Here is a 50,088-nt window from a genome sequence, read left to right as displayed (position 1 = left end):
TAAAAGCTGATGAAATCAGCGTAGTAGAGCCCACTCAACCACTGCGTCTTGCTCGACAATGCAAAGACAATTGAGAAGCTAGGACTTTTGTCCCAGCCTCAATCATAAAAAGCGGACAAAACTAGTTTTCTGATAAACAGAATCTGGTCTTGTTCGCTTTTTTATGGGATTGATAATGAATCATGAAAAAAACCAGCGATTCAATCACTGGTTGTTATACTCAATGAAAATCAAAGAGCAAACTAGGAAGCGAGCCCGTAGGTTGCTCAAAACACTGTTTTGAGGTTGTGGATAGAACTGACGAAGTCAGTAACAAATATACGGCAAGACGAAGCTGACGTGGTTTGAAGAGTATTAGATAGTTCTTTTAGGAAGCTCCATTAGTAGTAGACGTTTTTGTATCTGTTGTTTGAGTGCTAGAAGAAGGAACAGTCGGTTGTTCTTGTTTACTGCTAGTCTCTTCTTTCTTGCTTTCTTCACTGCTACTAGATTGAGTTGTTGTTTCTTCTTGTGTGTTTTCTTTTGTAGAAGTATTATCCTTGTTGGGAGTAGTGTTCTCTTGAGGGGATTCCTTTTGAATCTCTTTTATGACAGTTGTCTGGGTTGTCGTAGTTTCTTTTTTAGAGTTATTATTGTTGTTATTCATAGCATTCATAATGGTGATGCTTGCAGTAATCAGCCCTAGAATACTACCGATAGTAGCAATCGTTTTTTGAAAAACAGTAAATCCTTTTTTGATGTGTTCCGTTTTGGGTTTTGATGTTCTACGATAATTAGACATAATATCTCTCCTTTACTAAAATTCATTATACCGAAAATCTTTAAAAAAAACTTAAATGAACCTGAATTGCCTTTCTTGTCGCCTGAACTGTTTCGTGATACAATAGAAGGAGTGATTTTAGAAAGCGTGAGAAACCATGATTTACTTTGATAATTCGGCAACGACTAAGCCTTATCCAGAAGCACTTGAAACCTATATGCAAGTGTCTGCAAAAATTATTGGAAATCCTTCAAGTCTCCATCGTTTGGGAGACCAATCTAGCAGAATTTTAGAAGCTTCTCGACAGCAGATTGCAGATTTGATTGGCAAGAAAAGCGAAGAAATCTTCTTTACCTCTGGTGGGACTGAAGGGGATAATTGGGTTATCAAAGGTGTGGCTTTTGAAAAAGCGCAGTTTGGTAAACACATTATTGTGTCTGATATTGAGCACCCAGCAGTCAAGGAGTCGGCTCTCTGGCTCATGACTCAAGGTTTTGAAGTGGATTTTGCACCTGTAAATGAAAAAGGATTTGTAGATGTAACTGCTTTAGAAAACCTACTTCGTCCTGATACAACGCTAGTCTCTGTTATGGCAATCAACAATGAAATCGGCTCAATCCAGCCTATTGAAGCTATATCAGAACTATTAGCTGATAAACCAACGATTTCCCTCCATGTTGATGCGGTTCAAGCTTTAGCTAAGATTCCGACAGAAAAGTATTTGACTGACCGAGTGGATTTTGCGACCTTCTCAAGTCATAAATTCCACGGAGTTCGTGGTGTTGGCTTTGTCTATATCAAGTCTGGCAAGAAAATTACACCGCTTTTAACTGGTGGTGGCCAAGAGCGTGACTATCGTTCAACAACTGAGAATGTAGCAGGAATTGCAGCAACAGCCAAGGCACTGCGTCTAGCTATGGAAAGATTGGAATTGTTTTCTAACAAAACGAGTCAGATGAAGGAAGTCATCCGTCAGGCTCTTCTTGATTATCCAGATATTTTTGTTTTCTCAGGTGAGGAAGACTTTGCGCCTCATATTCTGACCTTCGGAATTAAGGGAGTTCGTGGGGAAGTCATTGTTCATGCATTTGAAGACTATGATATTTTCATTTCTACAACATCAGCTTGCTCGTCCAAAGCTGGGAAACCTGCTGGAACCCTGATTGCCATGGGAATTGAAAAGGATAAAGCCCAGTCAGCAGTACGCCTCAGCCTAGACCTAGAAAATGACATGAGTCAAGTTGAGCAATTTTTGACCAAACTAAAATTAATCTACAATCAAACTAAAAAAGTAAGATAGGAGCATTCATGCAGTATTCAGAAATTATGATTCGCTACGGAGAGCTTTCAACCAAGGGTAAAAACCGGATGCGTTTTATCAATAAACTACGTAATAATATCTCAGACGTTTTGTCCATTTATCCTCAAGTCAAAGTGACAGCAGACCGCGATCGTGCCCATGCTTATCTAAATGGTGCCGACTATACAGCAGTTGCCGAGTCACTCAAGCAAGTTTTCGGGATTCAAAACTTTTCGCCAGTATACAAGGTTGAAAAATCTGTAGAAGTTCTGAAATCTGCTGTCCAAGAGATTATGAAGGACATCTACAAGGAAGGTATGACCTTTAAAATCTCAAGCAAGCGAAGCGACCACAACTTTGAGTTAGACAGTCGTGAGTTGAACCAAACTCTTGGTGGTGCAGTCTTTGAAGCCATTCCCAATGTACAAGCACAAATGAAAAATCCTGACATCAATCTTCAGGTGGAGATTCGTGAAGAGGCGGCCTACCTTTCTTATGAAACCATTCGAGGAGCTGGTGGTTTACCGGTTGGAACTTCAGGGAAAGGCATGCTCATGTTGTCAGGTGGGATTGACTCACCAGTAGCTGGTTATCTAGCTCTAAAACGTGGAGTGGATATCGAAGCTGTTCACTTTGCTAGTCCACCATATACCAGTCCAGGTGCCCTCAAAAAAGCCCAAGATTTGACCCGTAAATTGACTAAATTTGGTGGCAATATCCAGTTTATCGAAGTACCTTTCACGGAGATTCAAGAAGAGATTAAGGCTAAGGCTCCAGAAGCTTATCTCATGACTCTGACTCGCCGCTTTATGATGCGCATTACGGACCGTATCCGAGAAGTGAGAAATGGTTTGGTCATCATCAATGGTGAAAGTCTTGGTCAGGTGGCAAGCCAAACCCTGGAGAGTATGCAGGCTATCAATGCGGTGACTAATACACCGATTATCCGACCAGTTGTGACCATGGATAAGTTGGAAATCATAGATATCGCTCAGGAAATTGACACCTTTGAAATTTCTATCCAGCCTTTTGAAGACTGTTGTACGATTTTTGCACCCGATCGTCCGAAGACAAATCCAAAGATTAAGAATGCAGAGCAGTATGAAACACGTATGGATGTCGAAGGTCTGGTTGAACGTGCAGTAGCAGGAATCATGATTACTGAAATTACGCCTCAAGCTGAGAAGGATGCAGTTGATGAGCTAATTGACGATCTCCTCTAATTAGAAAATCCAGAAGAATAGAGAAAATAAGTAGAAAAAGTTAGCTTTTTGTTCTAAATTTAGACGGAAACTGACTTTTTTTCTATTTTTGTGCTATAATAAGATAAAATTTTGAATATAGAGAGTTTTCTGACAATGAATCAATCCTACTTTTACCTGAAAATGCGAGAGCATAAATTAGTGGTTCCCTACACAGGTAAGGAGCGTCGCGTACGTGTTCTCCTCCCCAAAAACTATGATAAAGATACGGATAGAAGCTACCCAGTTGTGTATTTTCACGATGGACAAAATGTCTTTTATAGTAAGGAATCTTACGTTGGACATTCCTGGAAGATTATCCCAGCCATCAAGCGAAATCCAGATATCAGCCGTATGATTGTTGTGGCTATTGACAATGATGGTCTTGGTCGAATGAACGAGTATGCGGCATGGAAATTCCAAGAGTCCAACATTCCTGGCCAACAATTTGGTGGTAAGGGAGTCGAGTACGCTGAGTTTGTCATGGAAGTGGTCAAACCCTTTATCGACGAAAACTATCGTACAAAGTCTGACCGCAAGCACACTGCTATGGTTGGATCTTCTCTAGGTGGCAATATTACCCAGTTTATTGGCTTGGAGTATCAGGATCAAATTGGATGTTTGGGAGTTTTCTCATCAGCTAACTGGCTTCACCAAGAGGCCTTTGATCGCTATATCGAGCGAAAAAAACTACTGTCTGACCAGCGTGTCTTTATCTATGTTGGTACGGAAGAAGCAGACGACACAGACAAGACTCTCATGGCTGGCAATATTAAGCAGGCCTATATCGACTCTTCCCTTCGCTATTATCATGATTTGATAGCGGGAGGAGTGCAGTTGGAGAATCTTTCACTTAAGGTTCAGGCTGGAGCCATTCACCATGAAGTGCCATGGTCAGAAAATCTCCCAGCTTGCCTACGCTTTTTTGCAGAAAATTGGTAATTAGTATAAAGGAGACAGGATATGAATATTGAACATCTTAGCCACTGGAGTGGTCATCTTAACCGTGAAATGTATGTTAATCGTTACGGACACGCAGGTATTCCAGTGGTTGTCTTTGCTTCCTCAGGTGGTAGCCACAATGAATACTATGATTTTGGCATGATTGATGCATGTGCATCCTTTATCGAGGAAGGTCGAGTGCAATTCTTTACTCTTTCAAGTGTCGATAGTGAAAGTTGGCTAGCAACATGGAAAAATGGTCATGACCAAGCTGAAATGCACCGTACCTATGAACGATATGTGATTGAAGAAGCCATTCCTTTTATCAAGCACAAGACAGGCTGGTTCGACGGCATGATGACGACAGGCTGCTCTATGGGAGCTTACCATGCACTCAACTTCTTCCTGCAGCATCCGGATGTCTTCACCAAAGTAATTGCTCTTAGTGGTGTCTACGATGCACGTTTTTTTGTCGGTGATTACTACAATGATGATGCCATCTATCAAAATTCACCAGTAGACTATATTTGGAATCAAAATGACGGTTGGTTTATCGACCGTTACCGTCAAGCTGAAATTGTGGTTTGTACGGGACTAGGTGCTTGGGAACATGATGGCCTACCTTCTTACTACAAGCTCAAAGAAGCCTTCGATCAAAAACAAATTCCTGCCTGGTTTGCAGAATGGGGACATGATGTCGCCCATGACTGGGAATGGTGGCGCAAACAAATGCCTTATTTCCTCGGTCACATGAGTCTATAAAAGGAGTCGCTTATGAATTATCTTGTAATTTCACCCTATTACCCACAAAATTTCCAACAATTTAGTATTGAACTAGCCAATAAAGGAATCACCGTTCTAGGGATTGGGCAAGAACCCTATGAACAACTAGATGAACCATTGCGCAATAGCTTGACTGAGTATTTCCGAGTTGATAATCTTGAAAATCTTGATGAAGTTAAACGTGCAGTAGCCTTTCTTTTCTACAAACATGGTCCAATTGATCGCATCGAATCCCACAATGAATACTGGCTAGAGTTGGATGCTGCCCTTCGTGAACAGTTTCATGTCTTTGGTGCTAAACCAGAAGACCTTAAGAAGACCAAGTTCAAGTCCGAAATGAAGAAACTCTTCAAGAAAGCTGGAGTTCCCGTTGTGCCAGGTGCGGTGATTGAAACAGAAGCAGATGTTGATAAAGCTGTGAAAGAAATTGGACTTCCGATGATTGCCAAACCTGACAATGGAGTGGGAGCGGCAGCAACCTTCAAGCTTGAAACAGAAGAGGATATCCATCATTTCAAGGCAGAGTGGGATCATTCAACCGTTTATTTCTTTGAAAAATTTGTTACTTCTAGTGAAATCTGTACCTTCGATGGTTTGGTAGATAGAGATGGAAATATCGTCTTTTCTACGACCTTTGACTATGCCCATACACCGCTTGATCTTATGATTTACAAGATGGACAATTCTTATTATGTTCTTAAAGATATGGATCCAAAATTGCGCAAGTATGGTGAGGCAATCGTTAAAGAATTTGGCATGAAAGAACGTTTCTTCCATATTGAGTTCTTCCGTGAGGGTGATGATTATATTGCTATCGAGTACAATAACCGTCCAGCTGGCGGCTTTACCATTGATGTTTATAACTATGCCCATTCTTTTGATTTGTACAAGGGCTATGCAGCGATCGTTGCGGGTGAACCATTCCCTGCTTCACAATTCGAGCCCCTGTACTGCTTGGCAACATCTCGTCGCGCCAATGCCAACTATGTTTATTCAGAAGAAGACTTGCTCGCCAAATACGGTCAGCAATTTAAGGTTAAGAAAATCATGCCTGCAGCCTTTGCTGAATTGCAAGGAGACTTTCTCTATATGCTAACGACACCAAGTCGTGAGGAAATGGATCAGATGATTAAGGACTTTGGTCAGCGTCAAGAATAATCAAAATTTTGACTTAACAAACTAGGTTTGTTAGGTCTTTTTTTAAGAACTAAAATAAAAGCGTTTTCCTACAGTATTCTTTTAGAAAATCTGTTGCTAAAAGGCTTAAAAATTGATAGAATAGGGATTGTCTAAAAAATATTAAGGAGAATCTATCAATGGATTTCGCATGGGCAGTCAAATATGCCACTGAATTTTTGGGAACAGCCATCTTGATCATCTTGGGAAATGGTGCAGTTGCCAACGTTGAACTTAAAGGTACGAAAGGTCACCAAAGTGGCTGGCTCGTTATCGCTGTTGGTTACGGTATGGGGGTTATGATCCCTGCCTTGATGTTTGGTAATGTTTCTGGTAACCACATCAACCCAGCCTTCACTCTTGGTCTAGCAGTTAGCGGACTTTTCCCTTGGGCACAAGTAGTACCATACATCGTTGCACAAGTCTTGGGAGCAATCTTCGGACAAGCCTTGGTTGTTGCAACTCACCGTCCTTACTACTTGCAAACTGAAAAAGCAAACAATATCTTGGGAACATTCTCAACAATTTCAAGTATTGACCAAGGTACAAAAGAATCACGCTTTGCAGCAACAGTTAACGGTTTTATCAACGAGTTTGTTGGTTCATTCGTTCTCTTCTTTGCAGCACTTGGTATGACAAAGAACTTCTTTGGAGCTGAAGTCCTCCAATACATGAAACAAATGGCAACTCAAGCTGGTCAAAATGTTGACTTCTCTGATTTGGCAATTAAAGCTCAAGTAGCGCCTCATACAGCATCAGGACTTGCTGTTGGTCACTTGGCACTTGGTTTCCTAGTAATGGCTTTGGTTACTTCACTTGGAGGACCTACAGGACCTGGTTTGAACCCAGCTCGTGACTTTGGACCACGTCTCCTTCATGCCTTCCTTCCAAAATCAATCCTTGGTCAACACAAGGGTGATTCAAAATGGTGGTATGCTTGGGTACCAGTAGTTGCACCGATTGCAGCTGGTATTGCAGCAGTAGCGCTTTTCAAATTACTTTACCTATAATCACTCAAAACTGGGAAGCCCCAGTTTTTTTCTTGTCTACGAAAGTCGAGTTTTTAGATAGAGATTCTTAAATCGTCAGACTTTTTTCATTTTAATGCTAAAGGTGAAAATGTGGCGAAAATATGGTAAAATAGAGTACTAAGTAAACGTTAAAAAGGAATATTATGCGTAAAGAGATTGCACCCGAATTATATAATTACAATAAATTCCCTGGTCCTGAATTTCATCTATCTGGAGATAAAGTCGAAGCTGAAGGGTTTACCTTTACTTTGGTTGAAAATAGTAAGGATGCTTTTGATGCAACGGCATTTACTCAACGCTTTTCTGAAGTTTTAAGTAAGTTCGATTATATTGTTGGAGACTGGAGTAATGAGCAGTTGCGCTTACGTGGTTTCTACAAGAATGAGCGAGCTGAAGAGTCTCTCGAGAAAATCAGTCGTTTACAAGATTACCTACTTGAGTATTGTAGCTATGGTTGTGCCTACTTTGTTCTAGAAAATGAAGTTCCTAAACGAGCACCATTTGACCAAAAGATGCGCAAAAAAGAGGATGAAAAAGATACTCGAAAAGGGAAAAAGACTTCCCAAAGTAAGAAAAGAAATCATACGGATAAGAGAAATAGACGCCGTTCAAAAGAACAGAAATCTCAGAAAGAAGACAAGGGGCAACGTCATTTCGTCATCCGTCAGAAAGATTAGAGAATAAGGAGAAAACATGAAACCGTCTATTTATAGTTTAACACGTCAAGGCATGCAAGAATGGGTCTTGGAGCAGGGAGAAAAGAAATTCCGTGCCGACCAAATCTGGGAGTGGCTTTACCGTAAACGTGTCCAATCATTTGAAGAAATGACCAACTTATCTAAGGATTTGATTGCCAAACTCAATGATCAATTTGTAGTCAATCCTTTGAAACAACGCATCGTTCAAGAATCAGCTGATGGTACTGTAAAGTATCTCTTTGAGTTGCCAGATGGGATGTTGATTGAGACAGTGCTGATGCGTCAACACTACGGTTTGTCAGTCTGTGTAACGACTCAGGTAGGATGCAATATCGGTTGTACCTTCTGTGCATCAGGCTTGATCAAGAAGCAACGTGACCTCAATAACGGTGAAATCGTTGCGCAGATTATGTTAGTCCAAAAATATTTTGACGAACGTGGACAAGATGAACGTGTTAGTCATATCGTTGTAATGGGGATTGGAGAACCTTTTGATAACTACAATAACGTTTTGAACTTTATCCGTACCATCAATGACGATAAGGGAATGGCTATCGGTGCTCGCCATATCACCGTATCAACTTCAGGTTTGGCTCACAAAATCCGTGATTTTGCCAATGAAGGTGTTCAGGTTAACCTTGCTGTTTCTCTTCATGCACCAAACAATGAACTTCGTTCAAGCATCATGAAGATTAATCGTGCCTTTCCAATTGAAAAACTCTTTGCAGCTATCGAGTATTACATCGAAACTACCAATCGCCGTGTGACTTTTGAGTATATCATGCTCAATGAAGTTAACGATGGAGTAGAGCAGGCACTTGAGTTGGCAGAATTGCTTAAGAATATCAAGAAATTGTCTTATGTCAACTTGATTCCTTATAATCCAGTTAGTGAGCATGACCAGTATAGCCGAAGCCCTAAAGAACGTGTCATGGCTTTCTATGATACACTCAAGAAAAAAGGTGTCAACTGTGTCGTTCGCCAGGAACATGGTACAGATATCGATGCGGCTTGTGGACAATTGCGTTCAAATACCATGAAGCGTGATCGCCAAAAAGCAGTAGCGGAAGTAAATCCATAAGATGAGTCGAAAAACATTACTAAGCTTGGGAGTGCTTTTATACAGTCTTTGTATCGTCTGTTTTTGTTTTACTCCCCAGCCTCAACTTCCTACAGGAGTGGAAACTCCAGGTATTCAAACTTTTGGACGCCTGGTTTTTCTTTTGACGCCTTTTAACTCCCTTTGGAAACTGGGTGAAGTAACCAGTCTTTTTCAGTTATTTTGGATTTTTTTGCAAAACGCTCTAAATATCCTCTTGCTCTTCCCACTGATTTTCCAACTTCTCTTTCTCATTCCTAGTCTAAGAAATACTAAGAAAGTGATTTTGTTTAGCTTTTTATTGAGCTTGGGAATTGAATGCACGCAACTAGTTCTAGACTTTTTCTTGGACTTTAATCGGGTCTTTGAGATTGATGATTTGTGGACCAATACCTTGGGTGGCTACCTAGCTTGGCTCCTCTATAAACTACTACATAAAAACAAGATAAGGAATTAAAATGAGTATCTTAGAAGTTAAAAATTTGAGTCACGGTTTTGGTGACCGTGCGATTTTTGAAGATGTATCTTTCCGCCTCCTTAAAGGTGAACATATCGGCTTAGTTGGTGCCAATGGTGAAGGAAAATCAACCTTTATGAGCATCGTAACTGGTAAAATGTTACCTGATGAAGGTAAAGTGGAATGGTCCAAATATGTGACAGCAGGCTATCTGGATCAGCATGCGGTGCTTAAAGAAGGCCAAACTGTTCGTGACGTTCTTCGTACAGCTTTTGACGAATTATTCAAAGCCGAAGCGCGTATCAATGAACTCTACATGGAAATGGCAGAAGAGGGCGCTGATATTGATGCATTGATGGAAGAAGTTGGTGAACTTCAGGACCGTTTGGAAAGTCGTGATTTCTATACCTTAGATGCAAAGATTGATGAAGTGGCGCGTGCTCTTGGTGTCATGGACTTTGGGATGGATACGGATGTAACAGCCTTGTCAGGTGGACAAAGAACCAAGGTATTATTAGCGAAACTCCTCCTTGAAAAGCCAGATATCTTGCTTCTGGACGAGCCAACCAACTACTTGGATGCTGAGCATATCGACTGGCTCAAGCGCTATCTCCAGAACTATGAGAATGCCTTTGTTCTTATTTCACACGATATTCCTTTCCTCAACGACGTTATCAATATCGTCTATCATGTAGAAAATCAGCAGTTGACACGTTATTCAGGCGATTACTACCAGTTCCAAGAAGTCTATGCTATGAAGAAATCGCAATTGGAAGCAGCCTATGAACGTCAACAGAAAGAAATTGCGGATCTCAAGGATTTCGTGGCCCGTAATAAGGCGCGTGTTGCAACACGAAACATGGCCATGTCTCGCCAGAAGAAATTGGATAAGATGGACATTATTGAGCTCCAAAGTGAGAAACCAAAGCCATCCTTTGAATTTAAATCTGCACGTACACCAGGCCGATTTATCTTCCAAGCTAAGGACTTGCAGATTGGCTACGATCGTCCCCTTACTAAACCATTAAATCTTACCTTTGAGCGCAATCAAAAGGTTGCCATCATCGGTGCCAACGGTATCGGGAAAACAACCCTCTTGAAGAGTCTTTTGGGAATCATTCCTCCAATTGCTGGGGAGGTTGAGCGAGGTGACTACCTAGAACTCGGCTACTTTGAACAAGAAGTGGAAGGTGGCAATCGTCAGACCCCACTGGAAGCAGTATGGAATGCCTTTCCAGCTCTTAACCAAGCCGAAGTTCGTGCTGCCCTTGCCCGTTGTGGTTTGACGACTAAACATATCGAAAGTCAGATTCAGGTCTTGTCAGGTGGGGAACAAGCCAAGGTTCGTTTCTGTCTCCTGATGAACCGCGAGAATAATGTCCTTGTACTTGACGAACCTACCAACCACTTGGATGTGGATGCCAAGGATGAACTCAAACGTGCTCTGAAAGAATACAAGGGTTCTATCCTTATGGTTTGCCACGAACCAGACTTCTACGAAGGCTGGATGGACCAGATCTGGGATTTCAATGAGTTGACATAAAAAGAGAATCCCGCAAAACTAGAATAGTAAAAAGCCAAGTCTGTGTGACTTGGCTTTTTGGCTAGTAATTCAAATAGGTTTCAATATCAGATTTTTGGATTTCTTTACCGTAGTGACAAATCGGGCAAGAAACGAAATAAGTTTTTCCGTAAGGAAAGAGTGGAATCCAGTAAAGGGTAAATTTACGTCCAGTTTCTGAAATTTCCCAAGTGTCGGTATTGTTACAGTGACCACACTCGATAGTGGTTTGAGTATGTCCTAAGACCTTTTGGTAACCTTTCGAACCCCAGAATAAAATCATTTTTACATCTCCTTATTTTAGGGTCATCCTATTTTTTACTGAAATCGTAGTCCTTAACAATTTCGATACTATCGATAGTGATAGCAGTAGTTGGTTTGTCTTTTTCGTCTTTTTCAGCTTTTGCTATTTTATCGACTACGTCCATCCCATCAATTACCTGACCAAAGACGGGGTGTTTCCCATCGAGAGTAGGATTTCCACCTTCTTTGTAGGCTTCGATAATTTTCTTAGGATAGCTACTTGTAGGAAGTTTAGCAGAATAATCTGTTGTACTTTGGTTAATAAAGAATTGGCTACCATTTGAGTTTGGTTGACCAGTATTAGCCATAGATAGGGAACCACGGATATTATAGAGGTATGGAGAAATTTCGTTTTTGAAACCTGTTCCCTTGTCTTTGGTTTTGTCTTTATCATGCCAGATAGATTCCCCACCTGTTCCATCTCCCTTAGGATCTCCAGTTTGTACCATAAATCCATCAATCACACGGTGGAAAGTCACACCATTGTAGTAACCTTCTTTTGCATGAGTAAGGAAGTTTTCAACTGCAAGTGGTGCTAACTTTGGAAAGAGTTTGATACGAATATCACCCAAACTTGTGTGAAGGATAGCTTCAGCCTCGTTTTCGGCTACTTCCTTAGAAAGTTGAGGGAAGTTAGCATTTTCATTTGTTAAAGCATCTTTCAAATCTTTTTCTGCTTGAGTAGCGGCTTTAGAACTTTCTTCAGTAGCAATCTTAGAATCTACGTAATCATCACCACGAAGTGCACGTTGTATGCTTGTACATCCACCAAGGGCAAAGGTAGAAATGAGTAGTAGTGTAGCTAATTTTTTCATGTTAATCCTCTCAAAAATCATTTTTTCCATTGTACCCTAAAAAGAAGAGGATTTCAAATATTCAATTGTGATGATTCCGATAGTACATACAATTTTATGGCCTTACTTACACCATTTTGATCATTAGAATCTGTTACTGTATTTGCGCAAGTTTTGACATCTGTAGGTGCGTTTCCCATTGCAACACCAAGTCCAGCAGTCTCAATCATTGGAATATCATTATAATTATCTCCAATAGTCATAATTTCAGAAAGTGAAAGTTGATAATACTTGGCTAATTCTAATAAAGCTTGTTTTTTGGATACTTGATTATGTGTAACTTCTAGATAGTTATCTTTAGAGAGATAGAAGTTGGTTTGAGGGAAATCTATTGAAGATAAGGTTTTTTGAAGTTTCTGTATGGTATCCGTATTATCTATCAGCAAAAGTTTATGAACAAGAGTTTTCTCGTCTTTTATAAAATCTGCTAAAGATGTAACTTTTGGACTTTCTCCAGTAATAGTTGCTTCGATTTCTACCCACTCATCAATTGTATTCACAAGCCAATCTTTTCCGGAGTAAACATTGATAGAAACTGTCGGGAATTCTTTTTTTAAAAAATCATGTAGTAAGAGTAATTCCTTTTTATTAATAGTATGCTGACTTAGGATTTTATCTCCTGAACTGATGAGTGCTCCATTATAGCAGGCAATGGGACATTCGGTGATGCCAAGCTCTTTAGAAATTGGCGCTATACCGAGAGGAGATCTAGCAGAAGCTAAAACAAAAGGAATATCACATTGTTTTAAAAGTGGCATCAGTTCTATCAAATGAGAATCTAATTGGTGATTTTTATCCAAAATAGTACCGTCAATATCACTCATGATTAACTTTATTACTGACATATTTTTCTCCTTTTTATTAAAATAGAATAGTTGTTTTGCCATCTAAAGATTGTTGAATTTCTAAGTCGGGTTCTTTGTCTGTAATCCAATAATCAAAATCAGTAAGTTCGGAAAGAATATAATGAGAGTGTTTGTTTATTTTGCTAGTTTCAGCTAACAAGACGCGAATTTTACTAGTTTTAAATGCTCTTTTTTTCATGAGAACATCTTCTTGATCCTCAAAGCTAACTTGTCCGTCTGAAAGACTAGCTGCACCAAAAAATGCTATGTCAAATTTAATTCTATTCAAAGATTCGGATTCTTCTAATGAGTAATAGAAACGATTCTTTTTATGAAATCGTCCACCGATAATGTGAAAATCAACATTTTCATTTTCTCCTAAGACCAGTGCATTATCCAATGAATGGCTGAAAATAGTAACTTTTTTATCTGTTATTTTTGCTAACTCAAGTACAGTTGTTGAAACATCATAGAAAATTAATTGTGAATCAGAAATGAGTTGGGTAGCTAAATGAGCAATTTTCGCTTTTTCTTTAGAAGATTGTTCTGCTCGACCTTGGAAACCAAGAATCCTTTGCTTTTGAATTGGCAATAAACCTCCATGAGTTCTTTTTGCTCGTTTCTCCTTTGCGAGAATTGCAAAATCTCTCCGGATAGTATCCTTGGATACTTGGAAATAGTCAACCATTTCTCTTGCCGATAGACTTCCTCTATCTTCTAAAAGTTTTATGATTTCTTCTAATCTTTGTGCTTGGTACATAGGAATTCCTCCTTTTTTTAATACTATACTCTTTTTATAAGTATTTGTCAATAATTGTAATGATTTGTAAGTGTTTTAAAAAATTACAAAAAAATCAACCAGTATTGGTTGATTAAAGATTCTTTTTCGGATGGCGTTCAATGATTGCTTGATGATCCTTGAGTGCTTGTTCACCTTTGGGAGTTAGTTTATAGCCACGGATAGAGAAGCAAGCAGCCAATTCTTCTTCTGAAAAATGGTCATGAAGTGCTTGATTCAAGTCGGTAGCCTTCATTTTAGAAAGTCCAGTAACACCCTTCCTTTTAAGGATATTCTTTTTCATAGTAGCATTTAGATGATCAAGCGAGTAAAAGGCTGTTTCGATAATAGCATAGCCTTTTTCAACGAGTTTTTCTAAATGTTTTGGGATATCAATGCCATAAGAATTACTATATTTTAAAAGAGAACATTTTCAAAGGATTTTTCTTTTGGCTCAATTTCTAATTAATCATTGAACTTAATGCTAGGTCTCGAAAAGAATTATGTTTCCTCTTTCTGTCTGAGTTCAAAGAGGTCTTCTACTTTCAAATCAAAAACTTGAGCAATTTTAAGAGCCATTTCCAGCGAAGGATTGTAGCGGTTATTTTCCAAGTGAAGAATTGTCTCGCGTCGCATGCCGATGAGGTCGGCTAACTCTTGCTGGGTCATGTCTGTGGACTCACGAACAGATTTGAGATTAGTAATAATATTGCTTTCTTTGGCCATACTTATCCTCTCCGTTCCAAGATAAAATAGACAACCGCAAAGATGAAAATCAAGGCAGCTATGCTAATAAATATCTGACCCATGTAAAGAGTGAGAGACCCCATATACCCAATGATAACTGCTAGGATCATCAGTGCGCCTAGTATAAAAACAAACATCAAGCTAGCTGCCTTGGCTAAATTAGCATAAAAGCGTTCGTCCGGAGTTTCCTTGACATTTTTCAAACAGAAAAAACCAAATACAATCACTTCAATAACGAGGCCAATTCCCAAAATCCATTCTTTAATACCAGAACTTACGCTTGGGGTCGCAAGCCAAATCCCTACTGTATAAAAAATGCTAGCTGCAAAAATAAGTATCGAGTAAAGCTTTGCAGACAAGTCAAAAATAATCTTCCCCTTATCTTTCTGACTCTTATGAGGCCGTGGTTTCATATGTAGCCAGCTCCAAATAGCTACAATCTGACCTAACGCTGAAATACCAACAATAACTAACTTGGGTTCCCAACTAAGATTAGAACCAAATAAAACAATAAAATCAATAAAGAGAGCTACGGCAATCATTGCAATGAGGCCACGCATTTTTTGACTTTTTTTCATGATAGACTCCTTTTTGTGTTATAAATATATCACACTTAAATTTATGTTATAAATATATCACACTTAAATTTAGAAAGCAAGAATTTATGTGCCAAGGTGACAATTATTTGAAAAAATTTTTTAATAAAAGACCTCGTTAGTCAAACAACTAAAGAATTCTTTGAAGTGATGCATCGGATTTGGTTTGGATAGTTTCGTTAATAGTATTTGATGATAAAGAATTTTTGGAAAATCTAGATACTGTATGAAACTCTACTTTTTTATTAGGCTGTTATAAAGTCTGTCAGAATAAGCTTTGTAGGTGTAGAAGTTAATTTTTTCTTTCTAATTTATCCCTATTAGTCTAAAAAATTTAAAAATTTTAAAGTCTGTCAAGTTTTTTTCTTGACACCTCTCAGAAATCTGTTATAATAGAACATGTGCTAAATAGCTTAGCTATTTCACCGAAATAAAAAATAAAAGAAAAGAGATATTAAAAATGGCAGTAAAAATCCGTTTGACTCGTATGGGTTCTAAGAAAAAACCTTTCTACCGTATTAACGTAGCAGATTCACGTTCACCACGTGACGGACGTTTCATCGAAACAGTTGGAACTTACAACCCACTTGTTGCTGAAAACCAAGTAACTTTGAAAGAAGACCGCGTTCTTGCATGGTTGGCTGATGGAGCTCAACCTTCAGATACAGTTCGCAACATCCTTTCAAAAGAAGGTGTATTGAAAAAATTCCACGATTCTAAATTCTCTAAATAATTCTAAAGTAGGTTGACAGATGGATACGATTGAAAATCTCATTATTGCAATTGTGAAACCTTTGATTTCACAACCAGATGCCTTAACTATCAAGATTGAAGATACACCAGAATTTTTGGAATATCATTTGGATCTTGACCAGAGCGATGTGGGTCGTGTAATCGGTCGTAAGGGTCGCACTATCTCTGCGATAAGAACGATTGTCTATTCTGTCCCAACTGAAGACAAAAAAGTAAGAATCGTTATTGACGAAAAATAAGAAAAGCGGGACGGATGTCTCGCTTTTTTGCTAGGAGCAGGATATGAAGGATTTAACGTTTAGACAATTACAAGACTACTTACTCGAACATTACCAGCAGTCTCGGACTGAGGAAGGTCTTTTTATCAAGCTAGTGGAGGAAGTCGGAGAAGTAGCTGAGGTTTTGAATGGACGCTCTGGTCGAAAAGAGGGAGTTCAAGATTCGAACGAGGAACTTGCCAAAGAACTTGCTGATATCATTCACTACACCGTTGCAATTGCAGCCATCAACGATATTGATCTAACCAAGACCATTTTTGAAAAAGACAAAAAGGCAGCTATCAAATATCAACATGAACGAGATTTGGAAGGATATTTAGAAGCCGAAGGTCAGAACTAGCTTTTTCTCCAACTTGTGAAAATCCCTGGAACGTGATAAAATAAAGGAAGAAACATACATAGGAGATCAAATGAACTATTTTAACGTTGGAAAAATCGTTAATACACAAGGTTTGCAAGGTGAGATGAGAGTCTTATCTGTGACGGATTTTTCGGAAGAACGCTTTAAAAAAGGTGCAGAGCTTGCCTTATTTGATGAGAAGGATCAATTTGTTAGAACAGTGACTATTGCAAGTCACCGTAAGCATAAAAACTTTGATATCATCAAATTTAAGGATATGTATCACATCAATGATATCGAAAAATACAAGGGCCACAGTTTGAAGGTTGCGGAAGAAAACCTTAATGATCTAGATGAGGGTGAATTTTACTATCACGAGATTATTGGATTAGAGGTCTACGAGGGTGACAACTTGATTGGAACCATCAAGGAAATTCTTCAACCAGGTGCCAATGATGTCTGGGTAGTTAAGCGTAAGGGAAAACGGGATCTGCTTTTACCATATATCCCACCAGTTGTCCTTAATGTAGATATTCCTAATAATCGTGTGGATGTAGAACTCTTAGAAGGGTTAGACGATGAAGATTGATATTTTAACCCTCTTTCCAGAGATGTTCTCGCCTCTAGAACATTCCATCGTTGGGAAAGCTCGTGAAAAAGGGCTTTTAGATATCCAGTATCATAATTTTCGTGAATATGCTGAAAAAGCTCGTCATGTCGATGATGAACCCTACGGCGGCGGTCAAGGAATGTTGCTACGAGCGCAACCGATTTTTGATGCCTTTGATGCTATTGAAAAGAAGAATCCGCGCGTGATTCTTTTGGATCCTGCTGGTAAGCAGTTTGATCAAGCCTATGCTGAAGATTTAGCCCAAGAAGAGGAACTCATCTTTATCTGTGGTCACTACGAGGGCTATGATGAACGCATTAAGACCTTGGTAACAGATGAGATTTCTCTTGGTGATTATGTTCTAACTGGTGGAGAACTGGCAGCAATGACCATGATTGATGCGACGGTTCGCTTGATACCAGAAGTAATTGGGAAGGAAACCAGTCACCAAGATGATAGCTTTTCATCTGGCCTTCTTGAATATCCTCAGTACACACGTCCTTATGACTATCGTGGCATGGTGGTTCCAGAAGTGCTTATGAGTGGGCATCATGAGAAGATTCGTCAATGGCGTCTCTATGAAAGTCTCAAAAAAACTTATGAGCGTAGACCAGATTTGTTGGAACATTATGAGTTAACAGCAGAAGAAGCTAAAATGTTAGCAGACATTAAAGAAAATACAAATTAAAAGGAGAAGCCTATGCAAGTCATTAAACGTGATGGACAAGTTGCCGACTTTGATCCAGATAAAATCTATCAAGCCATTCTCAAAGCTGCTCAAACGGTTTATGTTTTGACAGATGATTTACGTCAAAATCTAGCTCAGGTAACTAAGAAAGTTGTCTTGGATCTAGAAGAGGCAAAAGTGGAGCGTGCGACAATCAGCATGATTCAATCAATGGTTGAGCATCGCTTGCTTGGTGCAGGTTACATCACCATCGCTGAACACTATATCTCTTACCGTTTACAACGGGATTTAGAGAGAAGTGGTTACGGAGAACACATTGCTGTTCACCTTCATTTTGAACAAATTCGTTAATAGAAAAGAGTGAGATGAAGAAAACTCATCTCACTCTTTCTTAAATCGATTTTTTTGGGCAGTTTGGACAGTTGAGGGAACAAAACTTATTTTTCGAATATCTGGGATTCGAATAATGCGGGTCACATTTTTTGCAAAATTTTTAACGATAATTTGCTGGCGGTCCGTATCAAATTTGATGATATCCCCTGTAAAACTCGTTTCCGCAAAGATGATATGTACAGCCTTTTTTTGGGCTAGGGCTTCTTCAAGTCTAGCAATTAGGGGATCGCTTTTTTCAGGAATGGAATCTTCATGTCCATTGACAAAATCATGGACTTTTTGCAAAGCCTGTTTTAATAAATCTTTCATTCCGGCCTCCCTTCTTTACATCATTATATAAAAATTTTATGAAATCTACAAGATTTTTCGAATAATCAATTGATAACAAAAAGGAGAAAAACATGGCAGAATTTACATTTGAAATTGAAGAACACTTGCTTACTCTATCTGAAAATGAAAAAGGATGGACCAAAGAAATCAATCGTGTCAGCTTTAATGGTGCACCGGCGAAGTTTGACATTCGTAGCTGGAGTCCTGACCACACCAAGATGGGGAAAGGAATTACCCTCTCAAATGAAGAGTTTCAAGTGATGGTCGATGCCTTCAAAAATCAATAAGCAATCATAAAAAAACAGACGAAAGGAGGTTGGGAGAAAATTCCCGACCTCCTTTCTTTCTTTCTTTATTTATGTGAAAAGTAGGGTTGATTACTAAGACGTTGAAGGAGTGGTCGTCCGATAAAACTAATGGCAATAATTTTTGCAAGATCAGGAATGATAAAGGGAAGCACACCGACAGTCAGTGCCTTATCAAAAGGCATACCAGCGAGATAATGGAGGCTGAGAATACCACCAACAAAGACAAGGGAATCACCCAAGAGATTGGCTAGGAAAATACGTACAACACCACTATTTGTGTGTGTTAGATAAGATGCAAGTCCTGCATAGACTAAGTCAAACCAAAGATAACCAGCGCTTGGTCCTACTAAAACATGGAAACCAGCTCCACCACTAGCAAAAACGGGAAGTCCAATAGCACCAAGCAAAAGATACAGTCCTACAGAGAGAACAGCTTCCCTTGGTCTAAAAACAGTAGCGATGAGACCAATAGCAAAGTTTTGCAGAGTAAATGGAACAGGTCCAATTGGAATGCTAATTTGGGCTAATACTGCAATCAGTGCAGCCCCGATAGCAGGAATAGCGTAAATGTGTGCTTTTTTCATAATAGTTAACCTCTTTTGTAATTTATAGTAACTATTATACTTTAAGAAACATATTTGTCAACCTATTTTAAAAACAAAGGTTACAAATTTGTAACGGCCGATTTAGAGAGAACCGGAGGCCAAGAGATTTTTCAAAACACAGGTAAATCTTATCAGTAATAAAAAGATGAGCCTTATGGAAGTTGGCTATCATATAGTGCAAACACTTAGGAATCCTGATGGGAAAGAGTTCTTTAATTTGCTCTAGTAAAAGAAAAAGATTGAAGAAAATGGTCCAAAATAGACTTTTTCTTCAATCTGAGTGACCGAGATGATCTCATTTAAAATTGTTAACGCATAGTCACAAATTCTTCCGATCCTGTTGGATGGATAGCAACTGTAGCGTCAAAATCAGCTTTTGTAGCGCCCATCTTGATTGCTACTGCAAAACCTTGAATCATTTCATCAACGCCGTAGCCGATGCCATGAAGGCCAACGACCTTTTCATCTGCACCTGCTGTAACGAGCTTGAAGCGAGCTTCTTGACGGTGACTTGTGACTGCGGAGTACATAGAAGCAAATTTTGAAGTATAAACTTTAATGTTTTCTTGTCCATACTCTTTGATAGCTTCTTCCTCAGTCAGACCGACAGTTCCGATAGCTGGGTGTGAAAAGACTACAGTTGGAATAGTAGTGTAGTCCATTTTGGCATTGGTTTTACCGTTGAAGAGTCTTTCGGATAGGGTACGTCCAGCCTTGATAGCAACAGGAGTCAGTTCTTTTTCACCTGTGACATCGCCAAGAGCGTAGATACCATCAACGACTGTGTTTTGGTATTCGTCAACCTGGATGAAACCACGTTCATTGAGAGTAACGCCTGCCTTTTCTAGCTGGAGTCCTTCAACGTTTGGACGGCGGCCAGTTGCCCAGATAACTTGACTGGCAGTATGAGTACTACCATCTTCGAAATGAATGGTAATGCCTTGTTCAGTTTCTTCAAGTTTAGCAGGAACCTTATGGGTGTGGAGGTTTAGTCCAGTATTCTCCATTTCTTGAACTAGACTCTCAACAATATAGCTATCAAATCCACGAAGTGGACGCTCACGACGGACGAATAAATCTGTCTGCACACCAAGGGTATGGAGCACGCCAGCTAATTCGACAGCAATGTAACCAGCACCCAGAATGGCTACTGATTCAGGCAACTCTTCCCAAGCAAAGACATCATCAGAACTACCACCTAGTTCCGCACCAGGAATGGCAGGAATATGAGGATGTGCCCCAGTTGCAATCACGATGTGCTTAGCACGGATCAACTCACCATTGACACTGACTGTATGAGCATCAACGAACTCGGCGCGTCCTTCAATAAAATCAACTCCGTTACGCTTAAAGCTTCCACCATAAGAAGAGCGAGCACGATCAATATAGGCTTCACGATTTTTCCGAAGCCTTGCGTAATCAAATTGATTCCCAGTACTTGTAAAACCATAGTCAGGTCCATATTTGTGGATGCTCTCTGCGATTTGAGCTCCGTACCACATGATTTTCTTAGGAACGCAGCCAATATTGACACAGGTTCCACCTAATTTCTTTTCCTCAATCACTGCCGCTTTAGCACCATGTTCACCAGCACGATTCATGGTAGCAATACCTCCGCTACCTCCTCCAATGGCGATAATATCGTATTCTCTCATAGAAAGCTCCTTTGTTGTTTTCTAGTCATATTCTATCTTTTTTTGGAGGTTAATGCAAAAATCTGCTACGTTTAAAATTTTTAAGAAAATGCTTGCAAAAATAAAAAAGAAAGTGTATTATATAACTAATACAACAATAAAAGATTTAGCAAATGTTTTTGGATAATGAGAAATAAATTGTCCATTTTTAGGATATGTGCTATAATCTTAACATATATATTTATAAAAGGGGTATTGCTATGAAAAGAAAGTCAAAAGCTAAGAAATGGCCTTTATTTACTGCTATTGGAGTGGCGTCTGTACTCGTAGTGGGAGCAGCAGCTGTTCTTCTGTTAAGACAACCAAATCAAGCTGCAGCAAAAGATGAAACTGCTAAGATTGTCCTTGCTAAAGAGGGGTCTGTGGCATCTTCAGTTCTTTTATCAGGTACAGTAACTGCTCAAAACGAACAATACATCTATTATGATGCAAGCAAGGGTGACTTAGACGAGGTCTTGGTTTCTGTTGGAGATCAGGTTAGCGAAGGACAGGCTCTCGTCAAGTATAGTAGCACAGAAGCCCAAGCTGCCTATGATGCTGCAAGCCGTGCTGTAGCTAAAGCTGACCGTCATATCAATGAATTAAACGAAGCACGAAATACCGCTGCAGCAACACCTAGCCTTCCACAAGCAGGTCTAGAAGGAGCAACTGGACAAGCGCCAGCTCAGTCATCCGGTTCTGCCACAGCTGCTATTGATTCTCAAATCAGCGATGCTCGTGATGTGCGTGCAGATGCAGAAGCGCAACTCGAAAAAGCTCAAGCCCAGTTGAATGCTGCTACGGTATTGAGTACGGTGGAGGGAACAGTTGTTGAAGTGAATCGTAATGTTTCAAAATCTCCAACAGGAAATAGTCAAGTTTTGGTTCATATCGTAAGTAACGATAACTTGCAGGTCAAGGGAGAACTTTCTGAGTACAACCTTGCCAATCTATCTGTAGGCCAAGAAGTCACTTTCACTTCCAAGGTTTACCCAGATAAAACTTGGAATGGTAAGATTAGCTATATTTCAAATTATCCAAAAAATAACAGTGAAGCAAGCAGTAGCTTAGCTGGTTCAAACACAGGTTCTAAATACCCATATACAGTCGATGTAACTAGTGAAATCGGTGACTTGAAACAGGGCTTTACAGTCAGTGTTGAAGTAAAAAGCACTAGCAAAGCATTGATTGTTCCGATCACCAGCGTAGTCATGGAAGAAGATAAAAACTATGTTTGGATCCTTGATGAAAATCAAAAGGCCAAAAAAGTTGAAGTTGGATTGGGCAATGCAGATGCAGAAAATCAAGAAATCACATCTGGTCTGACAGATGGAGCAAAAGTCATCAGTAATCCGACAGCTTCCTTGCAAGAAGGAAAAGAGGTGAAGACTGATGAAGCAACTAATTAGCCTCAAAAATATCTGCCGTAGTTATCGAAATGGTGATCAAGAGCTTCAAGTCCTTAAAAACATTAACCTTGAAGTTCACGAGGGAGAATTTGTGGCAATCATGGGACCATCTGGTTCTGGTAAGTCCACCCTCATGAATACCATTGGGATGTTGGATACCCCTTCAAGTGGGCAGTATTTTCTAGATGGAAAAGAAGTAGCTGGTTTGGGTGAAAAACAATTAGCCAAGGTTCGAAATCAGGAAATCGGCTTCGTCTTTCAACAATTCTTTCTCTTGTCAAAGCTTAATGCTCTTCAAAACGTAGAATTGCCCTTGATTTATGCTGGTGTTTCAGCTTCAAAACGTCGCAAATTAGCAGAAGAATATCTGGAAAAGGTTGAACTGACCGAGCGTAGCCATCATTTACCTTCGGAGTTGTCAGGTGGTCAGAAGCAAAGGGTTGCCATTGCGCGTGCATTGGTCAACAATCCTTCAATCATCTTGGCAGATGAGCCTACTGGAGCTTTGGATACTAAAACTGGAAATCAGATCATGCAACTCTTAGTTGAACTAAATAAAGAAGGCAAAACCATCATTATGGTTACGCATGAGCCTGAAATCGCTGCTTACGCTAAGCGTCAGATTGTCATTCGTGATGGCGTCATTTCATCTGATAGTGGTCTCGTAGAAAAGGAGGAAAACTAAGATGCAGAATCTGAAATTTGCCTTTTCATCCATTATGGCCCACAAGATGCGTTCCTTCCTGACCATGATTGGTATTATCATCGGTGTTTCCTCAGTTGTCGTGATAATGGCCTTGGGTGACTCTATGTCTCGCCAGGTCAATAAAAACATGACCAAGTCTCAGAAAGACATTCATGTCTTTTTCTCACCTTCCAAGAGTAAGGACGGTTCCTTTACCCAGAAGCAATCTGCTCTAACCCTGTCTGGTAAAGAGGAAGATGTTTTTGTTGAACCTCCAAAACCACAAGAAGCTTGGGTTAAGGAAGCTGCAAAGCTCAAGGGAGTGGATAGTTATTACGTAACCAACTCAGCCAATGTGACCTTGACTTATAAGGATAAAAAGGTCGAACACGCTAACATGACGGGTGGGAATGTCACTTATATGGATGCGGTCGAAAATGAAATCGTTGCAGGTCGAAGTCTTAGAGCGCAAGATTATAAAGATTTTGCAAGTGTGATCATTTTAGATGAAGAGCTTGCCAATAGCCTTTTTGGTTCAGCACAAGAAGCTCTCAACCAAATTGTTGAAGTAAATGAAATCAGTTACCGTGTTATTGGTGTTTATGCAAGTAAGGAAGCTAAGGCTGCGAAAACATTTGGAGTCGGAGGACTACCAATTACGACCAATATTTCCTTAGCAGCTAATTTTAACACAGATGAGATTTCAAATATTGTCTTCCGTGTCAATGATACTAGCTTAACCCAGACCTTAGGACCAGAGTTGGCAAGAAGAATGACAGAGATTGCAGGTCTTCAACAAGGGGAATATCAAGTTGCAGATGCGTCTGCCGCCTTCCAAGAAGTTCAACAACTCTTTGGCTTCATAACAACGATTATTAGTGCAATTGCAGGGATCTCCCTCTTTGTTGGTGGTACTGGTGTTATGAATATCATGCTTGTTTCAGTGACAGAGCGTACTCGTGAGATTGGTCTACGTAAAGCACTAGGAGCAACACGGGCGAATATTCTGGTTCAATTTTTGATTGAATCTATGATTTTGACTTTGTTAGGTGGGGTCATCGGTCTTGTGCTGGCTGCAGGGGTGACCATGCTTGCAGGTGTTCTTCTTCAAAACATGATTGCAGGAATCGAAGTTGGTGTATCCATCCCAATTGCTCTCTTTAGTCTAGCGGTCTCAGCTAGTATCGGTATGATATTCGGTGTTCTACCAGCCAATAAAGCTTCTAAGCTAGATCCGATTGAAGCCCTTCGTTATGAATAAGATAAACAAGATGGACATTTGTCTGTCTTGTTTTTGTATGGATTTCCTTATCGAAAATCATCAAAATATGATATAATGAAGTGTTAGAAAAACAGGTTTCATTTGCCTGGAAAGGAAATATTATGTCTGAAAAGAATTTTTATATTACAACACCGATTTACTATCCATCTGGTAAACTTCATATCGGTTCTGCCTACACAACCATCGCCTGTGATGTCCTAGCACGTTACAAACGCCTGATGGGCTACGATGTCTTTTATCTGACGGGTCTTGACGAGCACGGTCAGAAAATTCAGCAGAAAGCGGAAGAGGCTGGGATCACACCACAAGCCTATGTTGACGGGATGGCTGTTGGAGTCAAAGAACTCTGGCAATTATTGAATATTTCATATGATAAATTTATCCGTACAACTGATGACTACCATGAAAAAGTGGTAGCGCAAGTTTTTGAACGCTTGCTTGCTCAAGATGACATCTACCTAGGTGAATATTCTGGTTGGTACTCAGTTTCAGATGAGGAATTCTTTACAGAAAGCCAGCTTGCGGAAGTTTTCCGTGATGAAGCTGGGAATGTAACTGGCGGTATCGCTCCATCAGGTCACGAAGTGGAGTGGGTTTCAGAAGAGTCTTATTTCCTTCGCCTCAGTAAATATCAAGACCGTTTAGTCGAATTTTTCAAATCTCATCCTGACTTCATCACTCCAGATGGTCGTCTCAATGAAATGTTGAAAAACTTTATCGAGCCAGGATTGGAAGACTTGGCAGTATCACGTACAACCTTTACATGGGGTGTGCCAGTTCCATCAAATCCAAAACACGTTGTTTACGTTTGGTTTGATGCCCTGCTCAACTATGTGACAGCTCTTGGCTACGATCAAGAAGAACATGGCAACTTTGATAAGTTCTGGAATGGAACAGTCTTCCACATGGTAGGGAAAGACATCCTTCGTTTCCACTCAATTTACTGGCCAATCCTTCTCATGATGTTGGATATCAAATTGCCAGAACGTTTGATTGGGCATGGCTGGTTTGTCATGAAAGACGGCAAGATGTCTAAGTCTAAAGGGAACGTTGTCTATCCTGAAATGTTGATAGAGCGTTTTGGTCTCGATCCACTTCGTTACTACCTCATGCGTAGCCTTCCAGTCGGTTCAGACGGAACCTTCACTCCAGAAGATTATGTAGGCCGTATCAACTATGAATTGGCAAACGACCTTGGAAACCTCCTCAACCGTACGGTTTCAATGATTAACAAGTACTTTGATGGTCAAATCCCTGCCTATGTAGAAGGTGTAACAGACTTTGACAATGAACTTGCTCAAGTGGCAGAACAATCAATCGCTAACTACCATACCTACATGGAAGCAGTTGACTATCCACGTGCACTTGAAGCAGTTTGGACCCTCATCTCACGTACTAATAAATACATCGATGAGACAGCTCCATGGGTACTGGCTAAGGACGAAGCTCACCGTGACCAATTGGCAAGTGTGATGAGCCACTTGGCAGCTAGCCTTCGTGTCGTAGCGCACTTGATTGAGCCATTTATGATGGAAACCAGTCGTGCAGTCTTGACACAACTTGGTCTAGCAGAAGTTTCTAGCCTTGAAAACTTGAACCTGGCTGATTTCCCTGCAGGTGTAACAGTAGTTGCCAAAGGAACACCAATCTTCCCACGTCTCGATATGGAAGAAGAAATCGCCTATATCAAGGAACAAATGGAAGGCAATAAGCCTGCCGTCGAGAAAGAATGGAATCCAGATGAAGTCGAACTCAAACTCAACAAGGAAGAAATCAAGTTTGAAGACTTTGACAAGGTTGAAATTCGTGTTGCTGAAGTCAAAGAAGTTTCTAAAGTAGAAGGTTCTGATAAGTTGCTTCAATTCCGCTTGGATGCTGGAGATGGTGAAGATCGTCAAATCCTTTCTGGTATTGCAAAATACTATCCAAACGAACAAGAATTGGTCGGCAAGAAAGTACAAATCGTTGCCAACCTCAAACCACGTAAGATGATGAAAAAATATGTCAGCCAAGGGATGATTCTATCAGCTGAACATGATGGCAAATTAACCCTTTTCACAGTGGACCCAGCTGTACCAAATGGAAGTGTGATTGGCTAAGATTTAAAAGGACCAGTTTGAACTGGTTCTTTTCTTTTTTTAGGTAGCAGTTGATAAAAGTGTCATTCTGCTTTATAATGAAGAAAAACGGAGGAAGTTGCCATGAAATACATTCCATTTGGTCAAGAGAAAAGAGAATTGTCCGAAATTGTGCTCGGTATGATGCGAATCAGTGACAAGTCGGTCAAAGAAGTGGAGGAGTTGGTTGAAACAGCCCTATCTGTAGGAATCAATGCCTTTGACTTGGCAGATATCTATGGTGGAGGTCGTTGCGAAGAATTACTGGGTCAAGTGTTAAAACATCGTCCTGACCTGCGAGAAAAGATGTGGATTCAGTCCAAGTGTGGCATTCGCATAGAAGAATTTACCTATTTTGATTTTTCAAAAGATTATATTTTAGAATCAGTAGACGGAATTCTAAAAAGATTGCAGGTTGATTATCTAGATAGCTTGCTTCTCCATCGTCCAGATGCTTTGATGGAAGCTGATCAAGTGGCGGAAGCATTTGATATTCTACACAAATCAGGTAAAGTTCGAGACTTCGGTGTGTCCAATCAAAATCCTATGATGATGGAATTACTGAAGAAAGAGGTCAAACAACCTTTATCTATCAATCAATTACAACTAAGTGCAGCTTTCACGCCTGGTTTTGAGGCAGGTTTCCATGTCAATATGGAAGGTGACAAGGCAGCTTTGCGTGATGGTAGCGTCTTTGAATACTGCAAATTAAACGACATGGTTATTCAGGCCTGGTCAGTCCTGCAGTTCGGATATTTCAAAGGGAATTTTGTCGGCAATGAGAAGTTCCAACAACTAAACCAAGTCCTAAATCGATTAGCCTTAAAATACGGTGTGAGCCCTTCAGCTATTGCTATCGCTTGGGTGTTACGCTATCCAGCTAAGATGCAGGCCATTGTTGGCACAACCAATCCAAAACATTTGATAGAAGCAAGCCAAGCATGTAATGTCAACCTGACTCGAAAAGAATGGTATGAGATTTATCTAGCAGCAGGGAATGATTTGCCTTAGAGACTAAAACGCTATCCTATCAAGAGCGAGGTCAATTCTCGTTCTTTTTATCTTTGTTTAAAAATTTATATAATTGTTTGAAAATACAAACTATATATGGTAAAATTTTATAAAATGACAATATAATAAATATTTTAATAAAATAGGGGCATTTGAAATGAAAAGAATAGTTTTGACTTCTGTTGTTTTACTTTCATTACTGACATCAGTTGGTTGCTCGAAACATAAGGAAGAGGCGAAAGTAACTGAACCTGTAACGACTAAACAGACTACGCAGGATAATACAAAATTGTACAAGGAAGCTGGTTTACTTACTTTTAGAAACGAAAAGCAACTTGAACTTGGAGAACTGGATTCCAAATCTCGTGCAACCTATGCTCATATTCAGCTGAAAGATAGTGATGAGCCTAAAGAAAAGAGAGAAGCTAAATTAACCTTTGATCCAGTTGGTTGGCATAACTATAAATTTTATTATGGTGATGGTACAAAGGAGGCCTGGCTAATGAATCGCGGTCATTTAGTTGGTTATCAATTTAGCGGACTAAACGATGAAGGTCGCAATCTAGTTCCTATGACAGCTTGGTTAAATACAGGTGCCTTTACTGGAACGGATGACAAAAATCAAAGTAGCATGCTCTATTATGAAAATGGACTTGATTCATGGCTTGCAAATCATCCAAACTATTACCTTGACTATAAGGTGACAGCTGTCTATAAGGATAATAAATTGATTCCGAGACAGATTATCTTACAGTACGTAGGAATTGATCAGGATGGAAAATTGCTTGAAATTAAATTAGGTAGTAGCAAGGAAAAAATTGATAAGTATTCTGTAACACATGTCGCTTTGGATAATGTTTCAGAAAATGCTGAAATAAATTATGCAGATGGTACTGCAAAAAATACAGTTAAGTCAGCTGAAGAACGTGCAGCTGAGCTTAAGGCAGCCGAGGAAAAGGCCAAGAAAGAGGCTGAAGAAAAAGAAGCACAAGAAAAAGCTAAAAAAGAAGCAGAAGAGAAGGCTAAAGAAGAACAGAAACAGCAGGAAACTGAAGCACCAGCACCAGCAGAAGAAGAATCACAAAGTAGTAATACAGGTGGTTACTTTAGAGATAGAAAAGGAAGATGGCACCGACCAAATGGGAAGTATGCGTCTAAAAAGGAAATTAGAGAAGCTGGGTTGCAATGGTGATAGTTTTCTCAAGTTATATAAATCAGAATAATCACAGTCAAAAAGCCGTTGGAAAACGGTTTTTTGTTATAATGAAATTAAGATTCATAGACAACAAAGGAGAATAACATGACATTTGAAGAAATTTTACCTGGACTAAAGGCTAAGAAAAAATATGTACGTACTGGCTGGGGTGGGGCTGAAAACTATGTCCAGCTTTTTGACACTATCGAGCAAAACGGGGTCGCTCTTGAAGTGACACCCTATTTCCTCATCAACGTGTCTGGAGAAGGGGAAGGTTTTTCCATGTGGAGTCCGACACCATGTGATGTCCTAGCGACGGATTGGGTGGAAGTCCATGACTAAACGTGTCTTAGTTACGGGCGTTAGTTCAGGGATTGGTCTGGCTCAAGCTCGACTCTTTTTAGAAAATGGTTATCAAGTTTTTGGTGTGGATCAGGGTGAAAAGCCTGCCTTACAAGGCGACTTTCACTTTCTACAACGTGATTTAACACTTGACTTAGAACCAATTTTTGACTGGTGTCCTCAGGTGGATATTTTATGTAATACGGCAGGTGTATTGGATGACTACAAGCCCTTACTAGAACAATCCGCCCAAGAAATCCAAGAGATTTTTGAAATCAATTACGTAACTCCAGTAGAGTTGACCCGCTATTTTTTGACACACATGCTGGAACATAAACATGGGATTATCATCAATATGTGTTCCATCGCTTCAAATCTAGCAGGCGGTGGTGGTCACGCCTATACCTCTTCTAAACATGCCTTGGCTGGATTTACCAAGCAATTAGCTCTGGACTATGCAGAAGCAGGTATCCAGGTCTTTGGGATTGCTCCTGGTGCAGTCAAAACTGGTATGACCGCAGCAGACTTTGAACCAGGTGGTCTAGCAGACTGGGTAGCTAGTGAAACACCCATCAAACGCTGGATAGAACCAGAAGAAGTAGCAGAGATTAGCCTCTTTTTAGCAAGTGGGAATGCATCTGCCATGCAGGGACAAATCCTGACTATTGATGGTGGTTGGTCTTTGAAGTAATATAGTTGATACTCAGTGAATATGTGGAGGTAAGCTATGAAAAGAGATGAGTTTGGATTTGTCTTGCCCAATCTCTACTACCAGTTTTTATCAGAGTGGGAAGAGATTGACTCCTATGAAATTGAAGATTCAGGCATCTGTTTGTATGCTAAGGAGGATCTTCAAGAGCGAAATGAGACTTATCAGATTGAGGGAGCAGAGCCAGATTACTTTATGATTGGACAGGAAGGAGATTTGGCTTACTTTATCAAGAAAAATTCTGATGATTGCATTTATGAAAATGACTTGGGAGCTTTAGGTTACTTAGAAATGGAAAAAGTTGCTACTACAGTCTATGACTTTATTGATAAGGTACTAAAAGAAGAATTGTAGAAAACTGAAGGGAGTAATCATGTTTAGAGTACTAGAAGCAGATTCACCGATTTCAAAAGAAGACCTTTTACAATTTGAGGAGATTCTTGGGAAGAAATTGCCAGAAGCCATGAAAAATTTTTATCTCAAGAACAACGGTGGTCAGCCCCAAGTAAGGGGTGTCCACGATGAACATCACCTCTTTCCTTTCAATTCCTTTAATTCACTTGAGGAGATGAGCAAGTCTCTCACATGGTATGATGATGAGGCTGTGCCTGCAGGATTTAGGGCTACAGACCTTCTCCATTTCGCCTATGATCCTGGTTCTGGCAACTATGCACTTTCTCTAAGGTCAGAGGATTATGGCAAGGTGTATTTCTATGTTTTAGAAGAAAAAGCTGAGATCTATGGTCAATGGGCTTCTTTTGAGGAATTTTTGAACTCTTTTGTTGAAGAGTGAGATTAAAAAGGAGACGGGATGCGAAAACACCAAGAACTTTCACTAGGGCAGATAATCGAGCAGGTGCGCGTGAACCAGTTATCTTCAGATAATTTTTGTCTCTATGGCAAGGAGGATGGAGAACTGAAACTGGATAGCCTCTATTCGGTATCCGATTATCCAGATGTTGTGGAAGATCGTGATGTCTACCCAGCTGATGCAACGGATCAACATCTCCAGCTAGTCTACTATGGAGAGCAGTTGATTGATGTCCTTGCAGTCGCACTTGAGGAAAAGCCAGATGCAAGTCTCCAAGACTTGGTCGAAGCTTTGAATTATTACAATCGGTACGATAGCTTTATGACCTTTGAAAGCTAGTAAGCATACTAGATTTATGCAGTTTCATTGATAATTAACAAATACAACAAGGAGTTAAGAAATGATAGATTACGAAAACATAAATGAAAGAATTACCCCTTTTAACTTGCTTGTATATGATGAGGATCCTAAAAATGTTCGAGGATCGCTCATTTATTACCCTGATGGAGAATACAGACAGGAAGTGTTTGACACTCGAGAAGAGGAGGGATTTGAAGGAAATGGCTACGATTGGACATCTTTAGCTTTGGTATTTTTGGAGGAGAAAATGCCTGAATTAAGCGAAGCTATCGACTTTGATCCTGAAGGAAGTATGTTTTGCGCCTATTCTTCCAAGGTGGACGCTTTGGCTAGATTTGCTCTTGGCTTTAAAGAGTTTTGTGATGATATCAACACTATGAAAGACTTGTTCAGTCGAGCAGAGTTGGATTAGTTGACTAAAATCTCTTTAAATTTTTAAAAAAAGAATAGAAAGGATTTCAAATGAAGCTACCAGAAGTAGTTGAACAAATGGAAAAACATCCAGACCTACATCTCTATCTAGATAAAATTTTAAAAAAGAATAAGAAGACTCCAGCTAGCTATCTCGAGTCGCTGAATCATCTGGCCTATCTACTTTATCTAGATGGTCAAGAGGAAATTACTAAGAAATTATTGGAGAGTGTCATACAAGTCCCATTTGAAGGGGATTATAACACTTGGACCTTTGTTGATAGTTCTCTGGTTTTATTGGCCTATATGGAAAGAGAAACAGAAAATAAGCTATCTGCCTATAAAAAACTGCTTTTATCCCCATTAAAACAAGGGGAGGAATCCACTCAAAAAATAAGAAGGAGAGTTCATCAGAGATTTTTAAATGGTGATAGCTTGGAGCAAAAGCTTGCAAAAATCGAGCAAGCTTCAAGTCTTGAATCAGAAATGAAACGTCGTCTGCTATACTTGACAGATTTATTGAAGATTCACCTCTTTATTGCTGAGTCAACGTGTGAAGAGACAGATATTCAGGCAAAAATTGAAGAGAATATGGAGATACTGAAGAAGTATATCAAGGAACATGAAATCTATAGCCTCTTTCCTTTTAAAGGATGAGGTAAGTTATCAATCTTGGATTGTTAGAAAGAGTGGAATATGGAAATCAAAAATCACTTTGGTGTCTATGGCATTTGCTATGAGAAAGGAAAATTACTCTGTATTGAGAAAACGAGAGGACCTTATCAACATCGTTTTGATTTACCTGGTGGTAGTCAGGAAGCAGGTGAAGGGCTGACAGAAACCCTCAAGAGAGAAGTTTTGGAAGAGACAGGCTATACTCTTAGCCGTTCTTCAAATCCTAGGATTTATGATGTGATGGTTCAAGAAGAGGGGCAAGACTTCGCAGTACATCATATCATGGCCTTTTATGATATCGTACTTGATTTAGAACGCTCTCAAAAATCCCTTCCTCATGAAGTTCTTGACGGAAGCAATGATTCAGCAAAGGCAATTTGGCTTCCTCTTGAACAGATTACCCAAGAAAATGCCTCCCCCTTAGTATTGAAGGTGAAGGCAGAGTTACGAGGATTTCCAGAATTGGACATGACAAGCTATAAGAATTGGAAGGTAAAAAATGCAAAATCAACTGGCTCTTAGTGGCGAAAGAATTGTTGAAAAAATTTACCCACAACTATTTCATCATGTTGGTATGATTCGTGGCGAATACTTGTTGAGAGAAATAAACCAAAACATACTATTACCAAATTGTCAGCAATTTGTAAAAGATTATCTAGACACTATTTGCCATTTATACTCAGATGAAGAAGTCTGGTATCGCTTTTCAGAGTTAACAAATGCAGAAGCAAATAGTCTAGACGGGACTAAAGAGTATTTTGACGAACGCCACCCATTATTTGGATATAGAGGGACTAGGCGTTTATTGGCGTGTCCAGATGAATTTCAGGCTGAGGCACATGTCGTTACAGAAGTTTATCAAACCAATCCCAATCTGTCTGTTATTTTTCCTTTTGTCAATGATGCTGAACAGTTAAAACAAGCTATTAGAGTATTGCGCCAGCATGGTTTTACTGGAAAAGTTGGAACAATGATTGAATTACCGTCAGCTTATTTTGACTTGGACAGGATACTGGAAACTGGTATTTCAAAGATTGTAGTTGGAATGAATGATTTGACTTCATTTATTTTTGCAACTGTGAGAAATAGTCAATGGCATGATATGGAAAGTCCCATTATGTTACAAATGCTGAGACAGATGCAGGATAAAGCAAGGATGAAAAAGATAGATTTCGCTGTAGCAGGTTATCTGAATCCTTCTTTCATACAAAAAATGAATCAAATGGATATCAAATGCATAATCCACTACAGTTCTATTCCAGAGATTTTTAATTTAGAGATTGACCATCCAGATCATCTCAAACGTGTAAAAGAAGAAAGTAAAGAAATACAAAGGAGCAACCTATGACACCTCAAGAAATGTGGAATGCCTATAAGCAAATCAACCCCTTGATTGGAGATGAAATCGACGCTTGGGCCTTTGGAGTGGAACCAGATCTTTTAGCGGATCTGGTATTTACAGGCGAAAAAACAGCAACAGCGTCAGCCTATGACCTCTACGCAGTAGAGGACGAACCCCTTCCACAAGAAGGGACCTTTGATGTTATTTTAGACAGTAAGGATCAAGCTGTTTGCATTATTGAAATTACAAAGGTTTCCGTTCAGCCTTTCCATCAGGTTTCAGCCGACCATGCCTATAAGGAAGGTGAGGGAGACAAATCCCTCAACTATTGGCGTCAGGTTCATGAAGACTTTTTCAAAGACTGCTTAGGAGAAGCAGGAATGACTTTTTCACCTGACAGCAAGGTTGTTTTGGAAGAATTTCGCAAGGTTTACCCTTTGTAGACTATTGGAAGGAAGAAAGTTTTGGAAATCACTGCCCAAAGCTTTTTTCTGACTTAAAATATGATAAAATAGGTATGTTTGAACTAGAACATTTGCTCAGAAATATAGAATAGGAGAAAATGATGCAAGCAGTAGAACATTATATCGAAACATTTGTTCCTGAACATTATGATTTGTTTTTAGACTTGAGTCGTGAGACTAAGACGTTTTCAGGAAAAGTAACCATTACTGGTCAAGCTAAAAGTGACCGTATTTCCCTCCACCAAAATGACTTGGAAATTGCTTCTGTTGAAGTAGCAGGTCAAGATCGTCCCTTTACAGTTGATAATGAAAACGAAGCTCTTCATATCGAACTTGAAGAAGCTGGTTCAGTTGAATTGGTTCTAGCATTTTCAGGTAAAATTACTGACAACATGACAGGAATCTACCCATCATACTATACAGTTGATGGTGTTAAGAAAGAAGTTTTGTCTACTCAGTTTGAGAGTCACTTTGCCCGTGAAGCCTTCCCGTGTGTGGATGAGCCAGAAGCCAAAGCAACCTTTGACCTAGCTCTTCGTTTTGACCAAGCAGAAGGCGAACTTGCCTTGTCAAACATGCCAGAAATCGATGTTGAAAGCCGCAAAGAAACTGGCATCTGGAAGTTTGAAACTACACCTCGGATGTCTTCTTACTTGCTAGCTTTTGTAGCTGGTGATTTGCAAGGGGTAACTGCTAAAACTAAAAATGGTACCTTGGTAGGTGTTTACTCAACCAAGGCCCATCCACTTTCAAACCTTGATTTCTCACTAGACATCGCTGTCCGTTCTATCGAATTTTACGAAGACTACTATGGAGTTAAGTACCCAATTCCGCAATCTCTCCACATCGCCCTTCCTGACTTCTCAGCAGGTGCTATGGAAAACTGGGGTCTCGTAACCTACCGTGAAGTCTACTTGGTTGTGGATGAGAACTCAACCTTTGCTAGCCGTCAACAGGTAGCCCTCGTTATTGCCCATGAGCTTGCTCACCAATGGTTCGGTAACCTTGTAACTATGAAGTGGTGGGATGACCTTTGGCTCAATGAAAGTTTCGCTAACATGATGGAATACGTCTGTGTGGATGCCATCGAACCAAGCTGGAATATCTTTGAGGACTTCCAAACAGGTGGAGTACCAGCCGCTCTTAAACGTGATGCGACAGATGGTGTTCAGTCTGTCCACGTTGAAGTTAGCCATCCAGATGAAATCAATACGCTCTTTGATGGTGCTATCGTCTATGCCAAAGGAAGTCGCCTCATGCACATGCTTCGTCGTTGGTTAGGGGATGCTGATTTTGCCAAAGGTTTGCATGCTTACTTTGAAAAACACCAATACGGAAATACCATTGGTCGTGACCTTTGGAATGCTCTCGGACAAGCATCTGGTCGTGATGTAGCAGCCTTCATGGATTCTTGGTTGGAGCAACCTGGTTATCCAGTCCTTACTGCCACAGTTGAAAATGATGTATTGAAGATTTCGCAAAAACAATTCTTTATCGGTGAACACGAAGATAAGAACCGACTTTGGGTAGTGCCACTCAATAGCAACTGGAAAGGTTTGCCTGATACACTTGAAACTGAAAGTATCGAAATCCCTGGCTATGCAGCACTTCTTGCTGAAAATGAAGGAGCACTTCGTCTCAACACTGAAAATACAGCCCACTATATTACAGACTATCAAGGTCAATTACTTGATGCTGTGCTTGCAGACCTAGTAGAACTTGATAACACAAGTAAACTTCAAATCGTCCAAGAACGTCGTTTGCTTGCTGAAGCAGGACACATTTCATATGCAGACTTGCTTCCGGTAGTGGATCAATTAGCACAAGAAGAATCTTATCTCGTTGTTTCAGCAGTTTCACAAGTTATCGGAGCGCTTGATCGCTTTATCGATGAAGGAACTGAGACAGAAAAATCCTTTAAAGCCCTTATTGCTAAACTGGCTCGTTACAACTATGACCGTCTTGGATTTGAAGCTAAAGAGGGTGAATCTGATGAAGATGAATTGGTTCGTCAATTGACAATTTCTATGATGATTCGTTCAAATGATGAAGAAGCTAGTCAAGTTGCTAGCCAAATTTTCGCAGCCCACAAGGATAATCTTTCAGGACTTCCAGCAGCTATTCGTTCACAAGTTCTCATCAATGAAATGAAACACCATGAGACTAAGGAATTGGTCGCAACTTATCTCGATCTTTATACTCATGCGACAGATGCCGCCTTTAAACGCCAATTGGCAGCTGCTCTTGCCTACAGTACAGATGCGGATAATATCCAAACCTTGATTGCTTCTTGGAAGGACAAATTTGTGGTAAAACCACAAGACTTATCAGCTTGGTACTTCCAGTTCTTAGGTCATCAAGCAACCCAGGAAACAGCGTGGTCTTGGGCGCGTGAAAACTGGGCTTGGATTAAGGCGGCCCTTGGAGGAGATATGAGCTTTGATAGCTTTGTTATCCTTCCTGCCCATGTATTCAAGACAGAGCAACGCTTGGCGGAATACAAGGAATTCTTTGAGCCACAACTTTCTGACCTAGCTCTTAGCCGTAACATCGGTATGGGAATCAAGGAAATCGCAGCTCGCGTTGAATTGATTAAGTGTGAAAAAGCAGCAGTTGAAGCAGTTGTTGCTCAATATGGAAATGCTTAAAATTCAAAGGTTATAAAAAGCTATAAAAACTCAACTTTCTCTTGGAAAAACAAGGGAAGTTGAGTTTTTTTTAAGATATTTTTGCTATAATAGGTATAGTAAGGAGGAATTTTTGATGATCAAGATTCTATTAGTGGAAGATGACCTAGGCCTGTCAAATTCAGTCTTTGATTTTTTGGATGATTTTGCGGATGTCATGCAGGTTTTTGATGGCGAAGAAGGTCTTTATGAGGCCGAAAGTGGTGTTTATGACTTGATTTTATTGGACTTGATGTTACCTGAGAAAAATGGGTTCCAAGTTTTAAAAGAATTGCGCGAAAAAGGGATTTCGACTCCTGTTCTGATCATGACAGCCAAGGAAAGTCTTGATGATAAGGGACATGGATTTGAGCTTGGGGCAGATGATTATCTAACAAAACCATTTTATCTAGAAGAGCTCAAGATGCGTATCCAAGCGCTGCTCAAACGTTCTGGTAAGTTCAATGAAAATACCCTCTCTTATGGTGATTTGACAGTTAATCTATCTACCAATGAGGTTAGAGTTAATGATACTGTTGTGGAATTATTAGGTAAAGAATTTGATCTCTTGGTTTATTTCCTCCAAAACCAAAATGTGATCTTACCAAAAACACAGATTTTTGACCGTTTGTGGGGATTTGACAGTGACACAACCATCTCCGTGGTAGAAGTCTATGTATCAAAAGTTCGTAAGAAATTAAAGGGCTCAGTCTTTGCTGAAAACCTCCAGACCTTGCGTAGTGTTGGGTATATTTTAAAACATGTTTAAAAAAATTAAAAAGAATTGGTATGCGGAGGATTTTAGTTATTTTATCCGTAACTTTGGAGTATTCACGCTGATTTTCTCTGCTATGACCTTGATTATCTTACAGGTTATGCACTCCAGTCTCTACACATCGGTGGATGAAAAACTCTTATCACTGAGCAAAAATCCTCAGGACGTTATTCAATTGGCGGTCAATCGTGCAACTGAGGACGTTAAGGATTTAGGTAGTGCCAATGTTGCTCCAGCTTCTGATAAAAAACCAACGGTTAGTTCCAATACGGAAGTGATATTGCTAGATTCAAATTTGAATCAATTAGTGACTGGCAACCGCTTTTTAGGTCTTGATAAGATTACTTTTAATAAAAAGGATTTGAATCATATTCGACAACTTCATGTTCAGAATAGTTATGGTCAGGATGAGATTTACCGAGTGATTCTATCTGAAATAAATATCGATTCTGTCTCGACCAATATTAAGTATGCAGCGGTTTTGATAAATACCAGTCAGATAGAGCAAATTAGTCAAAATCATGAGCAATTAATCGTGGTAGTCATGGCTAGCTTCTGGATTTTATCCATTATTGCCAGCCTTTATCTTGCGCGTGTCAGTGTTAAACCTCTACTTGAAAGCATGCAAAAGCAACAGAGTTTTGTGGAAAATGCCAGTCATGAGCTACGAACTCCATTAGCTGTTCTGCAAAATCGTCTAGAAACTCTTTTCAGAAAACCTGAGGCAACTATTATGGAGTCAAGTGAGAGTATTGCTTCCAGTCTAGAAGAAGTTCGTAATATGCGCTTTTTAACGACTAATCTCCTTAATTTAGCTCGTCGTGATGACGGCATTAAACCGGAATTAGGAGAGGTAGAGCCAGACTTCTTTAATACAACTTTTACCAACTATGAAATGATTGCGTCTGAAAATAACCGTGCTTTTCATTTTGAAAATCGCATCCATCGGACCATCATAACAGATAAGCTTCTTCTTAAACAACTGATGACTATCTTGTTTGACAATGCTGTCAAGTACACAGAAGAAGAAGGAGATATCCATTTTGTCATTGCTACGACGGAGCGTAATCTCTATTTGTCAGTAGCTGATGATGGAATTGGTATTTCTGCAGTAGATAAAAAGAAAATTTTTGATCGCTTTTACAGGGTTGATAAGGCTCGTACTCGGCAAAAAGGTGGTTTTGGGTTAGGCTTATCCTTAGCCAAACAGATTGTCGATGCTCTTAAAGGAACCATCAGTGTCAAAGATAACAAACCTCATGGTACGATTTTTGAAGTAAAAATCGCTATCCAAACACCATCCAAGCGTAAAAATAAATAAGAAAAGGCTGTGACTTAGAAAGCGGTAGACCAAGTGTCGCTTTTCTAGTCGCAGCTCTTTAGCTATCGTAGAAAAAAAGGTCGGGACAAAAATCCCGACCTTTTGAATCTAATATAATTTCTTCTTAATCATCGAACGTTGAACGTTTGATGCTGCTAAACTCAAGGCAATTGCTAGACTAAAAGCTAAGACTGTATTGAACTTGAGGGCTAAAAAGATAAAGCTAAACAAGGCCAAAAAGACGCAAAAACAAGCAATGTTTACAAAGAAAAGAACTTCCTTCAAACTAGCAACGGAAGTGGTTTCTGGAACATAATCTTGGTAAAGCGTTGTTTGAGTTTCCTCTTCTTCAAACTCATACGGTTGATATTTTCTTACGGGCATGATTCTCTCCTTAACAGTACTCTTTCATTTTACCATTTTTCAAGAAAAAAATTATTACAGTAAGGTTACAAAAATAATAAGTAAATTTATCATTTTAGGGAATAGCTGATTTTTCAGAAATGTGGTATAATTTTTCTTATGGAAAAGATTATTATTACAGCAACTGCTGAAAGCATTGAACAAGTAAAAGAATTACTAGAGGCGGGAGTTGACCGCATCTATGTCGGTGAGAAAGATTTTGGACTTCGCCTACCAAAGACTTTTTCTTATGATGAACTGAGAACCATCGCTGGTCTGGTTCATGATGCAGGTAAGGAATTGATCGTAGCGGTCAATGCTCTTATGCATCAGGATATGATGGATCGTATCAAACCCTTCCTTGATTTCTTGGAAGAAATTAAAACAGACTACATTACTGTTGGAGATGCGGGTGTTTTTTATGTTGTCAATCGTGATGGTTATTCTTTTAAAACCATCTATGATGCCTCAACTATGGTAACTAGCAGCCGTCAGATTAATTTTTGGGGACAAAAGGCTGGCGCTTCTGAGGCAGTATTGGCTCGTGAAATTCCATCAGCTGAACTCTTTAAAATGCCTGAAATTTTGGAAATTCCTGCTGAAGTTTTGGTTTACGGTGCTAGTGTCATCCACCACTCTAAGCGTCCACTCCTGCAGAATTACTATAATTTTACTCAGATTGATGATGAAAAAACACGTCAACGCGACCTCTTCTTAGCAGAGCCTAGTGATCCAGATAGTCACTACTCAATTTTTGAAGACAATCATGGAACCCACATTTTTGCCAACAATGACCTTGATTTGATGACAAAATTGACAGAGTTGGTAGAACATGGTTTCACTCATTGGAAGCTAGAAGGACTCTATACCCCTGGGCAAGACTTTGTTGAGATTGCTAAACTTTTCATCCAAGCTCGCAGTTTGATTGAAGAGGGTAACTTTAGCCATGACCAAGCCTTCTTGCTGGATGAGGAAGTTCGTAAACTCCATCCCAAAAATCGTTTCCTTGACACAGGATTTTATGACTACGATCCTGATATGGTTAAATAAGAATCAGAAACCCGAAATAAAATGTTCGGGTTTTTCTAGTGCAAGGATGAATTTAAAGCGTATTCATGTTATAATAAAAGTAGCTTTTTGTTTGGAGGTGTTTAAGTGGAAAATCTGAAAAAAATAGCAGGCATCAAGGCTGCTGAGTTCGTAACCGATGGAATGGTTGTAGGACTTGGAACAGGCTCGACTGCCTATTATTTCGTAGAGGAGATCGGTCGTAGAATCAAGGAGGAAGGACTTCAAATTACAGCCGTAACGACTTCGAGTGTAACAACAAAACAGGCACAAGGATTGAATATACCGCTTAAGTCTATCGATGAGGTGGATGAGGTTGATGTGACTGTTGATGGAGCTGATGAGGTGGATCGTCAGTTTAATGGTATCAAAGGAGGTGGCGGTGCACTTCTAATGGAAAAAGTAGTTGCGACACCAACTAAACAGTATATCTGGGTGGTAGACGAGAGTAAGATGGTTGAGAAACTGGGCGCTTTCAAACTACCTGTCGAAGTTGTCCAATACGGAGCAGAACAGGTTTTCCGACGTTTTGAAAAAGCTGGTTGTAAGCCAAGTTTTCGTGAAAAAGATGGCCAACGCTTTGTGACGGATATGAAAAATTTCATCATTGATCTTGATTTAGGTGTTATTGAAGATCCGATTGCTTTTGGTCGTCAATTGGATCTCCAGGTTGGTATTGTTGAGCACGGTTTATTTAATCAAATGGTTGATAAAGTGATCGTTGCAGGACAAACTGGCGTTCAGGTTTTAACTTCAACAAAAGGGAAATAAAGGAGGCAAACGATGTCAAAATTTAAACGTATTCACTTGGTGGTACTCGATTCTGTAGGAATCGGTGCAGCACCAGATGCTAATAACTTTGTCAATGCAGGGGTTCCAGATGGAGCATCTGATACATTAGGACACATCTCTAAATCAGTTGGTTTGAATGTACCGAATATGGCTAAGATTGGTCTTGGGAATATTCCTCGCGAAACACCATTGAAGACAGTTCCAGCTGAGAGCAATCCAACAGGTTATGCGACTAAGCTTGAAGAGGTATCTCTAGGTAAAGATACCATGACTGGTCACTGGGAAATCATGGGACTTAATATCACTGAACCTTTCGATACTTTTTGGAATGGATTCCCAGAGGAAATCCTTACTAAAATCGAAGAATTTTCAGGACGTAAGGTTATTCGTGAAGCCAACAAACCATACTCAGGAACAGCTGTCATCGATGACTTTGGACCACGCCAAATGGAAACTGGCGAGTTGATTATCTATACATCAGCTGACCCAGTTCTTCAAATCGCAGCTCACGAAGATATCATTCCTTTGGATGAACTCTACCGTATCTGTGAATACGCTCGTTCAATTACCCTTGAGCGCCCAGCTCTTCTAGGACGTATTATTGCTCGTCCTTATGTTGGGGAGCCTGGAAACTTCACACGTACTGCAAATCGTCGTGATTTGGCTGTATCTCCATTTGCCTCAACTGTTTTGGACAAATTGAATGAAGCTGGTATTGATACATATGCAGTTGGTAAGATTAACGATATTTTCAACGGTGCAGGGATTAACCACGATATGGGCCACAATAAGTCAAATAGCCACGGAATTGACACACTTTTGACAACGATGGGACTGGCTGAATTTGAAAAAGGATTCTCATTTACAAACTTGGTAGACTTTGATGCTTTATATGGACACCGTCGTGATCCACACGGCTATCGTGATTGTTTGCATGAGTTTGATGAGCGCTTGCCAGAAATCATGGCAGCAATGAGAGAAGACGATCTTCTTTTGATTACTGCTGACCACGGAAATGATCCAACCTATGCTGGTACTGACCATACTCGTGAATATATTCCACTTTTAGCATACAGTCCATCCTTTAAAGGCAATGGATTAATTCCAGTTGGACACTTCGCTGACATCTCAGCAACAATTGCGGATAACTTTGGCGTTGAAACTGCCATGATTGGTGAAAGTTTCTTAGATAAATTAGTTTAAGATGATTCGCTTTGCATTACTGGTTAGAGGTATCAATGTCGGTGGAAAGAATAAGGTAGTCATGGCCCAGCTTCGTCAAGAATTGACAGGATTGGGATTAAAAAATGTTGAAACCTACATCAATAGTGGGAACATTTTCTTTGATACTAGCATGCCTAGAACTCAGTTGGTTGAGAGTCTACAGGATTTCTTTAAAGAACATTATCCATTTATCCGATATTTTTCCTTGTTAAGTCAAGAAGACTACGAAGAGGAATGTAGTCATCTACCAAACTGGTGGTCACAAGACCTAGCAAGAAAGGACATCCTCTTCTACACTGAGAGCTTGGATGTGGATCAAGTCATCGAGAAAGTGAACAGTTTGGAACTGGTCGATGAAGTGCTTCATTTTGGGAAATTAGGGATCTTCTGGGGTAAATTGTCAGAAGCTAGCTACTCTAAAACAGCTTATCACAAGCACTTGCTAAAGATGCCTTTCTATCGCAATATTACCATTCGTAACGCTAATACCTTTGACAAAATTGGTCAATTTTTAAAACATAAAGAAGGAGATACCTAATGACATTATTAGCAAAAATCAATGAAACAGCTGCTTTCTTGAAAGAAAAGGGAGTTGAAGCGCCGGAGTTCGGCTTGATTCTTGGTTCAGGACTTGGAGAGTTAGCTGAAGAAATCGACAATCCAGTTGTTGTAGACTACGCTGAAATTCCAAACTGGGGTCAATCCACAGTAGTCGGTCATGCTGGTAAATTGGTTTATGGTGATCTTGCTGGACGTAAAGTCTTGGCTCTTCAAGGTCGTTTCCACTTCTACGAAGGAAATCCTCTTGAAGTTGTGACTTTCCCTGTCCGTGTTATGAAAGTCTTGGGCTGCGAAGGTGTAATTGTAACCAACGCTGCTGGAGGTATTGGCTTTGGTCCTGGTACTTTGATGGCTATCACTGACCACATCAATATGACAGGCCAAAACCCATTGATTGGTGAAAACTTGGATGACTTTGGTCCACGTTTCCCTGATATGTCGAAAGCTTACACTCCAGAATACCGTGAGACTGCTCATCAAGTAGCAGACAAATTGGGCATTAAACTGGATGATGGGGTTTATATCGGTGTGACAGGTCCAACTTATGAAACTCCAGCTGAAATCCGTGCATATAAGACTCTTGGTGCAGATGCAGTTGGTATGTCCACTGTTCCTGAAGTTATTGTGGCAGCCCACTCAGGCTTGAAAGTTCTAGGTATTTCATGTATCACTAACCATGCTGCTGGTTTCCAAGAAGAGCTCAACCACGAAGAAGTAGTGGAAGTGACAGAACGCGTCAAAGGCGACTTCAAAGGATTGATGAAAGCGATTCTTGCTGAATTGTAAGACTATGAGAGCACGACTCCAAAGCCTACCCTACGGATGGCGCCTGCTGTTAGCGACTATAACTTTGGGAATAGGAACAGGTCTAGTTGGAATTGCTTGTCACTATTTACTAGAAGGTGTGCAATGGCTTGCCTTTGGTCAAGATGGATCAGATTTGCTCCAGCAATTCAAACAAGCTGGAGGACTCCGTAGATTTCTCGTTCTATCTGTGGCAGGGATTTTGGCAGCAGGGGTCTGGTATGTCCTACAACGGCGTTATAAAATCCTTTCCATTCGAAGTCAAATTGACCTGGTTGGAGATAAAGAACCAGCGCTCCTAGCCCATATCCTTCATGCAAGTATGCAGGTTGCGATTGTCGGAGCAGGTGCTTCGGTCGGGAAAGAAGCAGCTCCACGCGAGGTTGGTGCTCTTATAGCTGGTCGTTTGGGAAAAATCTTGTCTTTGACTATTAAAGAGCGAAGAGTTTTGATTGCCTGTGGAGCAGGAGCCGGCTTAGCTGCGGTTTATCAGGTTCCTTTTGCCAGTAGCTTGTTTGTCTTTGAGACTTTGGGGGTATCTTATCGCTGGAAAAATTTTGTACTGGTCTTGTCCAGTACTTACCTAGCGGCCTGGGTATCCCAGCCTATTGTTGGCCATGGTGCTATTTATCACATGTCACTGGTTCATTGGTCAGCGAGTAGTTTCTTCCAGGCTGTCATAGTAGCTCTATTAGTTACTCCGTTGGCACTTGCCTTTCGTTTTCTAGCCAGTCGGGCTAGTCGCAAACGTCGCAAGGACGAGACGATTCTTTTGGCTCTTCCTCTAGCTTTTCTAGTGCTAGCGAGCCTTGCAGTCTTTTTCCCTATCTTTATGGGAAATGGCCAGGTATTAGCCCAAGCCTTGTTGTCTAGTCAGCCGATTCCCTATCTTCCATTGACTCTCGTAGTGAAGGGGCTTCTGGTTTATCTCCTTTTACGAAATGGTACCTACGGGGGAACTCTGACACCGTCATTTACTTTAGGAATTGGAGCAGGATATCTAGTAACTTTGATCTTTGAGGCAGTTGGTATTCATCTAGATCCAGCTCTAGGAATGTTACTTGGAGCGACGGTCTTTTTAGGGTCGACCTTACAAGCTCCCTTGACTGCCATTGCCCTAAGTCTTGGTTTTACAGGACAGAGCTGGACTTTGATTCTACCACTGACACTAGCTGCTGGTGTGTCTTATGTGATTCAAAATAGATGGGAGAATAAACAATGAGAGTGCATTTTGTCTTGCACGAAACTTTTGAAGTACCGGGTGCTTATCTAAAGTGGGCGCAGGAGCGTGGTCATCAGGTGACAATGACAAAGGTCTACGAGCGAGAAGCTCTACCTGAGACAGTGGATGAGATCGATTTTTTGATTGTCATGGGAGGACCACAATCGCCAGATGAGGATCGCACAACCTTCCCTTACTATGATCCACAAGATGAGATTGAACTAATTCAAAAAGCTATGAAGGCGGATTGCTACATCGTTGGTGTCTGTCTGGGTGCGCAGCTCATGTCAGTTGCTTATGGGGCGGAGTATGAGCATAGTCCAGAGCGTGAGATTGGGGTGTATCCTGCGAACTTAACGCCTGAAGGCCTAGCAGATCCGCATGTTGGCTTGTTTGGTGCAAACTTTGATTCAGGCCACTGGCACGGTGATATGCCGGGATTGACGGAAGATGCTGTTGTCCTTGCGACCAGTCAAGGTTGTCCACGTCAGATTATTCGCTTTAGTCCTAAACATTATGCTTTCCAAGCTCATTTGGAATTTGATTCAGAAGCGATTGACCTTCTGATTGCTGCGGATGGTGAAGAAGTTTTGGAAGAACAAAGCAAAAAATTGACCTATGTTCAAAATCCTGAGACTATTCGCGCATATGATTATCAAGAAATGAATGCAAAGCTTTACGCATTTTTGGATTCATTAACAAACTAAACAAAATGGAAAGCTAGAGCATGTGTTCTAATTTGAACACGAGCGGAAAGCTTTTTTAAACAAAGAATACACACAGAAAGGATGGGTTAACCGTATTAGCTGAACTGAATACGGGCGGAGAACTGTGTAAAAAAGATAAAGTTTCTAGCATCTGCGATGCGTCGTCAGTTTTCTATTTTTACTTTGTTCTCTGTCGCCTGTCCTATTAATAAAAAAGAAAGGATGAGCATGTGTTCAGATTTGAACACGAGTGGAAAGCTCGGAAAATAGATAATCTGACTGAGAAATCAGGATTTCTCGTCAGATTCCTAATTTTCAGTCGCTTTCTGGTCGCTCTTTGTATCATAAACTATGTCTATCCATATTGCTGCTAAGCAAGGTGAAATTGCTGATAAAATTCTCCTTCCTGGAGATCCTCTTCGTGCGAAATTTATTGCTGAGAATTTCCTTGAAGATGCTGTTTGCTTTAACGAAGTGCGTAACATGTTTGGTTACACAGGTACTTACAAAGGTCACCGTGTATCTGTTATGGGAACAGGGATGGGTATGCCCTCAATCTCTATCTATGCTCGTGAATTGATTGTCGACTACGGAGTGAAGAAATTGATCCGTGTCGGTACAGCCGGTTCTTTGAATGAGGATGTTCACGTTCGTGAGTTGGTCTTGGCACAAGCAGCTGCTACCAATTCAAATATCATTCGTAATGACTGGCCTCAATACGATTTTCCTCAAATTGCTAGCTTTGATTTGCTAGATAAAGCCTACCATATTGCCAAAGACCTCGGCATGACTACACACGTAGGAAATGTCTTGTCATCAGATGTTTTCTATTCTAATTATGGTGATAAGAACATTGAGCTTGGTAAGTGGGGAGTAAAAGCGGTGGAAATGGAAGCGGCAGCGCTGTATTATCTTGCAGCTCAACATCATGTTGATGCCCTTGCTATCATGACTATTTCAGATAGTTTGGTTAATCCAGATGAAGATACAACTGCAGAAGAACGTCAAAACACCTTCACTGATATGATGAAGGTTGGTCTAGAAACATTGATTGCAGACTAAAGGTAGGCTATATTCAGAATGATTTCTCTTGTTCTCAAAATGATAACTATCAACAATGAATCAATCCTGAAATAGGTAAGAATAAGGAAATTGAAGAAAGCCTAATTGTGTCAAAGGACCGAGACTAGTCAGTTTAATATCTAAATCATAATCAAATGAAGTTGGAAGTCAAGTTGACAAGAAGTCAAGGCTTTCAACTTTTTAACTTGAAAATTCCTAGGAGTACAAAATGGATAAGATTGAACAATTACAGGAACTGATAGATAAAAGTCAAAGAATTGTCTTTTTCGGTGGTGCAGGGGTTTCAACAGAGTCTAATATTCCTGATTTTCGAAGTTCTGATGGTGTTTATAGTCTTAAGTTGGGGCGCCATTTTACTGCCGAGCAACTGGTTTCACGCACCATGTTTGAACGCTATCCAGAGGATTTTTTTGACTTCTACAAAAAGTATCTGGTCTATCCAGATGCCAAGCCAAATTTAGCACATATTTATCTAGCATTTTTGGAAAAGACTGGTAAATTAAAGGCGATTGTGACGCAAAATATCGATAGCTTGCATGAAATGGCGGGGTCTCAGAAAGTTTTGAAACTGCATGGTAGTGCAGATCGTAATTACTGTTTGGGCTGTCATCACTTTTATGATTTGGATGATTTTTTGGCACTTGAAGGTCCAGTTCCTCATTGTTTATATTGTGGTAAAGTGGTCAAACCTGATGTAACCCTTTATGAGGAATCACTAGATATGGACGTATTTAGTCGAGCAGCTCGAGCCATTCAGCAAGCAGATTTATTGATCATTGGTGGAACTTCCTTAGTCGTTTATCCTGCAGCTAGCCTAATCAATTATTTTTCAGGTTCAAATCTTGTCGTTATCAACAAGTCCAGCACTCCTCAAGACAGCCAAGCTGATTTAGTTATCGAAGGTAAGATTGGAGAAGTGTTTTCTAAATTGAAACAATAAAAAACTGAAAGAAGTAGGACTATACTTCCTTCAGTTTTTTGTATCACGAACTCAGAAACTATGAACACGATTCTCTTCATTTCTCGGGAATCTTATATTTGATTTATAAATTGCTCGAGTTATTTTTAATTGTTGAATAGAAGGAAAAAAGGAAGATTTTCTGGATGAAAATCTTCCTTTTTTAGTCAATCAGTACATGCTGATTTTAATGAAATGCTACTATATTGTTTACTTTTTTAAAGATCGCAAAAAACAATCAATCTCTGCTTGAGAATGGAGAATGCGCATCTTTTCTGGGTAAGTATTGTTTAAGTGTTGGTATCTTGCCTTAGCATTTTTAGTTCGTCCATCCCAGAGAATCCAACGGATAAATTCCCAGTTGAATTGCTCGGGACATCCCGCAGCCATACTTTCTCTGACTTTTCCTCTATATTTTAAATAACGCTTAAAGGCTCTTAGCAAACAAGTCCAAGCCGAGAAATTTAAAAAGATGATCTGGTCAGCTTGCTCCATTCTTTCCTCATAGCAACACCAAGAGTAGTTGCCATCAATGACCCAATCTTTGTGTTTGGTAAGGAAAGTCTCCATTTCCTTAAGCATCCAGTCACGGTCACTGTCCTGCCAACCAGGTTGAAATTGGAGAGTATCCATATGAAGTTTGGGGATGGAGTAGTGCTTAGCCAGTTTTTCTGCCAGAGTAGATTTGCCTGATCCAGAATATCCAATGATAGCTATTTTCATAATAACCTCCAGAAAATGTGCACAAAAAAAGCTCCGAGGAGCTCATTTTGTATGCAGTTAATGATTAACCAAGTTTAGCTGCAAGACGTGCTTTATCACGGCTAGCTTTGTTTTTGTGGATCAAACCTTTAGTTTCTGCTTTATCGATAGCTGAGCTGGCAGCACGGTAAAGTTCTTCAGATGGGTTTGCTTCAAAAGCTTTGATAGCAGTACGCATAGCTGATTTTTGAGCTGAGTTCTTTTCGTTTTGTTTAACGTTCAATTCAGCGCGTTTGATAGCTGATTTAATGTTTGCCAATGTTCTTACCTCCATTTTTACTAACTATACCATTATATCTGAAAACTTACGTTTTGACAAGGGAAAATTATTTTTTTAAGTAAATTTCATCAATTTCGTGATTTTTAGATTTATGGAGAATGACCTCTGCACGATTTCGTGTCGGTTCAATGTAATTTTGGAGATTGGTTAGGTTGATACTGGTCCAAACTTGGTGGGCAAAATCCTTCACTTCACTAAGAGGAAGTTGAGTGAAACGGTAGTAATAGTTGCCTGGATCATCTTGAGCAAAGCTAAGAAGTTTTAAGAAACGATCCAAATACCAACTTTCAATGTCTTCGACAGCGGCGTCGACATAGATTGAAAAATCAAAGAAATCAGTAATATAGAGACGGGCATTATGAGGATTTTGGAATACGTTGATTCCCTCAACAATGACAAAATCAGCAGCTTCTACTCGTTGTTTTCGACCAGGGACGATATCATAGATTTCATGGGAATAAACAGGTATATCAACATCCTGACCATTTTTGAGTTGGTCTAGAAAATTGAGCAAAGCTTCCATATCGTAGCTCTCAGGAAAACCCTTGCGGTTGAGAATGTCTTGCTCAATTAAGACACTATTTGGGTATAAAAAACCATCTGTAGTTACTAGTTCAACACTTGCTCCAGGAACGATACGAGACAGCAAAATTTGCAAGAGTCGACTAGTGGTTGATTTACCGACAGCAACACTCCCAGAAACTCCGATAATAAAGGGCTGTTTTTTGCTCTCTCTTTGAAGGAAAATACCTTTTGAAAAGGCAAGGTCTTCTTTGGAACGTTTGTAAATCTGAATCAGATGTGCCAGTGGCAGATAGACATCTGTAACGTCTTGAAGGCTAATCTGGTCATTGAAACTCTTAATAGAATCTAACTCTTCCTCGGTCAAGGGAGGAGTTGTTTTGCGATGTAAGGATTGCCAAGTTTCGCGGTTTATCCTTTCAAAATGTAAAAATTCGTTGGTCATTTGTTTTCCCCTAGATATTTTGTCTATCATACCATAAAAAGCTAAAAAAATAAAGCGGTTTCTTGGATGTGATAAGTCAGTAGTATATACTATAAGTAGATAGAGAATGAACAATTTATTGATGAAATAGGAGCTGATTTCTCCTGATTTTATCAGCTAATAAAGGGGGCTTTTTAGTTCACAACTTATAGGAGGTGTACTATGAAAATCATAAAAAGTTACATATTAGAACTCTGTTTTATTTTAAGTTTTGCTTTACCTTTTATAAAAGGAGTAAATGCGGATAATGGTAGACGTTTTGTGGAAATTTATTACGGTTTTACATTTTTAATGGATTATGCCATTGTAACAACTATTTTCATTTGTTCACTCCTCCTTGCATGGCTGTTAAGGAAAGGTTGGACAAAATTCCTTGCTGCTGGTAGTTATCTATTTTTGATTTTGTGGATTGCTACAGAGGGTTATTTATTTCGCATGTCAATAGAAGATTTGATACGCCTGTGGACAAGTTTGGAAATCCTGACACAAACTTAT

The 50,088-nt window shown here is 39.9% G+C and carries 61 protein-coding genes; 46 read left to right on the top strand and 15 right to left on the bottom strand.

What is annotated here, in order from left to right:
* Positions 1-367 precede the first annotated feature (367 nt).
* The gene (locus ADM33_RS02375; RefSeq protein WP_049503010.1) at positions 368-781 is read right to left on the bottom strand and encodes a DUF6556 family protein; all 414 of its coding nucleotides are present in this window, start codon (positions 779-781) and stop codon (positions 368-370) included.
* 136 nt (positions 782-917) lie between these two features.
* On the opposite strand from ADM33_RS02375, the gene ADM33_RS02370 reads away from it, so the two are divergent.
* The 10 genes from ADM33_RS02370 (at position 918) to ADM33_RS02325 (ending at position 11,030) form a co-directional block, all read left to right on the top strand.
* Positions 918-2,060, top strand: coding sequence for a cysteine desulfurase family protein (locus ADM33_RS02370; protein WP_049503009.1), 1,143 nt, complete (start codon positions 918-920; stop codon positions 2,058-2,060).
* A gap of 8 nt (positions 2,061-2,068) precedes the next feature.
* Positions 2,069-3,283, top strand: a complete 1,215-nt coding sequence (gene thiI, locus ADM33_RS02365) for a tRNA uracil 4-sulfurtransferase ThiI (protein WP_049503008.1) — start codon at positions 2,069-2,071, stop codon at positions 3,281-3,283.
* A 135-nt stretch (positions 3,284-3,418) separates the two neighbouring features.
* On the top strand, positions 3,419-4,243 hold the full coding sequence (locus ADM33_RS02360; protein ID WP_049503007.1) for an alpha/beta hydrolase: 825 nt from the start codon (positions 3,419-3,421) through the stop codon (positions 4,241-4,243).
* Positions 4,244-4,264: 21 nt separating this feature from the next.
* Entirely contained in the window at positions 4,265-5,005 is a 741-nt protein-coding gene (locus ADM33_RS02355) for an esterase family protein (protein ID WP_049503006.1), read from the top strand.
* A 12-nt stretch (positions 5,006-5,017) separates the two neighbouring features.
* Positions 5,018-6,184 carry an ATP-grasp domain-containing protein gene (locus tag ADM33_RS02350; protein WP_049503005.1) on the top strand — a complete coding sequence of 389 codons (1,167 nt, stop codon included), beginning with the start codon at positions 5,018-5,020 and terminating at the stop codon, positions 6,182-6,184.
* Between the two features lie 158 nt (positions 6,185-6,342).
* Positions 6,343-7,212: an aquaglyceroporin Gla gene (gene gla / locus ADM33_RS02345; protein WP_049503004.1), complete on the top strand. Its 870-nt coding sequence runs from the start codon at positions 6,343-6,345 to the stop codon at positions 7,210-7,212.
* A 164-nt stretch (positions 7,213-7,376) separates the two neighbouring features.
* Complete coding sequence (locus tag ADM33_RS02340) at positions 7,377-7,910, top strand: YutD family protein (protein WP_049503003.1); 534 nt, start codon at positions 7,377-7,379, stop codon at positions 7,908-7,910.
* A gap of 16 nt (positions 7,911-7,926) precedes the next feature.
* Entirely contained in the window at positions 7,927-9,012 is a 1,086-nt protein-coding gene (gene rlmN, locus ADM33_RS02335) for a 23S rRNA (adenine(2503)-C(2))-methyltransferase RlmN (RefSeq protein WP_049503002.1), read from the top strand.
* Between the two features lies 1 nt (position 9,013).
* A complete protein-coding gene (locus tag ADM33_RS02330) occupies positions 9,014-9,487 on the top strand; it encodes a VanZ family protein (protein ID WP_049503001.1) in 474 nt (157 codons plus the stop codon).
* A 1-nt stretch (position 9,488) separates the two neighbouring features.
* Positions 9,489-11,030, top strand: coding sequence for an ABC-F family ATP-binding cassette domain-containing protein (locus ADM33_RS02325; RefSeq protein ID WP_049503000.1), 1,542 nt, complete (start codon positions 9,489-9,491; stop codon positions 11,028-11,030).
* A gap of 61 nt (positions 11,031-11,091) precedes the next feature.
* On the opposite strand, the gene ADM33_RS02320 is transcribed toward ADM33_RS02325, so the two are convergent.
* The 7 genes from ADM33_RS02320 to ADM33_RS02290 form a co-directional block, all read right to left on the bottom strand.
* Entirely contained in the window at positions 11,092-11,331 is a 240-nt protein-coding gene (locus ADM33_RS02320; RefSeq protein ID WP_080979303.1) for a zinc-ribbon domain-containing protein, read from the bottom strand.
* Positions 11,332-11,359: 28 nt separating this feature from the next.
* Positions 11,360-12,166, bottom strand: coding sequence for a peptidylprolyl isomerase (locus tag ADM33_RS02315; RefSeq protein WP_049502999.1), 807 nt, complete (start codon positions 12,164-12,166; stop codon positions 11,360-11,362).
* 53 nt (positions 12,167-12,219) lie between these two features.
* Positions 12,220-13,050, bottom strand: a complete 831-nt coding sequence (locus ADM33_RS02310; protein ID WP_049502998.1) for an HAD family hydrolase — start codon at positions 13,048-13,050, stop codon at positions 12,220-12,222.
* A 16-nt stretch (positions 13,051-13,066) separates the two neighbouring features.
* Positions 13,067-13,810 (bottom strand): DeoR/GlpR family DNA-binding transcription regulator, encoded by a 744-nt coding sequence (locus ADM33_RS02305; RefSeq protein WP_049502997.1) that lies wholly within the window; start codon positions 13,808-13,810, stop codon positions 13,067-13,069.
* Between the two features lie 112 nt (positions 13,811-13,922).
* A complete protein-coding gene (locus tag ADM33_RS02300) occupies positions 13,923-14,132 on the bottom strand; it encodes a hypothetical protein (RefSeq protein WP_049502996.1) in 210 nt (69 codons plus the stop codon).
* A 197-nt stretch (positions 14,133-14,329) separates the two neighbouring features.
* Positions 14,330-14,554 (bottom strand): helix-turn-helix transcriptional regulator, encoded by a 225-nt coding sequence (locus tag ADM33_RS02295; protein WP_049502995.1) that lies wholly within the window; start codon positions 14,552-14,554, stop codon positions 14,330-14,332.
* 2 nt (positions 14,555-14,556) lie between these two features.
* On the bottom strand, positions 14,557-15,153 hold the full coding sequence (locus tag ADM33_RS02290) for a hypothetical protein (RefSeq protein ID WP_049502994.1): 597 nt from the start codon (positions 15,151-15,153) through the stop codon (positions 14,557-14,559).
* Positions 15,154-15,631: 478 nt separating this feature from the next.
* Between ADM33_RS02290 and rpsP the strand changes: the two genes are divergently transcribed.
* The 6 genes from rpsP to ADM33_RS02260 all read left to right on the top strand — a co-directional run bounded on the left by rpsP (position 15,632) and on the right by ADM33_RS02260 (position 18,191).
* On the top strand, positions 15,632-15,904 hold the full coding sequence (gene rpsP, locus ADM33_RS02285; RefSeq protein ID WP_000268760.1) for a 30S ribosomal protein S16: 273 nt from the start codon (positions 15,632-15,634) through the stop codon (positions 15,902-15,904).
* A gap of 19 nt (positions 15,905-15,923) precedes the next feature.
* The gene (kphA, locus tag ADM33_RS02280; protein WP_000379617.1) at positions 15,924-16,163 is read left to right on the top strand and encodes an RNA-binding protein KphA; all 240 of its coding nucleotides are present in this window, start codon (positions 15,924-15,926) and stop codon (positions 16,161-16,163) included.
* Positions 16,164-16,206: 43 nt separating this feature from the next.
* Positions 16,207-16,542, top strand: a complete 336-nt coding sequence (locus ADM33_RS02275; RefSeq protein ID WP_049502993.1) for a MazG nucleotide pyrophosphohydrolase domain-containing protein — start codon at positions 16,207-16,209, stop codon at positions 16,540-16,542.
* A gap of 70 nt (positions 16,543-16,612) precedes the next feature.
* Complete coding sequence (gene rimM, locus ADM33_RS02270; RefSeq protein ID WP_049502992.1) at positions 16,613-17,131, top strand: ribosome maturation factor RimM; 519 nt, start codon at positions 16,613-16,615, stop codon at positions 17,129-17,131.
* Positions 17,121-17,840 (top strand): tRNA (guanosine(37)-N1)-methyltransferase TrmD, encoded by a 720-nt coding sequence (gene trmD, locus ADM33_RS02265; protein ID WP_049502991.1) that lies wholly within the window; start codon positions 17,121-17,123, stop codon positions 17,838-17,840. Before rimM ends, trmD begins: the two co-directional genes overlap by 11 nt.
* 12 nt (positions 17,841-17,852) lie before the next feature.
* On the top strand, positions 17,853-18,191 hold the full coding sequence (locus ADM33_RS02260; RefSeq protein WP_001196044.1) for an ATP cone domain-containing protein: 339 nt from the start codon (positions 17,853-17,855) through the stop codon (positions 18,189-18,191).
* A 30-nt stretch (positions 18,192-18,221) separates the two neighbouring features.
* Here the strand turns inward: ADM33_RS02260 and ADM33_RS02255 are convergent, their stop codons facing one another.
* A complete protein-coding gene (locus ADM33_RS02255) occupies positions 18,222-18,542 on the bottom strand; it encodes a hypothetical protein (protein WP_049502990.1) in 321 nt (106 codons plus the stop codon).
* A 92-nt stretch (positions 18,543-18,634) separates the two neighbouring features.
* On the opposite strand from ADM33_RS02255, the gene ADM33_RS02250 reads away from it, so the two are divergent.
* Positions 18,635-18,850, top strand: coding sequence for a YdbC family protein (locus tag ADM33_RS02250; RefSeq protein ID WP_006145796.1), 216 nt, complete (start codon positions 18,635-18,637; stop codon positions 18,848-18,850).
* 65 nt (positions 18,851-18,915) lie between these two features.
* On the opposite strand, the gene ADM33_RS02245 is transcribed toward ADM33_RS02250, so the two are convergent.
* Both ADM33_RS02245 and gor read right to left on the bottom strand, forming a co-directional pair.
* On the bottom strand, positions 18,916-19,455 hold the full coding sequence (locus ADM33_RS02245) for a biotin transporter BioY (protein WP_049502989.1): 540 nt from the start codon (positions 19,453-19,455) through the stop codon (positions 18,916-18,918).
* 329 nt (positions 19,456-19,784) lie between these two features.
* Positions 19,785-21,131: a glutathione-disulfide reductase gene (gor, locus tag ADM33_RS02240; protein ID WP_049502988.1), complete on the bottom strand. Its 1,347-nt coding sequence runs from the start codon at positions 21,129-21,131 to the stop codon at positions 19,785-19,787.
* Positions 21,132-21,370: 239 nt separating this feature from the next.
* Between gor and ADM33_RS02235 the strand changes: the two genes are divergently transcribed.
* The 19 genes from ADM33_RS02235 (at position 21,371) to ADM33_RS02145 (ending at position 38,724) form a co-directional block, all read left to right on the top strand.
* Positions 21,371-22,558, top strand: a complete 1,188-nt coding sequence (locus ADM33_RS02235; protein ID WP_049502987.1) for an efflux RND transporter periplasmic adaptor subunit — start codon at positions 21,371-21,373, stop codon at positions 22,556-22,558.
* The gene (locus tag ADM33_RS02230; RefSeq protein ID WP_049502986.1) at positions 22,542-23,243 is read left to right on the top strand and encodes an ABC transporter ATP-binding protein; all 702 of its coding nucleotides are present in this window, start codon (positions 22,542-22,544) and stop codon (positions 23,241-23,243) included. The genes ADM33_RS02235 and ADM33_RS02230 overlap by 17 nt, the downstream gene beginning before the upstream one ends.
* Position 23,244: 1 nt before the next feature.
* Positions 23,245-24,504 carry an ABC transporter permease gene (locus ADM33_RS02225; protein WP_049502985.1) on the top strand — a complete coding sequence of 420 codons (1,260 nt, stop codon included), beginning with the start codon at positions 23,245-23,247 and terminating at the stop codon, positions 24,502-24,504.
* Positions 24,505-24,626: 122 nt separating this feature from the next.
* On the top strand, positions 24,627-26,624 hold the full coding sequence (metG, locus tag ADM33_RS02220) for a methionine--tRNA ligase (protein WP_049502984.1): 1,998 nt from the start codon (positions 24,627-24,629) through the stop codon (positions 26,622-26,624).
* A gap of 102 nt (positions 26,625-26,726) precedes the next feature.
* The gene (locus ADM33_RS02215; protein WP_049502983.1) at positions 26,727-27,653 is read left to right on the top strand and encodes an aldo/keto reductase; all 927 of its coding nucleotides are present in this window, start codon (positions 26,727-26,729) and stop codon (positions 27,651-27,653) included.
* A gap of 157 nt (positions 27,654-27,810) precedes the next feature.
* A complete protein-coding gene (locus ADM33_RS02210; protein ID WP_049502982.1) occupies positions 27,811-28,845 on the top strand; it encodes a DNA/RNA non-specific endonuclease in 1,035 nt (344 codons plus the stop codon).
* 108 nt (positions 28,846-28,953) lie between these two features.
* Positions 28,954-29,190: a DUF2829 domain-containing protein gene (locus ADM33_RS02205; RefSeq protein ID WP_000141913.1), complete on the top strand. Its 237-nt coding sequence runs from the start codon at positions 28,954-28,956 to the stop codon at positions 29,188-29,190.
* Positions 29,183-29,881 (top strand): 3-oxoacyl-ACP reductase, encoded by a 699-nt coding sequence (locus tag ADM33_RS02200; RefSeq protein ID WP_049502981.1) that lies wholly within the window; start codon positions 29,183-29,185, stop codon positions 29,879-29,881. The genes ADM33_RS02205 and ADM33_RS02200 overlap by 8 nt, the downstream gene beginning before the upstream one ends.
* A 36-nt stretch (positions 29,882-29,917) precedes the next feature.
* Positions 29,918-30,253 carry a hypothetical protein gene (locus ADM33_RS02195; RefSeq protein ID WP_049502980.1) on the top strand — a complete coding sequence of 112 codons (336 nt, stop codon included), beginning with the start codon at positions 29,918-29,920 and terminating at the stop codon, positions 30,251-30,253.
* Between the two features lie 19 nt (positions 30,254-30,272).
* Positions 30,273-30,692 (top strand): SMI1/KNR4 family protein, encoded by a 420-nt coding sequence (locus ADM33_RS02190; protein WP_049502979.1) that lies wholly within the window; start codon positions 30,273-30,275, stop codon positions 30,690-30,692.
* Between the two features lie 18 nt (positions 30,693-30,710).
* Positions 30,711-31,049 carry a DUF7716 domain-containing protein gene (locus ADM33_RS02185; protein WP_049502978.1) on the top strand — a complete coding sequence of 113 codons (339 nt, stop codon included), beginning with the start codon at positions 30,711-30,713 and terminating at the stop codon, positions 31,047-31,049.
* Positions 31,050-31,110: 61 nt separating this feature from the next.
* On the top strand, positions 31,111-31,482 hold the full coding sequence (locus ADM33_RS02180; RefSeq protein WP_053092710.1) for an Imm51 family immunity protein: 372 nt from the start codon (positions 31,111-31,113) through the stop codon (positions 31,480-31,482).
* A 50-nt stretch (positions 31,483-31,532) separates the two neighbouring features.
* Positions 31,533-32,138 (top strand): DUF6707 family protein, encoded by a 606-nt coding sequence (locus ADM33_RS02175; RefSeq protein ID WP_049502977.1) that lies wholly within the window; start codon positions 31,533-31,535, stop codon positions 32,136-32,138.
* A 39-nt stretch (positions 32,139-32,177) separates the two neighbouring features.
* A complete protein-coding gene (locus tag ADM33_RS02170; RefSeq protein WP_049502976.1) occupies positions 32,178-32,678 on the top strand; it encodes an NUDIX hydrolase in 501 nt (166 codons plus the stop codon).
* Complete coding sequence (locus ADM33_RS02165) at positions 32,656-33,504, top strand: putative PEP-binding protein (RefSeq protein ID WP_049502975.1); 849 nt, start codon at positions 32,656-32,658, stop codon at positions 33,502-33,504. The genes ADM33_RS02170 and ADM33_RS02165 overlap by 23 nt, the downstream gene beginning before the upstream one ends.
* Entirely contained in the window at positions 33,501-33,941 is a 441-nt protein-coding gene (locus tag ADM33_RS02160; RefSeq protein WP_049502974.1) for an ASCH domain-containing protein, read from the top strand. The genes ADM33_RS02165 and ADM33_RS02160 overlap by 4 nt, the downstream gene beginning before the upstream one ends.
* A gap of 122 nt (positions 33,942-34,063) precedes the next feature.
* Positions 34,064-36,610, top strand: coding sequence for a M1 family metallopeptidase (locus ADM33_RS02155; RefSeq protein WP_049502973.1), 2,547 nt, complete (start codon positions 34,064-34,066; stop codon positions 36,608-36,610).
* A gap of 115 nt (positions 36,611-36,725) precedes the next feature.
* Positions 36,726-37,397 (top strand): response regulator transcription factor, encoded by a 672-nt coding sequence (locus tag ADM33_RS02150; RefSeq protein WP_000590624.1) that lies wholly within the window; start codon positions 36,726-36,728, stop codon positions 37,395-37,397.
* The gene (locus ADM33_RS02145; protein WP_049502972.1) at positions 37,390-38,724 is read left to right on the top strand and encodes a sensor histidine kinase; all 1,335 of its coding nucleotides are present in this window, start codon (positions 37,390-37,392) and stop codon (positions 38,722-38,724) included. The genes ADM33_RS02150 and ADM33_RS02145 overlap by 8 nt, the downstream gene beginning before the upstream one ends.
* Before the next feature lie 108 nt (positions 38,725-38,832).
* Here the strand turns inward: ADM33_RS02145 and ADM33_RS02140 are convergent, their stop codons facing one another.
* Positions 38,833-39,108: a DUF3270 family protein gene (locus ADM33_RS02140; RefSeq protein ID WP_001145234.1), complete on the bottom strand. Its 276-nt coding sequence runs from the start codon at positions 39,106-39,108 to the stop codon at positions 38,833-38,835.
* 138 nt (positions 39,109-39,246) lie between these two features.
* Here ADM33_RS02140 and ADM33_RS02135 point away from each other — a divergent pair, with 138 nt between their 5' ends.
* The 9 genes from ADM33_RS02135 (at position 39,247) to ADM33_RS02095 (ending at position 47,527) form a co-directional block, all read left to right on the top strand.
* A complete protein-coding gene (locus ADM33_RS02135) occupies positions 39,247-40,176 on the top strand; it encodes a peptidase U32 family protein (RefSeq protein ID WP_049502971.1) in 930 nt (309 codons plus the stop codon).
* 105 nt (positions 40,177-40,281) lie between these two features.
* The gene (gene rpiA, locus ADM33_RS02130; protein ID WP_049502970.1) at positions 40,282-40,965 is read left to right on the top strand and encodes a ribose-5-phosphate isomerase RpiA; all 684 of its coding nucleotides are present in this window, start codon (positions 40,282-40,284) and stop codon (positions 40,963-40,965) included.
* A gap of 12 nt (positions 40,966-40,977) precedes the next feature.
* Positions 40,978-42,189, top strand: a complete 1,212-nt coding sequence (locus tag ADM33_RS02125) for a phosphopentomutase (protein ID WP_049502969.1) — start codon at positions 40,978-40,980, stop codon at positions 42,187-42,189.
* A 1-nt stretch (position 42,190) separates the two neighbouring features.
* Positions 42,191-42,748 (top strand): DUF1697 domain-containing protein, encoded by a 558-nt coding sequence (locus ADM33_RS02120; protein ID WP_049502968.1) that lies wholly within the window; start codon positions 42,191-42,193, stop codon positions 42,746-42,748.
* On the top strand, positions 42,748-43,557 hold the full coding sequence (locus ADM33_RS02115; RefSeq protein WP_049502967.1) for a purine-nucleoside phosphorylase: 810 nt from the start codon (positions 42,748-42,750) through the stop codon (positions 43,555-43,557). The genes ADM33_RS02120 and ADM33_RS02115 overlap by 1 nt, the downstream gene beginning before the upstream one ends.
* A 4-nt stretch (positions 43,558-43,561) precedes the next feature.
* On the top strand, positions 43,562-44,797 hold the full coding sequence (locus ADM33_RS02110; protein WP_193390753.1) for a chloride channel protein: 1,236 nt from the start codon (positions 43,562-43,564) through the stop codon (positions 44,795-44,797).
* Positions 44,794-45,504 (top strand): glutamine amidotransferase-related protein, encoded by a 711-nt coding sequence (locus ADM33_RS02105; RefSeq protein ID WP_049502965.1) that lies wholly within the window; start codon positions 44,794-44,796, stop codon positions 45,502-45,504. Before ADM33_RS02110 ends, ADM33_RS02105 begins: the two co-directional genes overlap by 4 nt.
* A 351-nt stretch (positions 45,505-45,855) precedes the next feature.
* A complete protein-coding gene (deoD, locus tag ADM33_RS02100) occupies positions 45,856-46,566 on the top strand; it encodes a purine-nucleoside phosphorylase (RefSeq protein ID WP_049502964.1) in 711 nt (236 codons plus the stop codon).
* A 229-nt stretch (positions 46,567-46,795) separates the two neighbouring features.
* Entirely contained in the window at positions 46,796-47,527 is a 732-nt protein-coding gene (locus ADM33_RS02095; RefSeq protein ID WP_049502963.1) for an NAD-dependent protein deacylase, read from the top strand.
* A gap of 228 nt (positions 47,528-47,755) precedes the next feature.
* Here ADM33_RS02095 and ADM33_RS02090 read toward each other — a convergent pair whose 3' ends face one another.
* The 3 genes from ADM33_RS02090 to coaA form a co-directional block, all read right to left on the bottom strand.
* Positions 47,756-48,268, bottom strand: a complete 513-nt coding sequence (locus ADM33_RS02090) for a DNA topology modulation protein (RefSeq protein WP_049502962.1) — start codon at positions 48,266-48,268, stop codon at positions 47,756-47,758.
* A gap of 64 nt (positions 48,269-48,332) precedes the next feature.
* The gene (gene rpsT / locus ADM33_RS02085) at positions 48,333-48,581 is read right to left on the bottom strand and encodes a 30S ribosomal protein S20 (RefSeq protein ID WP_029689628.1); all 249 of its coding nucleotides are present in this window, start codon (positions 48,579-48,581) and stop codon (positions 48,333-48,335) included.
* Between the two features lie 52 nt (positions 48,582-48,633).
* Positions 48,634-49,554, bottom strand: coding sequence for a type I pantothenate kinase (gene coaA, locus ADM33_RS02080; protein WP_049502961.1), 921 nt, complete (start codon positions 49,552-49,554; stop codon positions 48,634-48,636).
* 201 nt (positions 49,555-49,755) lie between these two features.
* On the opposite strand from coaA, the gene ADM33_RS02075 reads away from it, so the two are divergent.
* Positions 49,756-50,088 (top strand): hypothetical protein (locus tag ADM33_RS02075; RefSeq protein ID WP_049503011.1); only part of this gene is annotated, 333 nt, incomplete at its 3' end.

This window comes from Streptococcus oralis (assembly GCF_001075875.1).
Taxonomy (GTDB): Bacteria; Bacillota; Bacilli; order Lactobacillales; family Streptococcaceae; genus Streptococcus; species Streptococcus oralis_I.
The sequence above is the reverse complement of the archived record's forward strand: the minus strand, read 5'-3'. Positions and strand labels throughout refer to the sequence as shown.

What these genes read in the sequence shown, in the direction of transcription:
- ADM33_RS02375 (WP_049503010.1), bottom strand. Translation starts at nt 781, where the DNA reads ATGTCTAATTATCGTAGAACATCAAAACCCAAAACGGAACACATCAAA.
- ADM33_RS02370 (WP_049503009.1), top strand. Translation starts at nt 918, where the DNA reads ATGATTTACTTTGATAATTCGGCAACGACTAAGCCTTATCCAGAAGCA.
- thiI (WP_049503008.1), top strand. Translation starts at nt 2,069, where the DNA reads ATGCAGTATTCAGAAATTATGATTCGCTACGGAGAGCTTTCAACCAAG.
- ADM33_RS02360 (WP_049503007.1), top strand. Translation starts at nt 3,419, where the DNA reads ATGAATCAATCCTACTTTTACCTGAAAATGCGAGAGCATAAATTAGTG.
- ADM33_RS02355 (WP_049503006.1), top strand. Translation starts at nt 4,265, where the DNA reads ATGAATATTGAACATCTTAGCCACTGGAGTGGTCATCTTAACCGTGAA.
- ADM33_RS02350 (WP_049503005.1), top strand. Translation starts at nt 5,018, where the DNA reads ATGAATTATCTTGTAATTTCACCCTATTACCCACAAAATTTCCAACAA.
- gla (WP_049503004.1), top strand. Translation starts at nt 6,343, where the DNA reads ATGGATTTCGCATGGGCAGTCAAATATGCCACTGAATTTTTGGGAACA.
- ADM33_RS02340 (WP_049503003.1), top strand. Translation starts at nt 7,377, where the DNA reads ATGCGTAAAGAGATTGCACCCGAATTATATAATTACAATAAATTCCCT.
- rlmN (WP_049503002.1), top strand. Translation starts at nt 7,927, where the DNA reads ATGAAACCGTCTATTTATAGTTTAACACGTCAAGGCATGCAAGAATGG.
- ADM33_RS02330 (WP_049503001.1), top strand. Translation starts at nt 9,014, where the DNA reads ATGAGTCGAAAAACATTACTAAGCTTGGGAGTGCTTTTATACAGTCTT.
- ADM33_RS02325 (WP_049503000.1), top strand. Translation starts at nt 9,489, where the DNA reads ATGAGTATCTTAGAAGTTAAAAATTTGAGTCACGGTTTTGGTGACCGT.
- ADM33_RS02320 (WP_080979303.1), bottom strand. Translation starts at nt 11,331, where the DNA reads ATGATTTTATTCTGGGGTTCGAAAGGTTACCAAAAGGTCTTAGGACAT.
- ADM33_RS02315 (WP_049502999.1), bottom strand. Translation starts at nt 12,166, where the DNA reads ATGAAAAAATTAGCTACACTACTACTCATTTCTACCTTTGCCCTTGGT.
- ADM33_RS02310 (WP_049502998.1), bottom strand. Translation starts at nt 13,050, where the DNA reads ATGTCAGTAATAAAGTTAATCATGAGTGATATTGACGGTACTATTTTG.
- ADM33_RS02305 (WP_049502997.1), bottom strand. Translation starts at nt 13,810, where the DNA reads ATGTACCAAGCACAAAGATTAGAAGAAATCATAAAACTTTTAGAAGAT.
- ADM33_RS02300 (WP_049502996.1), bottom strand. Translation starts at nt 14,132, where the DNA reads ATGAAAAAGAATATCCTTAAAAGGAAGGGTGTTACTGGACTTTCTAAA.
- ADM33_RS02295 (WP_049502995.1), bottom strand. Translation starts at nt 14,554, where the DNA reads ATGGCCAAAGAAAGCAATATTATTACTAATCTCAAATCTGTTCGTGAG.
- ADM33_RS02290 (WP_049502994.1), bottom strand. Translation starts at nt 15,153, where the DNA reads ATGAAAAAAAGTCAAAAAATGCGTGGCCTCATTGCAATGATTGCCGTA.
- rpsP (WP_000268760.1), top strand. Translation starts at nt 15,632, where the DNA reads ATGGCAGTAAAAATCCGTTTGACTCGTATGGGTTCTAAGAAAAAACCT.
- kphA (WP_000379617.1), top strand. Translation starts at nt 15,924, where the DNA reads ATGGATACGATTGAAAATCTCATTATTGCAATTGTGAAACCTTTGATT.
- ADM33_RS02275 (WP_049502993.1), top strand. Translation starts at nt 16,207, where the DNA reads ATGAAGGATTTAACGTTTAGACAATTACAAGACTACTTACTCGAACAT.
- rimM (WP_049502992.1), top strand. Translation starts at nt 16,613, where the DNA reads ATGAACTATTTTAACGTTGGAAAAATCGTTAATACACAAGGTTTGCAA.
- trmD (WP_049502991.1), top strand. Translation starts at nt 17,121, where the DNA reads ATGAAGATTGATATTTTAACCCTCTTTCCAGAGATGTTCTCGCCTCTA.
- ADM33_RS02260 (WP_001196044.1), top strand. Translation starts at nt 17,853, where the DNA reads ATGCAAGTCATTAAACGTGATGGACAAGTTGCCGACTTTGATCCAGAT.
- ADM33_RS02255 (WP_049502990.1), bottom strand. Translation starts at nt 18,542, where the DNA reads ATGAAAGATTTATTAAAACAGGCTTTGCAAAAAGTCCATGATTTTGTC.
- ADM33_RS02250 (WP_006145796.1), top strand. Translation starts at nt 18,635, where the DNA reads ATGGCAGAATTTACATTTGAAATTGAAGAACACTTGCTTACTCTATCT.
- ADM33_RS02245 (WP_049502989.1), bottom strand. Translation starts at nt 19,455, where the DNA reads ATGAAAAAAGCACACATTTACGCTATTCCTGCTATCGGGGCTGCACTG.
- gor (WP_049502988.1), bottom strand. Translation starts at nt 21,131, where the DNA reads ATGAGAGAATACGATATTATCGCCATTGGAGGAGGTAGCGGAGGTATT.
- ADM33_RS02235 (WP_049502987.1), top strand. Translation starts at nt 21,371, where the DNA reads ATGAAAAGAAAGTCAAAAGCTAAGAAATGGCCTTTATTTACTGCTATT.
- ADM33_RS02230 (WP_049502986.1), top strand. Translation starts at nt 22,542, where the DNA reads ATGAAGCAACTAATTAGCCTCAAAAATATCTGCCGTAGTTATCGAAAT.
- ADM33_RS02225 (WP_049502985.1), top strand. Translation starts at nt 23,245, where the DNA reads ATGCAGAATCTGAAATTTGCCTTTTCATCCATTATGGCCCACAAGATG.
- metG (WP_049502984.1), top strand. Translation starts at nt 24,627, where the DNA reads ATGTCTGAAAAGAATTTTTATATTACAACACCGATTTACTATCCATCT.
- ADM33_RS02215 (WP_049502983.1), top strand. Translation starts at nt 26,727, where the DNA reads ATGAAATACATTCCATTTGGTCAAGAGAAAAGAGAATTGTCCGAAATT.
- ADM33_RS02210 (WP_049502982.1), top strand. Translation starts at nt 27,811, where the DNA reads ATGAAAAGAATAGTTTTGACTTCTGTTGTTTTACTTTCATTACTGACA.
- ADM33_RS02205 (WP_000141913.1), top strand. Translation starts at nt 28,954, where the DNA reads ATGACATTTGAAGAAATTTTACCTGGACTAAAGGCTAAGAAAAAATAT.
- ADM33_RS02200 (WP_049502981.1), top strand. Translation starts at nt 29,183, where the DNA reads ATGACTAAACGTGTCTTAGTTACGGGCGTTAGTTCAGGGATTGGTCTG.
- ADM33_RS02195 (WP_049502980.1), top strand. Translation starts at nt 29,918, where the DNA reads ATGAAAAGAGATGAGTTTGGATTTGTCTTGCCCAATCTCTACTACCAG.
- ADM33_RS02190 (WP_049502979.1), top strand. Translation starts at nt 30,273, where the DNA reads ATGTTTAGAGTACTAGAAGCAGATTCACCGATTTCAAAAGAAGACCTT.
- ADM33_RS02185 (WP_049502978.1), top strand. Translation starts at nt 30,711, where the DNA reads ATGCGAAAACACCAAGAACTTTCACTAGGGCAGATAATCGAGCAGGTG.
- ADM33_RS02180 (WP_053092710.1), top strand. Translation starts at nt 31,111, where the DNA reads ATGATAGATTACGAAAACATAAATGAAAGAATTACCCCTTTTAACTTG.
- ADM33_RS02175 (WP_049502977.1), top strand. Translation starts at nt 31,533, where the DNA reads ATGAAGCTACCAGAAGTAGTTGAACAAATGGAAAAACATCCAGACCTA.
- ADM33_RS02170 (WP_049502976.1), top strand. Translation starts at nt 32,178, where the DNA reads ATGGAAATCAAAAATCACTTTGGTGTCTATGGCATTTGCTATGAGAAA.
- ADM33_RS02165 (WP_049502975.1), top strand. Translation starts at nt 32,656, where the DNA reads ATGCAAAATCAACTGGCTCTTAGTGGCGAAAGAATTGTTGAAAAAATT.
- ADM33_RS02160 (WP_049502974.1), top strand. Translation starts at nt 33,501, where the DNA reads ATGACACCTCAAGAAATGTGGAATGCCTATAAGCAAATCAACCCCTTG.
- ADM33_RS02155 (WP_049502973.1), top strand. Translation starts at nt 34,064, where the DNA reads ATGCAAGCAGTAGAACATTATATCGAAACATTTGTTCCTGAACATTAT.
- ADM33_RS02150 (WP_000590624.1), top strand. Translation starts at nt 36,726, where the DNA reads ATGATCAAGATTCTATTAGTGGAAGATGACCTAGGCCTGTCAAATTCA.
- ADM33_RS02145 (WP_049502972.1), top strand. Translation starts at nt 37,390, where the DNA reads ATGTTTAAAAAAATTAAAAAGAATTGGTATGCGGAGGATTTTAGTTAT.
- ADM33_RS02140 (WP_001145234.1), bottom strand. Translation starts at nt 39,108, where the DNA reads ATGCCCGTAAGAAAATATCAACCGTATGAGTTTGAAGAAGAGGAAACT.
- ADM33_RS02135 (WP_049502971.1), top strand. Translation starts at nt 39,247, where the DNA reads ATGGAAAAGATTATTATTACAGCAACTGCTGAAAGCATTGAACAAGTA.
- ADM33_RS02125 (WP_049502969.1), top strand. Translation starts at nt 40,978, where the DNA reads ATGTCAAAATTTAAACGTATTCACTTGGTGGTACTCGATTCTGTAGGA.
- ADM33_RS02120 (WP_049502968.1), top strand. Translation starts at nt 42,191, where the DNA reads ATGATTCGCTTTGCATTACTGGTTAGAGGTATCAATGTCGGTGGAAAG.
- ADM33_RS02115 (WP_049502967.1), top strand. Translation starts at nt 42,748, where the DNA reads ATGACATTATTAGCAAAAATCAATGAAACAGCTGCTTTCTTGAAAGAA.
- ADM33_RS02110 (WP_193390753.1), top strand. Translation starts at nt 43,562, where the DNA reads ATGAGAGCACGACTCCAAAGCCTACCCTACGGATGGCGCCTGCTGTTA.
- ADM33_RS02105 (WP_049502965.1), top strand. Translation starts at nt 44,794, where the DNA reads ATGAGAGTGCATTTTGTCTTGCACGAAACTTTTGAAGTACCGGGTGCT.
- deoD (WP_049502964.1), top strand. Translation starts at nt 45,856, where the DNA reads ATGTCTATCCATATTGCTGCTAAGCAAGGTGAAATTGCTGATAAAATT.
- ADM33_RS02095 (WP_049502963.1), top strand. Translation starts at nt 46,796, where the DNA reads ATGGATAAGATTGAACAATTACAGGAACTGATAGATAAAAGTCAAAGA.
- ADM33_RS02090 (WP_049502962.1), bottom strand. Translation starts at nt 48,268, where the DNA reads ATGAAAATAGCTATCATTGGATATTCTGGATCAGGCAAATCTACTCTG.
- rpsT (WP_029689628.1), bottom strand. Translation starts at nt 48,581, where the DNA reads ATGGAGGTAAGAACATTGGCAAACATTAAATCAGCTATCAAACGCGCT.
- coaA (WP_049502961.1), bottom strand. Translation starts at nt 49,554, where the DNA reads ATGACCAACGAATTTTTACATTTTGAAAGGATAAACCGCGAAACTTGG.